The sequence below is a fragment of the Rhodanobacter sp. Root561 genome (genome assembly GCF_001427365.1).
Classification (GTDB): Bacteria; Pseudomonadota; Gammaproteobacteria; order Xanthomonadales; family Rhodanobacteraceae; genus Rhodanobacter.
In genome coordinates this window covers 57,672-111,807 of sequence record NZ_LMGH01000015.1, presented here as the reverse complement: position 1 = coordinate 111,807, position 54,136 = coordinate 57,672, and the positions used below count along the sequence as shown (strand labels likewise).

General features: G+C 66.2%; 58 protein-coding genes and 1 pseudogene (1 of these 59 running past the window's edge). 34 read left to right on the top strand and 25 right to left on the bottom strand.

Annotation, left to right across the window (positions count from 1 at the left end):
* The first annotated feature begins 45 nt into the window (after positions 1-45).
* The gene (gene egtB, locus ASD55_RS15580; RefSeq protein ID WP_056767556.1) at positions 46-1,293 is read left to right on the top strand and encodes an ergothioneine biosynthesis protein EgtB; all 1,248 of its coding nucleotides are present in this window, start codon (positions 46-48) and stop codon (positions 1,291-1,293) included.
* Complete coding sequence (gene egtD / locus ASD55_RS15575; RefSeq protein WP_056767554.1) at positions 1,290-2,279, top strand: L-histidine N(alpha)-methyltransferase; 990 nt, start codon at positions 1,290-1,292, stop codon at positions 2,277-2,279. The genes egtB and egtD overlap by 4 nt, the downstream gene beginning before the upstream one ends.
* 45 nt (positions 2,280-2,324) lie before the next feature.
* Here egtD and ASD55_RS15570 read toward each other — a convergent pair whose 3' ends face one another.
* The 3 genes from ASD55_RS15570 to ASD55_RS15560 form a co-directional block, all read right to left on the bottom strand.
* Positions 2,325-3,830: a peptidase S10 gene (locus ASD55_RS15570; protein ID WP_056767552.1), complete on the bottom strand. Its 1,506-nt coding sequence runs from the start codon at positions 3,828-3,830 to the stop codon at positions 2,325-2,327.
* Positions 3,831-3,919: 89 nt separating this feature from the next.
* Positions 3,920-4,540, bottom strand: coding sequence for an NADPH-dependent FMN reductase (locus ASD55_RS15565; protein WP_056767549.1), 621 nt, complete (start codon positions 4,538-4,540; stop codon positions 3,920-3,922).
* Positions 4,541-4,558: 18 nt separating this feature from the next.
* On the bottom strand, positions 4,559-5,155 hold the full coding sequence (locus ASD55_RS15560) for a LysE family transporter (protein WP_056717725.1): 597 nt from the start codon (positions 5,153-5,155) through the stop codon (positions 4,559-4,561).
* Positions 5,156-5,243: 88 nt separating this feature from the next.
* On the opposite strand from ASD55_RS15560, the gene ASD55_RS15555 reads away from it, so the two are divergent.
* Positions 5,244-6,143: a LysR substrate-binding domain-containing protein gene (locus ASD55_RS15555; protein WP_056717724.1), complete on the top strand. Its 900-nt coding sequence runs from the start codon at positions 5,244-5,246 to the stop codon at positions 6,141-6,143.
* Here ASD55_RS15555 and trxC read toward each other — a convergent pair whose 3' ends face one another.
* The gene (trxC, locus tag ASD55_RS15550; protein ID WP_056717723.1) at positions 6,144-6,587 is read right to left on the bottom strand and encodes a thioredoxin TrxC; all 444 of its coding nucleotides are present in this window, start codon (positions 6,585-6,587) and stop codon (positions 6,144-6,146) included.
* A gap of 128 nt (positions 6,588-6,715) precedes the next feature.
* Between trxC and ASD55_RS15545 the strand changes: the two genes are divergently transcribed.
* Positions 6,716-7,120, top strand: a complete 405-nt coding sequence (locus ASD55_RS15545; RefSeq protein WP_056717799.1) for a hypothetical protein — start codon at positions 6,716-6,718, stop codon at positions 7,118-7,120.
* Positions 7,121-7,269: 149 nt separating this feature from the next.
* Here ASD55_RS15545 and ASD55_RS15540 read toward each other — a convergent pair whose 3' ends face one another.
* The 3 genes from ASD55_RS15540 to ASD55_RS15530 form a co-directional block, all read right to left on the bottom strand.
* A complete protein-coding gene (locus ASD55_RS15540; protein WP_056717722.1) occupies positions 7,270-8,082 on the bottom strand; it encodes an SH3 domain-containing protein in 813 nt (270 codons plus the stop codon).
* A gap of 102 nt (positions 8,083-8,184) precedes the next feature.
* Complete coding sequence (gene msrB, locus ASD55_RS15535) at positions 8,185-8,787, bottom strand: peptide-methionine (R)-S-oxide reductase MsrB (RefSeq protein ID WP_056717721.1); 603 nt, start codon at positions 8,785-8,787, stop codon at positions 8,185-8,187.
* Positions 8,788-8,815: 28 nt separating this feature from the next.
* Positions 8,816-10,537 (bottom strand): cytochrome c biogenesis protein DipZ, encoded by a 1,722-nt coding sequence (locus ASD55_RS15530; RefSeq protein WP_056717720.1) that lies wholly within the window; start codon positions 10,535-10,537, stop codon positions 8,816-8,818.
* Between the two features lie 205 nt (positions 10,538-10,742).
* Here ASD55_RS15530 and ASD55_RS15525 point away from each other — a divergent pair, with 205 nt between their 5' ends.
* Together ASD55_RS15525 and ASD55_RS15520 are read left to right on the top strand one after the other, a co-directional pair.
* On the top strand, positions 10,743-11,330 hold the full coding sequence (locus ASD55_RS15525) for a sigma-70 family RNA polymerase sigma factor (protein ID WP_235577844.1): 588 nt from the start codon (positions 10,743-10,745) through the stop codon (positions 11,328-11,330).
* A gap of 4 nt (positions 11,331-11,334) precedes the next feature.
* Positions 11,335-11,988, top strand: coding sequence for an NrsF family protein (locus ASD55_RS15520; protein ID WP_056717719.1), 654 nt, complete (start codon positions 11,335-11,337; stop codon positions 11,986-11,988).
* 9 nt (positions 11,989-11,997) lie between these two features.
* On the opposite strand, the gene ASD55_RS15515 is transcribed toward ASD55_RS15520, so the two are convergent.
* Positions 11,998-12,480: a YajQ family cyclic di-GMP-binding protein gene (locus ASD55_RS15515; protein WP_056767544.1), complete on the bottom strand. Its 483-nt coding sequence runs from the start codon at positions 12,478-12,480 to the stop codon at positions 11,998-12,000.
* A gap of 90 nt (positions 12,481-12,570) precedes the next feature.
* Between ASD55_RS15515 and ASD55_RS15510 the strand changes: the two genes are divergently transcribed.
* The 4 genes from ASD55_RS15510 to ASD55_RS15495 all read left to right on the top strand — a co-directional run bounded on the left by ASD55_RS15510 (position 12,571) and on the right by ASD55_RS15495 (position 15,884).
* A complete protein-coding gene (locus tag ASD55_RS15510) occupies positions 12,571-13,749 on the top strand; it encodes an NAD(P)/FAD-dependent oxidoreductase (RefSeq protein ID WP_082542820.1) in 1,179 nt (392 codons plus the stop codon).
* Between the two features lie 130 nt (positions 13,750-13,879).
* Positions 13,880-14,518 carry a peptidoglycan recognition family protein gene (locus ASD55_RS15505; protein ID WP_200946231.1) on the top strand — a complete coding sequence of 213 codons (639 nt, stop codon included), beginning with the start codon at positions 13,880-13,882 and terminating at the stop codon, positions 14,516-14,518.
* Positions 14,515-14,910, top strand: coding sequence for a hypothetical protein (locus ASD55_RS15500; RefSeq protein WP_056717717.1), 396 nt, complete (start codon positions 14,515-14,517; stop codon positions 14,908-14,910). Before ASD55_RS15505 ends, ASD55_RS15500 begins: the two co-directional genes overlap by 4 nt.
* A 92-nt stretch (positions 14,911-15,002) precedes the next feature.
* Positions 15,003-15,884: an NAD(P)-dependent oxidoreductase gene (locus tag ASD55_RS15495; protein WP_056767541.1), complete on the top strand. Its 882-nt coding sequence runs from the start codon at positions 15,003-15,005 to the stop codon at positions 15,882-15,884.
* Positions 15,885-15,918: 34 nt separating this feature from the next.
* Here the strand turns inward: ASD55_RS15495 and ASD55_RS15490 are convergent, their stop codons facing one another.
* Entirely contained in the window at positions 15,919-16,803 is an 885-nt protein-coding gene (locus ASD55_RS15490) for a PhzF family phenazine biosynthesis protein (RefSeq protein WP_056767848.1), read from the bottom strand.
* A 234-nt stretch (positions 16,804-17,037) separates the two neighbouring features.
* On the opposite strand from ASD55_RS15490, the gene ASD55_RS15485 reads away from it, so the two are divergent.
* The 6 genes and pseudogenes from ASD55_RS15485 (at position 17,038) to ASD55_RS15460 (ending at position 20,754) form a co-directional block, all read left to right on the top strand.
* Positions 17,038-17,646 (top strand): rhomboid family intramembrane serine protease, encoded by a 609-nt coding sequence (locus ASD55_RS15485; protein ID WP_056767845.1) that lies wholly within the window; start codon positions 17,038-17,040, stop codon positions 17,644-17,646.
* A 92-nt stretch (positions 17,647-17,738) separates the two neighbouring features.
* Positions 17,739-18,266, top strand: a pseudogene (locus ASD55_RS18885) (histone H1-like repetitive region-containing protein); the annotation flags it as partial.
* Between the two features lie 63 nt (positions 18,267-18,329).
* Positions 18,330-18,566, top strand: coding sequence for a hypothetical protein (locus ASD55_RS18880; RefSeq protein WP_056717714.1), 237 nt, complete (start codon positions 18,330-18,332; stop codon positions 18,564-18,566).
* A gap of 152 nt (positions 18,567-18,718) precedes the next feature.
* The gene (locus ASD55_RS15470; protein WP_235577843.1) at positions 18,719-19,237 is read left to right on the top strand and encodes a hypothetical protein; all 519 of its coding nucleotides are present in this window, start codon (positions 18,719-18,721) and stop codon (positions 19,235-19,237) included.
* A 79-nt stretch (positions 19,238-19,316) separates the two neighbouring features.
* Complete coding sequence (locus ASD55_RS15465) at positions 19,317-20,345, top strand: aminopeptidase (RefSeq protein WP_056767538.1); 1,029 nt, start codon at positions 19,317-19,319, stop codon at positions 20,343-20,345.
* Between the two features lie 25 nt (positions 20,346-20,370).
* The gene (locus ASD55_RS15460) at positions 20,371-20,754 is read left to right on the top strand and encodes a nuclear transport factor 2 family protein (protein ID WP_056767535.1); all 384 of its coding nucleotides are present in this window, start codon (positions 20,371-20,373) and stop codon (positions 20,752-20,754) included.
* 12 nt (positions 20,755-20,766) lie between these two features.
* Here the strand turns inward: ASD55_RS15460 and ASD55_RS15455 are convergent, their stop codons facing one another.
* Positions 20,767-21,576: a cytochrome c gene (locus ASD55_RS15455; protein WP_056767841.1), complete on the bottom strand. Its 810-nt coding sequence runs from the start codon at positions 21,574-21,576 to the stop codon at positions 20,767-20,769.
* A 334-nt stretch (positions 21,577-21,910) separates the two neighbouring features.
* Between ASD55_RS15455 and pncB the strand changes: the two genes are divergently transcribed.
* On the top strand, positions 21,911-23,095 hold the full coding sequence (gene pncB / locus ASD55_RS15450; protein ID WP_056717711.1) for a nicotinate phosphoribosyltransferase: 1,185 nt from the start codon (positions 21,911-21,913) through the stop codon (positions 23,093-23,095).
* Between the two features lie 120 nt (positions 23,096-23,215).
* On the opposite strand, the gene ASD55_RS15445 is transcribed toward pncB, so the two are convergent.
* From ASD55_RS15445 to ASD55_RS15435, 3 genes are all read right to left on the bottom strand, one after another.
* On the bottom strand, positions 23,216-24,013 hold the full coding sequence (locus ASD55_RS15445) for a MetQ/NlpA family ABC transporter substrate-binding protein (RefSeq protein ID WP_056767532.1): 798 nt from the start codon (positions 24,011-24,013) through the stop codon (positions 23,216-23,218).
* Positions 24,014-24,244: 231 nt separating this feature from the next.
* Positions 24,245-24,922, bottom strand: a complete 678-nt coding sequence (locus ASD55_RS15440) for a methionine ABC transporter permease (RefSeq protein ID WP_056767530.1) — start codon at positions 24,920-24,922, stop codon at positions 24,245-24,247.
* Positions 24,919-25,929 (bottom strand): methionine ABC transporter ATP-binding protein, encoded by a 1,011-nt coding sequence (locus tag ASD55_RS15435; RefSeq protein ID WP_056767838.1) that lies wholly within the window; start codon positions 25,927-25,929, stop codon positions 24,919-24,921. Before ASD55_RS15435 ends, ASD55_RS15440 begins: the two co-directional genes overlap by 4 nt.
* 101 nt (positions 25,930-26,030) lie before the next feature.
* Between ASD55_RS15435 and ASD55_RS15430 the strand changes: the two genes are divergently transcribed.
* Positions 26,031-26,516, top strand: a complete 486-nt coding sequence (locus tag ASD55_RS15430) for a glutathione peroxidase (protein WP_056717708.1) — start codon at positions 26,031-26,033, stop codon at positions 26,514-26,516.
* Positions 26,517-26,675: 159 nt separating this feature from the next.
* Positions 26,676-27,158 carry a peptidylprolyl isomerase gene (locus tag ASD55_RS15425; protein ID WP_040672940.1) on the top strand — a complete coding sequence of 161 codons (483 nt, stop codon included), beginning with the start codon at positions 26,676-26,678 and terminating at the stop codon, positions 27,156-27,158.
* A 67-nt stretch (positions 27,159-27,225) separates the two neighbouring features.
* Here the strand turns inward: ASD55_RS15425 and ASD55_RS15420 are convergent, their stop codons facing one another.
* Together ASD55_RS15420 and ASD55_RS15415 are read right to left on the bottom strand one after the other, a co-directional pair.
* Entirely contained in the window at positions 27,226-28,320 is a 1,095-nt protein-coding gene (locus ASD55_RS15420) for a phospholipase A (protein WP_056767527.1), read from the bottom strand.
* 116 nt (positions 28,321-28,436) lie between these two features.
* Positions 28,437-28,895 carry a hypothetical protein gene (locus tag ASD55_RS15415; protein ID WP_056767836.1) on the bottom strand — a complete coding sequence of 153 codons (459 nt, stop codon included), beginning with the start codon at positions 28,893-28,895 and terminating at the stop codon, positions 28,437-28,439.
* Between the two features lie 172 nt (positions 28,896-29,067).
* Between ASD55_RS15415 and ASD55_RS15410 the strand changes: the two genes are divergently transcribed.
* Entirely contained in the window at positions 29,068-30,324 is a 1,257-nt protein-coding gene (locus tag ASD55_RS15410) for a crosslink repair DNA glycosylase YcaQ family protein (RefSeq protein ID WP_056767525.1), read from the top strand.
* 7 nt (positions 30,325-30,331) lie between these two features.
* Here ASD55_RS15410 and ASD55_RS15405 read toward each other — a convergent pair whose 3' ends face one another.
* Positions 30,332-30,784 (bottom strand): hypothetical protein, encoded by a 453-nt coding sequence (locus ASD55_RS15405; protein ID WP_056767522.1) that lies wholly within the window; start codon positions 30,782-30,784, stop codon positions 30,332-30,334.
* 603 nt (positions 30,785-31,387) lie between these two features.
* Between ASD55_RS15405 and ASD55_RS15395 the strand changes: the two genes are divergently transcribed.
* From ASD55_RS15395 to ASD55_RS15375, 5 genes are all read left to right on the top strand, one after another.
* Positions 31,388-31,597, top strand: coding sequence for a cold-shock protein (locus tag ASD55_RS15395; RefSeq protein WP_007806273.1), 210 nt, complete (start codon positions 31,388-31,390; stop codon positions 31,595-31,597).
* 83 nt (positions 31,598-31,680) lie between these two features.
* On the top strand, positions 31,681-32,595 hold the full coding sequence (locus tag ASD55_RS15390; protein ID WP_056767518.1) for an alpha/beta fold hydrolase: 915 nt from the start codon (positions 31,681-31,683) through the stop codon (positions 32,593-32,595).
* Between the two features lie 52 nt (positions 32,596-32,647).
* Positions 32,648-33,709 carry an NADH:flavin oxidoreductase/NADH oxidase gene (locus ASD55_RS15385; RefSeq protein ID WP_056717703.1) on the top strand — a complete coding sequence of 354 codons (1,062 nt, stop codon included), beginning with the start codon at positions 32,648-32,650 and terminating at the stop codon, positions 33,707-33,709.
* 10 nt (positions 33,710-33,719) lie between these two features.
* The gene (locus ASD55_RS15380) at positions 33,720-34,595 is read left to right on the top strand and encodes a pirin family protein (protein WP_056767833.1); all 876 of its coding nucleotides are present in this window, start codon (positions 33,720-33,722) and stop codon (positions 34,593-34,595) included.
* A gap of 57 nt (positions 34,596-34,652) precedes the next feature.
* On the top strand, positions 34,653-34,955 hold the full coding sequence (locus ASD55_RS15375; RefSeq protein WP_056717702.1) for a DUF962 domain-containing protein: 303 nt from the start codon (positions 34,653-34,655) through the stop codon (positions 34,953-34,955).
* Between the two features lie 78 nt (positions 34,956-35,033).
* Here ASD55_RS15375 and ASD55_RS15370 read toward each other — a convergent pair whose 3' ends face one another.
* Positions 35,034-35,423, bottom strand: a complete 390-nt coding sequence (locus ASD55_RS15370) for a cytochrome c (RefSeq protein ID WP_056767516.1) — start codon at positions 35,421-35,423, stop codon at positions 35,034-35,036.
* Between the two features lie 149 nt (positions 35,424-35,572).
* Between ASD55_RS15370 and ASD55_RS15365 the strand changes: the two genes are divergently transcribed.
* Entirely contained in the window at positions 35,573-36,367 is a 795-nt protein-coding gene (locus tag ASD55_RS15365; RefSeq protein WP_056767513.1) for a tRNA threonylcarbamoyladenosine dehydratase, read from the top strand.
* A gap of 75 nt (positions 36,368-36,442) precedes the next feature.
* On the opposite strand, the gene ASD55_RS15360 is transcribed toward ASD55_RS15365, so the two are convergent.
* Together ASD55_RS15360 and gluQRS are read right to left on the bottom strand one after the other, a co-directional pair.
* Positions 36,443-37,183: a beta-ketoacyl-ACP reductase gene (locus ASD55_RS15360; protein WP_056717699.1), complete on the bottom strand. Its 741-nt coding sequence runs from the start codon at positions 37,181-37,183 to the stop codon at positions 36,443-36,445.
* A gap of 111 nt (positions 37,184-37,294) precedes the next feature.
* A complete protein-coding gene (gene gluQRS / locus ASD55_RS15355; protein WP_056767511.1) occupies positions 37,295-38,161 on the bottom strand; it encodes a tRNA glutamyl-Q(34) synthetase GluQRS in 867 nt (288 codons plus the stop codon).
* Between the two features lie 105 nt (positions 38,162-38,266).
* Here gluQRS and htpX point away from each other — a divergent pair, with 105 nt between their 5' ends.
* The 6 genes from htpX (at position 38,267) to ASD55_RS18560 (ending at position 45,859) form a co-directional block, all read left to right on the top strand.
* Positions 38,267-39,160 (top strand): protease HtpX, encoded by an 894-nt coding sequence (gene htpX, locus ASD55_RS15350; protein ID WP_056767507.1) that lies wholly within the window; start codon positions 38,267-38,269, stop codon positions 39,158-39,160.
* A gap of 159 nt (positions 39,161-39,319) precedes the next feature.
* The gene (gene htpG / locus ASD55_RS15345) at positions 39,320-41,188 is read left to right on the top strand and encodes a molecular chaperone HtpG (protein WP_056767505.1); all 1,869 of its coding nucleotides are present in this window, start codon (positions 39,320-39,322) and stop codon (positions 41,186-41,188) included.
* A 134-nt stretch (positions 41,189-41,322) separates the two neighbouring features.
* Entirely contained in the window at positions 41,323-42,723 is a 1,401-nt protein-coding gene (locus ASD55_RS15340; protein ID WP_056767501.1) for an ATP-binding protein, read from the top strand.
* The gene (locus tag ASD55_RS15335) at positions 42,720-43,385 is read left to right on the top strand and encodes a response regulator (RefSeq protein ID WP_056767498.1); all 666 of its coding nucleotides are present in this window, start codon (positions 42,720-42,722) and stop codon (positions 43,383-43,385) included. Before ASD55_RS15340 ends, ASD55_RS15335 begins: the two co-directional genes overlap by 4 nt.
* Before the next feature lie 79 nt (positions 43,386-43,464).
* Positions 43,465-44,562, top strand: a complete 1,098-nt coding sequence (locus ASD55_RS15330; protein ID WP_082542818.1) for a S41 family peptidase — start codon at positions 43,465-43,467, stop codon at positions 44,560-44,562.
* Between the two features lie 559 nt (positions 44,563-45,121).
* Complete coding sequence (locus tag ASD55_RS18560) at positions 45,122-45,859, top strand: WD40 repeat domain-containing protein (protein WP_157599030.1); 738 nt, start codon at positions 45,122-45,124, stop codon at positions 45,857-45,859.
* A gap of 248 nt (positions 45,860-46,107) precedes the next feature.
* Here the strand turns inward: ASD55_RS18560 and ASD55_RS15325 are convergent, their stop codons facing one another.
* The 5 genes from ASD55_RS15325 to ASD55_RS15305 all read right to left on the bottom strand — a co-directional run bounded on the left by ASD55_RS15325 (position 46,108) and on the right by ASD55_RS15305 (position 50,592).
* Positions 46,108-46,743, bottom strand: a complete 636-nt coding sequence (locus ASD55_RS15325) for a hypothetical protein (RefSeq protein WP_056716774.1) — start codon at positions 46,741-46,743, stop codon at positions 46,108-46,110.
* A gap of 125 nt (positions 46,744-46,868) precedes the next feature.
* Complete coding sequence (locus tag ASD55_RS15320; protein ID WP_200946227.1) at positions 46,869-47,843, bottom strand: HNH endonuclease; 975 nt, start codon at positions 47,841-47,843, stop codon at positions 46,869-46,871.
* The gene (locus ASD55_RS15315; RefSeq protein WP_056716772.1) at positions 47,774-48,739 is read right to left on the bottom strand and encodes a restriction endonuclease; all 966 of its coding nucleotides are present in this window, start codon (positions 48,737-48,739) and stop codon (positions 47,774-47,776) included. Before ASD55_RS15315 ends, ASD55_RS15320 begins: the two co-directional genes overlap by 70 nt.
* Positions 48,740-49,336: 597 nt before the next feature.
* Positions 49,337-50,191, bottom strand: coding sequence for a DUF3883 domain-containing protein (locus ASD55_RS15310; protein WP_200946226.1), 855 nt, complete (start codon positions 50,189-50,191; stop codon positions 49,337-49,339).
* Positions 50,192-50,337: 146 nt separating this feature from the next.
* Positions 50,338-50,592 (bottom strand): hypothetical protein, encoded by a 255-nt coding sequence (locus ASD55_RS15305; RefSeq protein WP_056767496.1) that lies wholly within the window; start codon positions 50,590-50,592, stop codon positions 50,338-50,340.
* A 275-nt stretch (positions 50,593-50,867) separates the two neighbouring features.
* Here ASD55_RS15305 and ASD55_RS15300 point away from each other — a divergent pair, with 275 nt between their 5' ends.
* Positions 50,868-52,340 (top strand): amidohydrolase family protein, encoded by a 1,473-nt coding sequence (locus tag ASD55_RS15300; protein ID WP_056767493.1) that lies wholly within the window; start codon positions 50,868-50,870, stop codon positions 52,338-52,340.
* Between the two features lie 144 nt (positions 52,341-52,484).
* On the opposite strand, the gene ASD55_RS15295 is transcribed toward ASD55_RS15300, so the two are convergent.
* Positions 52,485-53,381, bottom strand: coding sequence for a LysR family transcriptional regulator (locus tag ASD55_RS15295; RefSeq protein WP_056767491.1), 897 nt, complete (start codon positions 53,379-53,381; stop codon positions 52,485-52,487).
* A 103-nt stretch (positions 53,382-53,484) separates the two neighbouring features.
* On the opposite strand from ASD55_RS15295, the gene ASD55_RS15290 reads away from it, so the two are divergent.
* Positions 53,485-54,136 carry the 5' portion of an aldo/keto reductase family oxidoreductase gene (locus ASD55_RS15290; protein WP_056767488.1) on the top strand. It continues 218 nt past the right edge of the window, so only the first 652 of its 870 coding nucleotides appear in the window; the start codon lies at positions 53,485-53,487; the stop codon falls past the right edge of the window.

The following is a 54,136-nucleotide window of genomic DNA, read 5'->3' as shown; positions in this document are numbered from 1 at the left end:
CCCTTTCCCCGCTGGCACCGGGACGTCGTTCCGGAGGGCTGGCTGATGGCCTCGCGAACGCTGGCGGCGGAAGACATCGGCAGCCGCTTCGGCAAGGTGCGCGGGCGCAGCCTGGAACTCTGCGCCAACCTCAGCGCCGAAGACCTGCAGCTGCAATCGATGCCCGATGCCAGCCCCGGCAAATGGCACCTGGCCCACACGACCTGGTTTTTCGAACAGTTCGTGCTGGGGCGCGATCCGGCTTATCGGCCCCGTGATCCGGCGTGGCATTACCTGTTCAATTCCTACTACCAGTCGGTCGGGCCGATGCATGCGCGACCGCAGCGCGGGCTGCTGTCGCGCCCCTCGCTGGACGAGGTGCGCGACTACCGCAAGCGCATCGACGACATGGTGGCCGACCTGCTGGCCCGCGAGGACGACGCCGAACTGTCCTCGCTGGTCGAGCTGGGCCTGCATCACGAGCAGCAGCACCAGGAACTCCTGCTGACCGACATCAAGCACGCGTTCTGGTGCAATCCGCTGCAGCCCGCATATCGCGCGCCGATCCTCGCCGAGGCTGGCGCGAAGGCCGTGCCGCTGCGCTACATCGATGGCGGCGAGGGCATCGTCGAGATCGGCCATCGCGGCGAGGGTTTCGCCTTCGACAACGAAACCCCGCGCCACCGGACCCTGCTGCAGCCGCATGCGCTGGCCAACCGGCTGGTGACCAATGCCGAGTACCTGGCGTTCGTGCGCGAAGGCGGTTATCGCGAGCCCGGCCTGTGGCTGTCCGAAGGCTGGGCCACGGTGCAGCGCGAGGGCTGGCAGCATCCGATCTACTGGCAGGACGACTTGGCCAGCGAGTTCACCCTGGCCGGCGTGCGCGCGATCGATCCGCAGGAGCCGGTCTGCCACCTGAGCTATTTCGAGGCCGAGGCGTTCGCGCGCTGGGCCGGCGCACGACTGCCCACGGAAGCGGAATGGGAGTCGGCCGCGCAGGGCCTGCCGGTGCACGGCAACCTGCAGGACCAGGGGCGCTGCCAGCCGCAGCCAGCCGTGGCTGGCGAGGGTCTGCTGCAGATGTTTGGCGACGTGTGGGAGTGGACCGCCTCGCCCTATATCAGTTACCCGGGCTTTCGCCCGCTGCCCGGTTCACTGGGCGAATACAACGGCAAGTTCATGTGCGGGCAGTGGGTGCTGCGGGGCGGTTCGTGCGCCACGCCACGCGACCATCTGCGCGCCACCTACCGCAATTTTTTTCCACCACACGCCCGCTGGCAGTTTGCCGGGCTGCGACTGGGACAGGATCGATGAGCAGCGTACAACCCTGCAGCACCGGCGACGACGATCGCCGCCCGCCACTGAACGACCTTCTGGCGATCGCCCGGCACGGCCTGGGCCTGAAACTCAAGCGCCTGCCTTCGTGGCTGTTCTACGACGAGCGTGGCTCGGCCCTGTTCGAGCAGATCTGCGAGCAGCCCGAATATTACCTGACCCGCTGCGAAGTCGCCCTGATGGACGAACACGCCGCCAGCATCGCCGACAGCCTGGGCAGCGAGGTGCGGCTGGTCGAATACGGCAGCGGCAGCGGCTTGAAGACCCGCATGCTGTTGCGCGAGATGCACGACCCGGTGTCGTACGTGCCCGTCGAGATCTCGCCGGCGCCGTTGAACGAGAGCGTGCGCAGGCTCGCCCTGGAGTTCCCGCAGCTGCCGCTGCAGCCGTTGTGCGCGGATTTCAGCAAGCCCTTGCGCCTGCCGATCCCGCCGCGCGCACCGCGCCGGACGGTGCTGTATTTCCCCGGTTCCACCATCGGCAATTTCGAGGCGCGCGACGCGGTGGACCTGTTGCGCAAGATGCGCAACGAGATGGGCGACGCGGGCGGCATCCTGATCGGCGTGGACCTGAAGAAGGACGTTGCGCAGATGGAAGCGGCCTACAACGATCGCGCTGGCGTCACCGCCGAGTTCACGCTGAACATGCTGGCGCGGCTGAACCGCGAGATCGGCAGCGATTTCGATCTTTCAGGCTTTCGTCACCACGCGCGCTACAACCCGATGGCCGGCCGCATCGAGACGCATATCGTCAGCAGCCGCGAGCAGCAGGTGAAGATCGGCAGCAGCAAGGTGGGTTTCCGCGCCGAAGAAGTGATCCAGGTCGAATACAGCTGCAAGTATTCGCTGGAAGACTTCGCCGCCCTGGCCGAAAAGGCCGGGCTGGCGGTGATGCGCACCTGGCTGGACCCGCAGCGGATGTTCAGCGTGCAATACCTGGTGCGCGCCAGCGCCGTGGCGCGCTGAGCGGCGACGGGCCGGCGCGAAGCCGGCCCCCCAAGGCCCCAGGGATCACTTCGCGCCGTAGAGCTGCTTCACGTCGGCGGTCAGCGCGGCCTGGCTGTCGGGCCGGGCGTAGAACATGTGGCCGCCCGGGTATTCCTTGACCTGCACGCGCGACGGGTCGCCCATCGCCGGCATCTGGTCGACGGCCAGTACCGAGACCATGAACGGGCAGGACAGGTCGTCCCAGCCGTGGGCGATCAGCACGCGCAGGCCGGGGTCGTTGGCCACGGCCTGGCGCAGTTCCTTCACCGAGCCTTCCTGTGCGTCGTCGTCCTCGTGCCACAGGCGGTTCACTTCGTAGCTGAGCGCGTTGTAGCGGCCGTCGACCTTCCAGCCCACGGTCTGCGTGACGAAGTGGACCATCGCCGTGGTGGTCGGCGCGATGATCCCGTTGAGGATCGGGTCGCCGGTCTGCTGGCGCGGCGCGTACGGGAACGGGTCCCACGCGGTGACGTTGGAATCGTAGCGGCTGCCCAGCTTGCCCTCGGCGCGATACACCTCGCGCAGGTAGGCCTGGGTTTCGAGGCGGCCACCGGAGCGCTTGACGAACAGCGGGTCCAGCCCGGTCAGGTCGGTGACCTTGCGGATCATCGCTTCGGTGGCGGCCGGGTCGGAACGTCCCTTCATCAGGGTGGTGGCGTACTCGCCGCGCGTATAGGCGATGACCGGCGCCATCGTCTCGGCGCTGAGCTTGCCTTCGCGCTCCAGGTGTGCCGCCGCGATCGACGGTAGGGTAGTCATCCACGGCAGCGGCGAGACGGTGTCGTCGCTCCATGCGCCGGGGTCGAGATACGGCGAGATCAGCGTCACGCCGCTCATCGCCACGCCCAGCTGGGTCTGCATGTATTCGGTGATGCGCGGGCCGCGGAAACCGCCGTAGCTTTCGCCCACGTAGTACTTGCGCGCATCCATGCGGCCGTTCTTCACCAGCCAGTCGTACATGATCCGCGACAGGTACTTGATGTCGACGTCGGTGCTGTAGAACTGCTTCGTCGCCTCCTTGTCATCGACCAGCGCGCGGCTGTAGCCGGTGCCGATCGGGTCGATGAAGACCAGGTCGGTGAAGCCCAGCCAGGTGCCGGGGTTGTCGTGCATGGTGGGGCGCTCGGACGGCGAATCGCCCTCGACGCCGAAGTCCACCTTCTTCGGGCCGATCGCGCCCAGGTTGAGGTAGACCGACGAGGCACCCGGGCCGCCGTTCAGCGCAAACGTCACCGGCCGGTCGTTGCCGGCCATGGTGTAGGCGGTGAACACCACCTCGCCGGTGGTCTTGCCCTTCTCGTCGCGCACCGGCAGCGAGCCGACGGTGACCGTGTACTTGAGCGTGCGGCCGTCGACCGTGGCGGTTTGCGTCACGTGCGCGTCGGCGGGGAACGGCGGCAGCTGGAAGCCATCCTTGCCCGCTGCCTGGGCGCTCGCCACCGGCTTGTCGCTGTCGGCCGCGGCGGCCGGGGTGGTGAATCCAGGCAACAGCAGGGCGACCATCAGGGCGAACGGCAGGGACTTGCGCACAGGCCTCTCCTCGGGCGTAAAGACCGAAGCCTAAACGCGCGGCGGGTGCGCCGAGTGTGCTGAAAGGCATGGGTGGGCGCAGCCATGGCTCAGCCCGGCATGGCTCGCGGCTGCTCCAGCGTAGCCGGCGGCGCCACGCGTTCCATCCATGAGTCGAAGCCCAGCAGGAAGGACTGCAGCGATTGCAGCGTGGCGGTGTCGGTGAGCCAGCCCTGGGCATCGAAGCGCTCGGCGGCGCGGGCCACGAACAGGCTCGGCGCCGGCATCACCAGCGCGCCGCAGGTGTGCAGCACCTGGCGCAGCGAGGCCTGTGCCAGCCGGGTGCCCCACGGGCCGCTGCTGGCGCCGAGCACGGCGACCGGCTTGCCGGCGAGCACCTCGCCGATGGGACTCTCGCGCGACAGCCAGTCCAGCACGTTCTTCAGCACGCCAGGGATCGCCTGGTTGTACTCGGGCGTGGCGATGACCAGGCCGTCCGCGGCGGCCACCGCGGCACGCAACGCCTGCACGCCGGCCGGACCGGCCGGATCGTGCGACTCCAGGTCCTCGTCGAACAGGGGCACGGCAGCCAGCGCGTCATGGACGTCCAGCTGCAGGCTCGCTGGCCCCTGCAGTGCGGCGGCGTGCAACAGGCGACGGTTCCAGGACTGGCGGCGCAGGCTGCCGGCGAGGCAAAGCACGCGGCGGGCGGGAGCGGGGTGAAAGGTCATCGCAAGTCTCCGGTCAGGTCAGGGTTTGATCAGCAACAGCACGGCGCAGGCGACCAGCAAGGCGCCGCTGACGATGTCCACGCCGCGTCGCGCGATGGGCCGGGCCAGCCAGCGCGCCAGCGAGGCGCCGAGCGCGGCCCACAGCCACAGGCAGAGCGTGGGGATCAGCACGAACATCGCCACCAGCAGCAGATAATCGTGCGCGTCGGTGGCCGGCATCGCGGCCAGCACGGTCAGCACCAGCAGCCAGCTTTTCGGGTTGAGGAACTGGAAGCCGACCAGTCCCAGCGCGCCGGCAGGCAATGGCGACGAAGTCGTCGTGTCGCCTGGTGGCGACATCCCGGCGATGCACAGCGAAGCACCGAGCCAGGCCAGATACAGCGCCCCGGCCAGGGCGATCCAGCGTCGCAGCGACGGGAGTGCCGCAAAGGCCGCCGCAGCGCCCAGTGCCGTCACCGCCAGCAACAACAGGCCGCCGAGCACGATGCCGGCGATCATCGGCAGCGTGCGGCGCATGCCGGCGGTTCCGGCTGCGCGCAGGATCACCAGGTTGTTCGGGCCGGGCGTGATCGCGGCCACGCACAGCAGGCCGGCGGCGGCGAGCAGTTGCTCCATGGGTCGTGCTCCGCAATGGTCGAATGCCATGCATGCTCGGCCATGCCAGTGGTCGATGCTGTCCAATCTATGGTCTAGAATTGCGACCATGAACGAGTTGCCGCTGAATGCCCTGCGCGCATTCGCCATGGTCTACGCCCACGGCGGCGTGCGCGCCGCCGCGCGCGAGCTGGGCCTGGCGCACTCCTCGGTGAGCCGGCACCTGACCGAACTGGATCGCTGGCTGGGCGTGCCCTTGCTGCGCGCCTCGGCCGGTCGCGGCGCGCTGGTGTTCACGCCGCAGGGCGAGGCGCTGGGGCGTGCCACGCTGGCCGGCCTGCGCGGCATCGAGCAGGCGGTGGCCGCGTTGCGCGAGACCCGGCCGGCGCACGCGGTGACGCTGTCCACCTCGCCCTCGTTCGCGATCCGCTGGTTGCTGCCGCGCCTGCCCGCGCTGGAAAAGGCGCACCCGAAGATCGAGCTGTCGGTGCAGGTCGAGCAGCGGCTGGACGCGCTGGACGATGGCCGCATCGACCTGGCGATCCGCATGGGCACCGGGCCGTGGCCGGGCTTGCATGCCGAAGCGCTGATGGACGATGCGCTGTATCCGGTGATGAGCCCCACGCTGTGGCAGACGTCCGGACGCCCATCGGAGCCGGCGCAACTGGCTGGCCTGCGCCTGCTGCACGACCGCGACCCGCAGGCGTCATGGGAAGCGTGGCGCAGCGTGCACGGACCGGCGAAGCTCGCGCTGCAGGGCGGTGCGCGCTACACCTCGTCCGACCTGGTGTTGCGGGCGGCGATGCAGGGGCAGGGCGTGGCGTTGGCGCGCCATCGGCTGGCCGCGGACGACGTCACGAATGGCAGCCTGTTGCGTCCGTTCGGCGAACTCGGCGTGCCGTTGGGAACTTCGTACTGGATCGTGCGACCGCCGGCGAAACCACGCGCGGCGGTGGCCGCGGTGATCGACTGGCTGCGCTGGCAGGCCGCGGGCACCGTGGCGCGCTGATCAGCCGCGCGCCAGCGCACCCTCGACGAATTGCTGCAACTGCGCCGCATTCAGTGCGCCGGATTGCCGCGCGATCTCGCGGCCCTGCCTGAACATGATCAGGGTGGGAATGCTGCGGATGTTGAAGCGCGCCGCGATCTGCGGTTGCGCTTCCGTATCCAGCTTGGCCAGCCGCAGGCGCGGCTCGAACTTGCCGGCGGCCTGCACGAATACCGGCGCGAAGCCGACGCACGGCCCGCACCACGGCGCCCAGAAATCCACCAGCACCGGCAGGTCGCCGCGGCCGGCGATCGCGTCGAAGTTCGCCGCGGTCAGTTCCGCCGGATGTCCCTCGAACAGCGCCTGCTTGCAGCGGCCGCAGTTCGGGTGCTCGGCCACGCGGTCGGCCGGCACGCGGTTGAGGGCGCTGCAGTGCGGGCAGGGAATGGCAAGCGGTGTACTCATGGCAAACTCCGATCTCCGGCAGGCGCCGTGCGCCCATGCCGATCAGATGGCGGCTGGCCAGCGTGAATCCAAGTCGAGTCCACAAGCCTGGAACGTCGCTGCTGCGCATCGGACTGCTTGCGCTGGGCATGCTGTGGACTTTGCCCAACAGCGCGGCGGGACTGTTGCTCGGCTGCATCGCGCTCCCGTTCGGCGCGCGGATGCGCTGGCAGCGGCGGGAGCGGGCGGTGGTGGTGCGAAGCTGGCCGTGGGGCGCGGGCGGCGCGCTGACGCTGGGCAATGTGATCGTGCACACCGGGCCGCAACTGGATGTGGCGTGCGCCACCTATGCCCATCGCGCCGGCCGCTGCGTGGAGCCGGCGATCTCGCTGGCCGACCACGAACGCGCGCACGTCTATCAGTACATGCTTCTGGGGCCGCTGTTCCTGCCGGCTTACCTGGTGTGCGGTGGGATCAGCGTGCGCAATCCGTTCGAGCGCGCGGCGGATCGTTACGCACTCCATGGTCGCGGTTGGTGGCCATGGAGTGCGTGACAGCCGGTGACGCATGCAGTCCGAACTCGTCTGCAGACGGACGTGGCAGGGATGCGATCGCGCGGCACGGGAAAGCTCGAGGGGAAACGGGCGGAAGATTGCAGGCCTCCGCCCATGTCCATGGGTGACTCGCGTTCACGCACGACGATTCAGTGGCCTTGGTGTTCGTCCTTGCGGTGGTCGGACTGTTTCTGCTTCGGCTTGCCGTGATCCGATCGCGCCGGTGGAGCATGGCCGGCTGCTTGCGTGGGGTGCTGCGTCGGCGCTCGATTCTGCGGTGCGGGACGGCTGGACTGCACCGGTCGACCGGACGGCGTCGGTCGTGGCGTCGCATGCTGCGGCGGCCGCGAGACGGGCGGCCGGGTCGGCCGAGGTGCGTTGTCGTGCGCAGGCCGATGGTCGCCGCTTGGGTGCGGAGACTGGCCAGGACGAGGCAGCACCGGCCGCGGCGCCGCCGGCCGGTGGAGCGGCGGACGTCCGTAGCCGGGCGCACCATGCACCGGCGGTCTGTAAGGGTGGCGCATCGGTGGCGGCGGCGGTCGATGCACGATGGGACGGTGATACCAGCGATCGCGCTCGCGATAGAACGGGCGGCTGCGGTAGTGGTTGTCCCAGTAGGTGCCGATCACGAAGGTGATGATCGGAATGCCGATCCGGGCTCCGTACGCGGGCAGCAGCACGGGCCCGTCCCGATATTCGTATTCGACGTAGTTGCCGGCCACCCAGCCGCGGTTGCCGTAGACGATCACGTCGCACCATTCCCAGCCTTCGGTGCAGCCTTGCACGTTCACCTCGGTGCCCGCGGGAATCACGTCGATCAGCGGATAGCCCGAATCGGGGCCGGCGCGAAGATTGACGTTGCCGGTGACGTAGCCATCCTCGGCGTGTGCCAGCGCCGGTACGGCCAGCGACAACGACGCCAGCGACAATGATGCAAGCGCAAATCGGGCCAGGCGTTTCATGGCGATCTCCCGCAGGCGGATGTCGCCTGCAGTATGCGCAGGCCACGTGACGGCATCGTCGGTGAAACGCCGGCAGGTTATCTGCGGTACATCGCGCTTGACTCAACTTGCCGTGCGCGCAACGAAACGCAACGCCACCGAGTTCATGCAGTAGCGCAGGCCGGTGGGTGCGGGACCATCGTCGAAGACATGGCCGAGGTGGCTGTCGCAGCCCTTGCAGCTGATCGCGGTGCGGGTCATGCCGAACAGGTGGTCGCTCTGCTCGATCACGTTGCGCGCGGCGATCGGCTGCCAGAAGCTGGGCCAGCCGGTGCCCGAATCGAATTCGGTGGCGGCGTCGTACAACGCGGTGTCGCACGCCCTGCAGCGGAACAGGCCGGCCACGGCGGGGCGCTCGTGCTCGCCGCTGAACGCGCGTTCGGTGCCGTCGCGCCGCATGATGTCGTAGGACGCCGGCGGCAGGCGCTGCTGCCACTGGGCGTCGGTCAGCACCAGTCGCGGTATTTCGCGGGGGCCCAGATCGCGGCCGTGGTCGTCGAAGATTTCCACCAGCACCTTGCCGGGCTGGCCGACCGGCGTGCTGGCCGCGGCGCGCACGCGCGAGGCGAGCAGGCCGCCACCGGCCAGCAGCACGGCACCACCGCCGAGCGCGGCGCGCAGGAAGCGGCGGCGATCCATCGCGAGGGTTTGTTCAAGTCGTGACATGGCAACCTCCGGAACGGTGGGTGGGGAATCAGCCGAAGGTGAAGGCGAAAGCCTGCACGCCCGGGTCGAGGAAGGTGATTTCGAACAGCCGCTCGCCACTGCCGTTGGCTTGGCGCACCAGCTGATAGAGACGCTGGCTGTCGATCGTGCCGTTGCCGTCGGCATCGGTATCCATGCCGTGGTCGGCGCCGGGCGGCTTGCCGTCGATGGTGACGCGGAAGCGGATCGGCTTGCCGTCCGCCGCCGGGCCGAGCACCAGGTGCAGGTCGCGACCGCGGAAGCGGTAGACGATGGCGCCGCCGGCCTGCTCCAGCCGGGCATTCTCGTCGCGTACCGTCCAGCGGCCGTCGAGCGACCACTGGTTGGCCGCCAGCGCGCTCGGTGCGTGATAGTCATGCGCGTCGTCGTGCGCCACCCGGCCGCCGACGAAGTTGCGGGCGCGGGCGTAGCCGACATAGGTTTCCGGCGAACGGGTGGGATCGTCCGAAGCGGCCGCCTCGACACCGCGATGATCGTCGCTGACGTAGCCGCCTGGCAGGTTCTTCTGGCCCGCTTCGGTGAGCAACTGGCGGATCACGTCCTCGCTTTGCCGGTACTCGCCTTCGCCGAAGTGGTGATGGCGAATCTGCCCCTGCGTGTCGATGAAGTAATGCGCGGGCCAGTACTCGTTGTTGAAGCCTTTCCAGATCGCGTAGTCGTTGTCCAGCGCGACCGGGTAGTCGACGCCCAGGTCCTTCACCGCCTTGGCCACGTTGGCCGGGTCCTTCTCGAAGGCGAACTCCGGCGCGTGCACTCCGATCACCACCAGGCCGTGGTCCTTGTACTTGTCGGCCCAGCCACGCACGTAGGGCAGCGAGCGGATGCAGTTGATGCAGGAGTAGGTCCAGAAATCGACCAGCACCACCTTGCCGCGCAGCGATTCGGTGCTCAGCGGCGCGCTGTTGAGCCACTGCGTGGCGCCGGCCAGCGACGGCATCGTGCCTTCCACCGGCAGCGGTTCACCGGCCTTCAGCGCCGGCTGGGGAGCAGGCGCGGGGCGCACGGCGTTGATCAGTTTCTGTTCGATGCCGCCGGTGCTGGCCAGCGACACCCGGGTGAGCAGGCCGGTGTCCAGACCCAGCGCGATGGCGGCCACGCCGCACAGCACCAGCGCGCCCAGCGCCCGGCGCACCCATTCGCCGGCGCCCAGCGAGCGCTTCATCAGGGCGAACACCTTGCCGCCGATCAGCAGCGCCAGGCCCAGCGAGGTCGCCGCGCCAGCAGCGTAGGTGAGCAACAGCAGGGTAGTCTGCACGCTGGCGCCATTCAGCGCCGCGCCGGTCAGCAGCAGGCCGAGGATCGGCCCCGCGCACGGCGCCCACAGCAGGCCGGTGGCCACGCCCAGGCCGGCGGAGCCCCAGATCGAATCGCCGTCGGTGGCGGAACGTTGCGACAGGCGATTGCCCAGCGCCACGAACGGGCGGGTGATCCATTCGGCCAGGTGGGTGGACAGCAGGGTCAGGCCCAGGAAGGCCAGCACCACCAGCGCGATGATCCGGCCGTACTGGTTCGCGTGCACCGCCCAGCCGCCGCCGAGCGCCGCCAGCGTGGCCACGCCGGCGAAGGTGATCGCCATGCCCAACAGCATCGGGAAGCCGTTGCGCATGAACGGCTTGTCCGATCGGGCGAACACGAACGGCAGCACCGGCAGGATGCAGGGGCTGAGGATGGTCAGGACGCCGCCGAGATAGGCGAGGATCAACACGAGCATGGGATGTCATCCGTGGGTGGTTGTCTGGTCTTTCGCCGGGGGACTGTCGCCGGTTACCCGAGGTTTACGAGGTAACCCGGGCGGCGGATGCGGCGAAAGAGGGTGAGGGTCACACGATGGAGCACGCATGTCGCAAGCCTTGACTGCCAACGGCCTGTTGGGCCTAGATAGCGGACTTTGTTTGCGGACGGGTCCCCGCCGGATCGTGCCAGTCGACTTTACCGAAGCCCGCGACAGCGAGTCGCCCGACCAGCGTCGGGCGGCCTGGATGGCGGCTGCCCAGGCCGGCGACCGACGCGCCTACGAGAAGCTGCTGGCCGACTCGGTGGCGCTGATCCGTGCCGCCGCGCGACGCCAGGGCGTAGCGCCGGACCATCTGGATGACGTGGTGCAGGAAACCCTGATCACCGTGCATCGGGTGCGCCATACCTACGACCCGGCGCGTTCGTACGACGCCTGGCTGACCGCGATCGCCAGTCGCCGCGCGATCGATGCCCTGCGCAGCCGCGGTCGGCGCGACAGTCGCGAGGTGCACGACGAACACGCCTTCGACAGCCATGCCGACGAAGGCGATGCCAGCTCCGCCACCGAGAGCGACGAGCGCGCGCAGCGCCTGCGCGATGCGATCGCCGAGTTGCCGCCGGGCCAGCGCGAGGCCATCGAGCAACTGGGTCTGCGCGAGCGCTCGCTCAGCGAGGCGGCCGAGCTGACCGGGCGCAACACCGGCGCACTGAAAGTGAACCTGCATCGCGCCCTGAAGGCGTTGCGCGAACGTTTCCACGGAGAACCCTGAGGCCATGTCCGAGTTGCGACCGCATGAGGCACTGATCGACCGGCTCGGCACCGAGCTGGTGCCGGTGCGGCGCCTGTTGCCGCCGTGGCTGCGCACGGCGGGATGGTTGCTGGCGGTGGTGGCGATCGCGGTGCTGCTGGTGATGCATTACGGCATCCAGCCGATGCGCCTGCGCTGGGCGGCAACTCCCGACCTGGCCTGGGCCGGCCTTGGCGCGGTGGCGACGGCGATCAGTGGCGCGTGGGCGGCGTTCGCGCTGGGCGTGCCGGGGCGCAGCCGTGCCTGGGCATGGCTGCCGCTGCCCGCGGCGGCGTTGTGGATCGGCGCCAGCGGCCTGGGTTGCCTGCGCACGTGGATCGCGCCGGGCACCGAGGTGGCTGGCCTGCATCAGTCGGCCGACTGCCTGCTGTTCATCATCAGCTTCTCGGTGCCACTGTCGGCGCTGCTGGTGGTCCTGTTGCGCCGCGCCTGCCCGCTGCGACCGGTGCGCACCGCGGTGCTGATCGGCCTGGCCAGCGCGGCCGCCTCGGCCAGCCTGCTGGAGATCTGCCACGCCTACGATTCGGCCGCCACCGACCTGCTGACCCACGCGGCGGCGGTGGCCTTCGTGGTGGCTGTCAATGCGGCGATGGGCGGACGCCTGTTGTCGAAGGCGTAGGGATTCCGATCAATCGCGGAAATTGTCGAACTGCAGCGGCAGTTCCACGTCCGCCTTGCGCAGCACGGCCATCGCTTCCTGCAGGTCGTCGCGCTTCTTGCCGCTGACGCGCAGCTTGTCGCCGTTGATCTGCGCCTCGACCTTGAGCTTGGCCGCCTTCAACGTGGCCACCAGCTTCTTCGCCACCGGCTGCTCGATGCCCTGCTTGACGGTGATCTTCTGCCGCGCGCCGCCCAGGTTCACTTCGGGCTCGCCCATGTCCAGCGCGCGGATGTCGATCTTCCGGGCCGCCAGGCGACCGCGCAGGATGTCCAGCATCTGCTGCAGCTGGAAGTCGCTGGGCGCGCTCTGAGTGATCACCGAATCGTCCAGCACGTACTTCGCGTCCACGCCCTTGAAGTCGAAGCGGGTGCCCAGCTCGCGGTTGGCCTGGTCGATCGCATTGGTCAGTTCGTGCTTGTCGACTTCGGAAATCACGTCAAAGGAAGGCATGGCGGTGGCTCGCTGGGAAACAGGCCTGGAAGTGTAAGCGATGCGACTGGGCGATAATGCGCGACCAGCAGCGGGCGGGAACCCTTATTCGTGAAAGTGGACGTGTTGATCATCGGCGCCGGCGCCGCCGGCCTGATGTGCGCGATCGCCGCGGGGCAGCGCGGCCGGCGCGTGCTGGTGGTCGACCATGCCAACAAGGTCGGCAAGAAGATCCTGATGTCCGGCGGCGGGCGCTGCAATTTCACCAACATGGGTACCACGCCGGCGAACTACCTGTCGGCCAATCCGCACTTCGCCAAGTCGGCGCTGGCGCGTTACACGCCGTGGGATTTCATCGCCCTGGTCGAGAAGCATCGCATCGCGTACCACGAGAAGGAACTGGGCCAGCTGTTCTGCGACGATTCGTCGAAACAGATCGTGCGCATGCTGCTGGACGAATGCGCTGCCGCTGGCGTCACGGTGGAGGCGAGCTGCGGCGTGCAGCGCGTGCGCAAGACGCCGGAGGGTTTCAGCGTGCACACCGCGCGCGGCGAGGTGCATGCCGAATCGCTGGTGGTGGCCTCCGGCGGCCTGTCGATTCCCAGCATGGGCGCCAGCGGTTTCGGCTACGAACTGGCGCGACAGTTCGGCCATCAGGTCTTGCCGGTGCGCGCCGGCCTGGTGCCGCTGACCTTGAGCGGCAAGCATCAGGAGCATTACCAGGACCTGGCCGGCGTGGCCTTGCCGGTGGTGGAAAGCCGCGTGGGCAGGCAGAGTTTCCGTGCCGGCCTGCTGTTCACCCATCGCGGCATCAGCGGGCCGGCGATCCTGCAGATTTCTTCCTACTGGCAACCCGGCGACGACCTGCGCATCGACCTGCTGCCGGACAGCGACGTCGGCGCGCACCTGGTCGAACAGCGCGCGGCGCGACCGCTGGCCGAACTGAAGACCGTGCTGGGCGATCTGCTGCCCAAACGGCTGGCGCAACGGCTGTGCGAGCAGTGGTTTGAGAATCGGCCGATGCGCCAGTACCGCGACGCCGAGCTGGTGCAGGTTGGCACGCAGCTCAACGCCTGGCCGATCACCGCCAGCGGTACCGAGGGATATCGCACCGCCGAGGTCACCCTGGGCGGCGTCGACACCGACGGCATCTCCTCCAGCACCATGCAGTCGAAGCTGGTGCCGGGGCTGTACTTCATCGGCGAGGTGGTCGACGTCACCGGCTGGCTGGGCGGCTACAACTTCCAGTGGGCTTGGGCCTCGGGCCAGGCGGCCGGCGCCGTGGCCTAGGGTCCTGATCCGCTCGGCACAAGTCACTTGACGCCCCCGGTCCGCGGCCGCAGCATCGCCGGACAGGATCTCCCGGCGCGGCTCGCTGGATGCCCGGGAACGCAGGCTCTTCATCCAAGGGAAGCAGGCCATGGCCACGGTGGAAAACGGCAAGCTGATCGACCCGGAAGTCGAAGTGAAGCTCTACACGTCGATCGAGCATGGTGCCCTGACGTCGGTCGCCTCGATCGTGCTGCACCGTACCGATTCCTCGTCGGCCACCGGCACCCTGAGCGCCTACGAAGGCGGCAAGACCACCGGCGCGCATTTCCTGATCGACAAGCTTGGCAAGATCTACCAGACCGCCCGCGTCGACCAGGTCTGCTGGCACGTGGGCATCCTGGTGGCGCGCTGCCAGGCGGAAAGCAACTGCGATCCGCAGGAGCTGAAGACGATCACCGCGCTGCTCCACGAGAAAGGCCTGTCGTTCAGCACGCGGGCGAAGAACCTTTCGCGCCATGAAGTGGCCAAGACCTATCCGCAGCGGTATCCGGCCAACAGCGACTCCCTGGGCATCGAGGTGGTGGGGAAGTTCGTGGCCGCGAACAAGGCGTTCGAGCTGCCGACGCCGGAGCAGCTGAAGTCGGTGAAATACCTGGTGGACATCCTGGTCGCCCAGTTCAAGCTCAACCTGCTCAGCGACGTCTACGCCCACGGCGCGATCGCCCGCAAGGAAGTCTCCGAAGGTGCGCAGCTGCTGCAGTCGCTGCTGACCGGAGCCAAGCCATGAGCGTGTTGCAGACGGTTGTGGTCGCGTCGCTGCTGGGCATCGCCCTGATCGCCTGTGCGCCGGTGCGCCACGACGATGCGGTCGAGGTGGTTTCGCTGGCGCGGCAGATCGACCCGTCGCGGCCCGATCACGACATGTGCAGTTCGCTGACCCTGACCCGCGCCGACGTGGCGACCTATTTTCGGCTGGCCGACGAAGTCGATGGCGAGACCTTCCACGACGAGGCGATGATCCTGCCGTGCAGCTACAGCGGTTCGATCAAAATGTCGGGGCAGTTGCGGCAGTGGCAGATCTTCGCCGGCGGCGCGGCCTACCTGTCCGACAGCCACGGCCTCAACAAGCGCTACCTGTGCCGGCAGCGCTGCCTGGACGCGCTGCCCGGCCTGCAGTAGCCCGCCGCGCGAGACGATCCGCGGTGGCGTTTCGCGATACCTGAACGCGACGCGTGCTTGACTGCGCGCTGGTTCCTGTCGAGGAAGGTTTCATGAAAGTCGGATTCATCGGTCTCGGTGCCATGGGCAGCGCGATGGCCAGCAACCTGATTGCCGCGGGACACAGCGTCACGGTGTGGAATCGCTCCGAGGCGGCTTGCGCGCCGCTGGCATCACTGGGTGCCAAGGTGGCCAGCACGCCCGATCGTGCCGCCCAGGGCGACGTGCTCTGCAGCATGCTGGCCAACGACCAGGCCGTGCGCGAGGTGTTCCTGGAACATGCCCTGCTCGATGCGATGGATCGGGGCATGGTGCACGTGAACCACGCCACCATCTCGGTGGTGCTGGCGCAGGAACTGGCGCAGGCCCACGAAGAGCGCGGGCTGGCCTACGTGGCCGCGCCGGTGTTCGGCCGGCCGGACATGGCCGCGGCGGCGAAGCTCAACATTCTCGCGGCGGGTGCTCCCGCGGCGATCGAGAAGGTGCAGCCGCTGCTGCAGGCGATGGGCAGCAAGGTGTGGTCGATGGGGGATGCGCCGGAGCGTGCGAACGTGGCGAAGATCGCGGGCAACTTCATGCTCGCCAGCGCCATCGAAAGCATGGCCGAAGCCACTGCGCTGACCCGTGCCTACGGCGTGGGCGCGGCGGATTTCCTCGAGGTGATGACGAATACGCTGTTCGCCGCGCCCGCGTATCAGGGCTACGGCAAGCTGATCGCCGAACAGCGCTTCAAGCCGGCCGGATTCGCCCTGCCACTGGGCTACAAGGACGTCGGGCTGGCTCTCGCTGCGGGTGATGCGGCGCGGGTGCCGCTGCCGTTTGCCGGCGTGTTGCGCGACAGCCTGCTGGAGGCACTGGCTGCCGGCGACGAGGAACTCGACTGGTCCGCACTGGCCCTGGTGGCGGCTCGCCGCGCCCATCTGGACGAGCGCTGAGAACGCTGCGCTTCGCGTTGAGAACGCTGCGCTTCTAGGAGAGCGAAGTTTCCCAGTGCAGGTTGCCGTCGACCACGGTGCGGCTGCAGCCGCCGACCCAGATTGCATCGGTGTCGATGTGCACGACCAGGCGCGCATCGTGGCCGATCTCGCGGCCCTGGCTGACTTCGTAGCCGCGAGCGAGCAGTCCGTGCGGTTCGGCGTGGGCGAGGTAGGCGGCGATCAGGCCGTTGGCCGCACCGGACGCGGGATCTTCGACGATGCCCACACCGGCCGGGAAGGCGCGCACCACCAGTTGCCGCCCGCTGTCGGCGCGAGCGAACGCGCACAAGCCCATGCTGTCGCTCGCCTGGGCCAGCGCCAGGATTGCCGCGTGTTCCGGCTGCCATCCACGCAGGCTGGCCTCATCGGCGACTTCGGCCAGCCACCAGCGCCGGCCGCCGTCGACCAGGGCGGGCGGCAGCACGCCGGTCCGGATGCCGGCCAGCGCCGCGGGTAGCAGGGGATGGGCATCCAGTCCGGTGGACAGCACGCGCTCGCCGGGCGATTGCAGCAGCAGCTCGCGTGTTTCGCCGTGGCCCACGATGCGGATCGGCAACACGCCGGCGCCGCATTCCTGCCACAGCATCCCGTCGCGTGGCGCGGCCAGGCCGCAAGCCAGTGCGGCATGGGCGCTGCCGATGCTGGGATGGCCGGCGAACGGGATCTCCTTGTGCGGCGTGAAAATGCGCACGCGATAGCTGGCCTTCGGATCGGTCGGCGGCAGCAGGAAGGTCGTCTCGACCAGGGCTGTCCAGCGGGCGAAGCGCTGCATCGCCACGCTGGTCCACGTATCCGCCCCGATGACCACGCCCAGATGATTGCCACCTCCAGGGGTGGCTGCGAAGACGTCCAGGTGCAGATAGCGGAGCGGGGTCATGGCATCCATCAGCTCGGTTCATCGGGCGCCAGGCGCCGCGTAAAGCGCCGAATGATAGCGGGCGCGCGCGCCCGGCGGCAGTAACGATTCGTCATGTCGGTGCAAGCGCGGCACATAAGCGTCACGGCGGGGCGGAAGCTTTCCCGTCGCTCGGTGACAAGCCGCGCGTCGAGTCGACAAGCCATGACGCTGGCCCCAAGATGCATGTTTTTGCTGCCCGACGCGGAACCGTCCATGCTGATCACCCTGCTCATCATCGCCATCACCTGCATCGTCTCGTTCATGGCGTTCAACAACAGCCGCCTGATGAACGACCTGATCCTGTGGCCGCCGGCGATCACCCGCCAGCGCGAATACCACCGGCTGGTGACCTATGGCGTGGTGCATGCGGATGCCATGCATCTGCTGTTCAACATGGTCACGCTGTTCTTTTTCGGCCGGGCGATGGAGAGTTTCTTCGCCGCGCGCCTGGGCACGCTGGGTTTTGCGCTGTTCTACATCGGTGGCCTGGTGGTCTCGATCCTGCCGACCTATCTGAAGAACCGGGCCAATCCGAACTATCGCAGCCTGGGCGCTTCCGGGGCAGTGTCGGCCGTGCTGTTCTCCTTCGTCCTGCTGGCGCCGTGGTCGCGCATCATCGTGCTGGTGATCCCGATGCCCGCGATCGTCTATGCGGTGCTTTACACCGGTTATTCGATCTACATGGACCGGCGCGGACAGGGCAACGTCAATCACAGCGCGCACCTGTGGGGTGCGGCTTATGGCGTGTTGTTCACCCTGCTGGTCGAGCCACGCGTGCTGGGACATTTCCTCAACGCGCTGATGCAACCGACCTTCCGATGATGAACGGTTTCTGCATTGCGAAATGCCCGACGCGGCCGAGGCGTGCATACTGGGACGCACTACGTCATCGATCACCGCAGGAGAACTAACGCATGGCCACGTCCAGAAAGTTGGTTGCCAAGAAGTCCGCGGCAAAGAAGTCGGTTTCCCGCAAACCTGCCGCGTCCACCAAGGCAGCTCCGCGCAAGGCGGCAGCCAGCAAGGTCGCAGCGAAGAAAGCTCCCGGCAAGAAGACCGGCGTGACAAAAAAGGCCGTCGCGAAGAAGACGGTTGCCGGGAAGTCGGCGGTGACGAAGAAGGTTCCGACCGCGAAGAAGGCGGCGGTGAAGAAACCCGTAGCCAAGAAGGCGGCAGTGAAGAAGCCCGCAGCCAGGAAGGTGGTGGCGAAGAAGCCCGTGGCAAAAAAGGCACCGGCCAAAAAATCTGCGGTAAAAAAAGCTCCGGTCAGAAAAGTCGCGGTGAAGAAGGCGGCTTCAAAAAGGCCCGTCGCGAAGAAGGCGGCCGCCCGCAAGCCGGCGAGCGCGAAATCCGTGGCCAGGAAGCCGGTCGCGAAGCGAGCCGCTGCCCCCGCATCGGTGGCCAGGAAGCCTGCCGCGAAGAAACCGATCGCGAAGAAACCTGCGTCTGTGTCTGCCGTTCGGACGGCCACGCCTCGGAAGCCGGCCGCCCCCCGCAAGCCGCCGATGGAAGCGCCGATCGAGCACATCAGCCAGGAAGACGCCGTGGCGAAGATCCAGGCCTTGCTGGAGGCGAAGAACGAGCGGGTGCGCCAGGGACCGACCTGGCCGGATGCCAACCCGGCCCAGCCGGGAGGCGGTCATGCCGAGCTGCATCCTTCGGCGACCGGCGAGATCGAGGGTTCCGATGGCCGCGTGCTGGCTCCGCAACGTGGCGAGCAGGCCAAGCGCAGCAACAGCTGAGTCGCACCTGCCGGGCCGGATGGTTCATGACCGGCGCGCGGTGGCGGACATGGCCGGCGGTTGAACGCCGGTTTCTCGCGCAGGTGGCTTTTAGCGCCCGTTCAAGCGGTTGGCCGCAGTCTGGCGATGCACATCCACAGCGGGGACAGGTCATGAAACGCGTTCTATCCGGTCTGCTCATGGTGGTCGCCGCGGCGACACTGTCGGGCTGCTACTACGATCCGGGCTACAGCTATGTGCGTGGTTCGGGTGACGCCGGCGATGCCTACTACGGCGACGGCGGCGCCACCTATGTGGCGCCGTCCTACTACGGTGGCTACTACGGCAACGGTTATTACGGCTACGGCGGCGGCTACTACGGTTGCTGCTATGCACCCGGTGTGAGCGTTGGCGTGGGCAGCGTCTGGTATGGCGGTTCGCGCTACCGGCACGATGACTACCGTGGACGCCGCGACTACGATCGTCATGCCGGGCATTGGCAGGGGCGTTCCGATGGCGGTCATCGGGGCGACGGTGGCAGGGAATACTACGGCGGTGATCGCCGGGGTTCCCGGGATTCCGGCTGGCGTGGTTCCGACTCGCACGGCTCCGGACAGCGTTCGCATGGCAGTGGCGGAGGCGGGCGTGGCGGCAGCCACGGTCATCGTGACCGTGGCAATGATCGCCACTGACGCCCGGCACTAGCGGCAGGGAATGCGCGCTGCCGGTTCTGCATGCGGGCTGTTGCCGAGGCTCATCGCAGTCATTGCGGTGAGCCTCTTGTCGTGTGGCTGCAACAGCCTTCGCTACTACGCGCAGGCCGCGCACGGACAGGGCAGCCTGGTTTTCCATCGGCGTGCGCTGGACAAGGTGATCGCTGATCCCGCCACGCCAGCGCCCCTGGCCACGCGGCTGCGCCTGGCGCAGCAGGCGCGGGCGTTCGCCAGCAGGCAACTCGCGCTGCCGGACAATCGCAGCTATGCCACCTATGTTTCGCTGGACCGCCCGTACGTGGTGTGGAACGTGTTCGCCACGCCGCGCTATTCGGTGCAGGCGGTGCCGCAGTGCTTTCCGATCGCCGGCTGCGTCGCCTACCGGGGCTGGTTCAGCGAGGCGGCCGCGCAGCAGGATGCGGCGCGGCTGCGTGCCCGCGGCGACGACGTATGGGTCGGGGGCGTGCCGGCCTATTCGACCCTGGGCTGGTTCGACGATCCGATCCTGTCAAGCATGCTGCGCTGGGACGACGACGAACTGGACGGCACGATCTTCCATGAGCTGGCCCACCAGCTGGTCTACGTGAAGGGCGACACGACGTTCAATGAATCGTTTGCCAGCTTCGTGCAGCAGGAAGGCCTGCGCCAGTGGCGCCGCTCGCGCGGACTGCCGCCCGCGGATGGCCGGCGCCAGGCGATGGAAGACGGCTTCACCCGGCTGGTGCTCGACCTGCGCAACCGGCTGAGAATCCTCTACGCGGACGGTGGCGATCAGGCGACGATGGAGGCGGGCAAGCAGCGCGAGCTGGCGGCGTTCCATGTCCGCTATGCGCAGTGGCGTGACAGCCAGTGGCCGGGTGAGCACCGGTATGACGCCTGGGTTGCCGCGCCGATCAACAACGCCCGCCTGCTTCCGTTCGGCCTGTACGAGCAATGGACGCCCGCGTTCGCCGCGCTGTTCGCGCGATCGGAGCGCAGCTGGCCCGCTTTCTACGCTGATGTTCGGCAGTTGGCCCGCAAGCCGAAGGCCGAACGCGACGCCGCGCTGCGCCAGCTGTGCAACGGTGCCTGTTCCGGGGCAGACTGAAGCCCCCCATCGCCGGAGTGTCGCCATGGTCAATGCCGAAAAGCGGGAGCTGATCCAGCGCTACGTCGAGGCCTACAACCGTTTCGACGTGGACGGCATGCTGGCCACGGTGACGCCGGACATCCTGTTCGAGAACATGGCGGACGGCCAGCTCAACGTCGCCACGCATGGCACCACCGAGTTCCGCCAGCTGGCCGAGCAGGGTGCTGCGCTGTTCGCCGAGCGCCGGCAGACGATCACCGCCTGGGAGTTTCGGCCGGCTTCCGTGCTGGTGACGATTGCCTGGCGCGGGGTGTTCGCCGCGGACGTGCCCGACGGCCCGCGCGCAGGTGCCGAGCTGACGCTGCAGGGCGAGTCGGAATTCGAGTTCGCTGGTGGGCGGATCAGCCGGATCGTCGACCGCAGCTGAGCCGTGCGGCGGTCACGGCGTGGACTTGCGTCCGGCCATGTGCCGCAGATAGGCCAGCACGGCGTCCAGGTCCGTGTCGGAGAGCGCGCTGCGGTCGAAGCCGGGCATCTTCGCCTGCGGCCACCGCCGCAGCGACTGCGGATCGCGAATGAAGGCGCGCAGCAGGTCGGCGCGCAGGTATTCGGTGGGATTGTGCGGCAGGTTCAGGTCCGGGCCGAGTTTTGCGTCGCCCTGGACGTTAAGGGTGTGGCAGGCCAGGCAGGTGTGCTGGAACACCACGAAGCCCTGTCGCACCTGGCTGTCGGGGGGCAGCGACGGGTCGGGCTGCAGGGCCGGGAAGCGCGCGGCAACCCCGGCCAGCTTGCGGATGGCGGCCAGCTGGTACGGCCATTGCTCCGGGCCCACATGAGCGGCCTGCGGCCGGGTCCAGACCACGTAGAACGGTCCCGCGCTGCCCTTGTCGCGGGGCAGTCGGGGCCACGGTTGCGCCGGGTCCTCGATCGCCAGCCAGGCCGTGCTGCCTTTCCCGTTCAGCAGCAGGGCGGCGGGGATTTCGGCGGCAAAGCCGTCGCTGGCCACGAACTGCAGGTGGTCGCCGGTGTCGAGCCCTTGCAGCAGATCGTTCAGCGGCACCGCGCGATAGCGCATCGGCCGGCCGAAGGCCACGTCGTCAGGCACGTTGATCGTGCGCACGTCGCCGCGCCTCAGCAGCGCTCCGGTTTGCCAGGTGGTCGGGCCGTGGCCGAGATCGATCTTCAGTTCGGCGGCAGTGGCCGGCAGCAACAGGCTCAGGGCGAACAGGCCGGCGATCAGCAGTTTCATGGTGGACTCCGACGGGAAGCGGCGATCGTAGAACACAAGGGATGCCCGATGGCGACAGAGCGCGTTTCGGACAGCCTGTCGCCCAGCTGAACGAATCCCGTCATGCACATTGAACTCACATCGGCTCACCCACACTAAGCCTGTGTATCGCCGTGAGGGCGACAAAAAGTGAGGCAGTTGATCGCATCACTGAGGGGTCGGCATTTCCTCCCCTGGATGCCACCTGACAAACCCCATCAGTCCTCCCCTGGCTGATGGGGTTTTTTTTTGTCCATCGCGTGGGCGCGGCTGCGGCATGGATAATGGACCATTCCCGTTCGCCGCTGGGCCACTGATGATCATCGAATCGCTGCTCGATACCGACCTGTACAAGTTTTCCATGATGCAGGTGGTCTTGCACCAGTATCCCGCGGCTCAGGTCGAGTACCGCTTCAAGTGCCGCACGCCGAACGTCGACTTGGTGCCGTACATCGACGAGATCCGCGGCGAACTGAAGGCGTTGTGCCAGCTTCGCTTCACGCCGGACGAGCTCGACTACCTGCGCACCTGGCGTTTCATCAAGAGCGACTTCGTCGATTTCCTGGGGCTGTTCCAGCTCAACGAGAAGTACGTGGACATCGCGCCGGCCGCCGCAGGCAACGGCGAGATCGAGATCCGCATCCGCGGGCCGTGGCTGCACACCATCCTGTTCGAGGTGCCGCTGTTGGCGATCGTCAACGAGGTGTACTTTCGCAACACCAGCGCCGGCCTCGACCTCGGCGAAGGGCGTCGGCGCCTGCAGGCGAAGATCGCCCTGCTGCGCGACACGCCGGATTACAGCGGTTGCAAGATCGCCGACTACGGCACGCGCCGTCGCCACTCGCGGGTGTGGCAGGAAGAAGTGGTGACGGCGCTGCGCGACGGACTCGGCGCCCAGCTGGCTGGCACCAGCAACGTGTGGCTGGCGCGCAAGCTCGACCTGACGCCGCTGGGCACGCTGGCGCACGAATACCTGCAGGCGCACCAGGCGCTGGGCCCGCGCCTGCGCGATTCGCAGGTGGCGGCGTTGGAGGCGTGGGCGAAGGAATACCGGGGCGACCTCGGCATTGCGCTGTCGGACGTGTACGGGCTGGACGCCTTCCTGCGCGACTTCGACATGTACTTCTGCAAGCTGTTCGACGGCACCCGCCACGATTCCGGCGATCCGTTCGCCTGGGGCGACAAGGTGCTGGCGCACTACTGCGCGAACCGGGTCGATCCCCGCGGCAAGGTGCTGGTGTTCAGCGACGGGCTGGACATACCCAAGGTGATGCAGCTGTACGAGCACTTCCGCGGCCGCTGCCTGCTGGCGTTCGGCGTGGGCACCAACCTCACCAACGACGTGGGCCCGGTGCCGCTCAACATCGTGATCAAGATGATCCGCTGCAACGGCCAGCCGGTGGCCAAGCTCAGCGACTCGCCCGGCAAGAACATGTGCGACGACGAGAAGTACGTGGCGTACCTGCGGCAGGTCTTCGACATCCCCGCATCGCAGGGGTGAGGCGAATTGCTCCTCCCCTGCTTGCAGGGGTGGGCCGGGAGGGAGCGCTCGGGCGGGCGAGGAAGGTCAGGAGCACCCCACCCCAACCCTCCCCTGCAAGCAGGGGAGGGAGTGCCAAGGTCAGAACGCGGGCAGCACGGCGCCGTGGTACTTCTGTTCGATGAACGCCTTGATCTCGGGACTGGTCAGTGCCTTGGCCAGTTTCTGCACGCGCGGGTCGTTCCGGTTGTCGGGGCGGCCGACCAGGTAATTCACGTAGGGCGAGTCCTTGTCCTCGATCAGCAGCGCGTCCCTGGTGGGGTTCAGCCCGGCGGCCAGCGCGTAGTTGGTGTTGATCAGGGAGAGATCCACCTCGTCCAGCGTTCGGGGCAGCATCGCCGCTTCCAGCTCGCGGAACTTCAGCTGCTTCGGATTCGCCGTGATGTCCTTCAGCGTGGCCATCTCGTCATTGGGATCCTTCAACGTGATCAGGCCGTGCCTGGCCAGCAACAGCAGCGCGCGGCTGTTGTTGCTGGGGTCGTTGGGCAGGGTGACGCTGGCGCCGTCGGGCAGCTGGTCGATGCTCGTGTACTTGCGCGAATAGGCGCCGAACGGCTCGATGTGCACGCCGGCGACGATCACCAGGTCGGTGCCGCGTTCGCGGTTGAACGCATCCAGGTACGGCCTGGTCTGGAAGTAGTTCAGGTCGATGTTTTTCTCGGCCACCTGGGTGTTCGGCTGCACGTAGTCGGCGAATACCCTGATCTGCAGGTCCACGCCCTGTTTCGCCAGCAGCGGTTTCACCTGCTTGAGGATCTCGGCATGGGGAACCGCGGTAGCGGCCACGGTGAGGACGTGATCGTCCTGTTCCGGCGCGGAGCAGGCCGTCAGCGAGAGCAGGATCAGGGTCGTGGCGAGGAAGACGTGGAACAGTTTCATGGCGGAGGTTCACTTGTGCAATGCACAATAATAGACGTCTATACCGCCAAACACAAATCGTGCGAGGGCGCCGACGATGACGCGTCAGACCTTGGGTCGGGAGCAGTAGCCGGCCAGCAGGAGCAGGGCCAGGGTGGCGGCGAGGGCGGCGAGCAGCAATTCCAAGGCGGCGATTCCCATGAGCGGCCCACGAAGGTAGGCCGCCCATGGCGCCAGGCACAAATGATCAAGTCAGCGTTGCTTATAACGCTGCACGATGCGGTCGCCGATCATCTGCAGCACCTGCACCAGCACGATCAGCAGCACCACGGTGACCAGCATGTAGTCGGACTTGTAGCTGAGGTAGCCGTAGCGGTAGGCCAGGTCGCCGAGGCCGCCGGAGCCGATCGCGCCACCCATGGCGGTGTAGCCGACCAGGGCGATCGCGGTGACCGTGATGCCGGCGAACAGGCCGCCGCGGGCCTCGGGCAATAGCACGTGGCGCACGATCTGCCACAGGCTGGCGCCCATCGCCTGGCTGGCCTCGATCACGCCTTGCTGCACTTCGCGCAGCGCGGTTTCCACCAGCCGCGCGAAGAACGGCGCGGCGCCGATCACCAGTGGCGGGATCGCGCCGCGGATGCCCAGTTTGGTGCCGACCAGGGCGTAGGTGACCGGCATCAGCACGATCATCAGGATGATGAACGGCACCGAGCGCAGGACGTTCACCAGCAGCGAGGTCACCGCGTAGAGCTTGGGCATCGGCCGCAGCTGGCCCTTGCCGGTGAGGTACAGCAGCACGCCCAGCGGCAGGCCGATCAGCACGGTGAGCGCCAGCGAGCCGCCCAGCATCAGCAAGGTGTCGATGCAGGCGCGGCCGATCTCGCCCCAGTCGTCGATGTTGGGGAAAAGTTTCTGCAGCGGATTCACCGTGGCAGCTCCTCGATCTCGATGCCGGCATCCCGCAGCGCGGCCAGTGCGATGTCCACCTGTTCGCCCCGCATCGCCAGGGTGAGCTGACCGTAGGGCAGATCCTTGATGCGGTCGATGCGCCCGGCCAGGATGTTGAATTCCACGCTGGTTTCCCGCGCCACCCGGCTCAGCGACGGGGTCAGCGTGGCGTCGCCGCGGAAGCTCAGGCGCACGATGCGGCCGGGCACCTGCGCGAATGGCGTGTGTTCGCTGGCCGCTTCCTCGGGCAAGGCCTCGTTGACGAAGCGCCGGGTGGTCGGGTGCTGCGGGTGCAGGAACACGTCGGCCACCGGGCCGCGCTCGACGATCACGCCGGCGTCGAGCACCGCCACGCGATCGCACACGCGGCGCACCACGTCCATCTCGTGGGTGATCAGCACGATGGTGAGTTTCAGCTCGCGGTTGATCTCGGCCAGCAGTTCCAGCACCGAGGCGGTGGTCTGCGGATCGAGCGCGCTGGTGGCCTCGTCGCAGAGCAGGATGGACGGCCGGTTGGCCAGCGCGCGGGCGATGCCCACGCGTTGCTTCTGGCCGCCGGAAAGCTGAGACGGGTATTTGTCCGCGTGGTCGCTCAAGCCCACCCGCGCCAGCAGCTCGTCCACCCGGGTCCGCAATGCGGCCGCGTCGCGTTCTCCGGCCAGTCGCAGCGGGAACGCCACGTTGTCGGCCACCGTTTGCGAGGCGAGCAGGTTGAAGTGCTGGAAGATCATGCCGATCCGCCGTCGCTGCGCGCGCAGTGCCGGCTCGGCCAGCGCGGTCATCTCGGTATCGTTCACGAAGATGCGCCCGCCGCTGGGTCGTTCGAGCAGGTTGATCAGCCGTATAAGCGTCGATTTGCCGGCGCCGGAAAGGCCGATGATGCCGAACACCTCGCCATCGGCAATGTCGAGATCGAACGGCTGCAAGGCAGGGATGTTCCTGCCGTCGACGCGGTAGGACTTGTGGACATCGACGAAACGGATCACGACGTGGGCCTGGCCAGCGGGTGGATGCGGCATTCTATGCCACGGGCCCGGCCACCGATGGCGTATGCTGACGGATTGACCCATCAACACGGAGTCCGGCCATGTCCAGCGTCTACGATTTCACCGTTCGCGATATCGAGGGCCAGCCGCGCTCACTGGCCGAGTGGCGCGGCAAGACGCTGCTGATCGTCAACGTGGCCTCCAAGTGCGGCTTCACTCCGCAGTACAAGGGACTGGAGACGCTGTGGCAGGACCAGCGCGACCAGGGACTGGTGGTGCTGGGCTTTCCGTGCGACCAGTTCGGTCACCAGGAACCCGGTGACGAGGCCGAGATCCGGAACTTCTGCAGCACCCAGTACGACGTGACCTTTCCGATGTTCGCCAAGGTCGAGGTGAACGGCGAGCACGCCGATCCGCTGTACAAGTGGCTGAAGAGCGAAGGCAAGGGCATCCTTGGCAGCGAATCGATCAAGTGGAACTTCACCAAGTTCCTGGTCGATGCGGAAGGCCAGGTGGTCAGGCGTTATGCCTCCACCGACACGCCGGAGAAGATCGGCAAGGACACCCTGGCGCGACTCGGCGGCTGATGGGCGGAAGTGGCCGCCCGGAGCCACGGAACGCGGGATTCGCGGGTCCCGCGTGACCCGTGTTCCGGTCTGCCGCAGGCGCCTTGGCAGCCTCTGCTAAACTGTGTGGTTCATGTCGGCGATGTGGCCGGCGAACCCGAACCCGATCGCGAGATGACCATGCAGATTGCCCAGAACTCCGTAGCCGCCTTCCATTACACGCTGACCGACGACGAAGGCCAGGTCATCGACAGCTCCGCCGGTCGCGAGCCGCTGACCTACCTGCATGGCCAGGGCCATATCGTGCCGGGCCTGGAAAAGCAGATGGAAGGCCGTTCGGTAGGCGACAAGTTCGACGCCCACGTGGCGCCCGAGGAAGGTTACGGCGTGCATCATGCCGAGCTGATGCAGCAGGTTCCGCGCGAGGCGTTCCAGGGCGTCGAGGACATCCAGCCCGGCATGCAGTTCCAGGGCAACGGTCCGGAAGGCCAGATCAACGTCACCGTGAGCAAGGTCGAGAACGGCGTGGTGTTCATCGATGCGAACCATCCGCTGGCGGGCAAGACCCTGCACTTCGCGATCGAGGTGACCGACGTGCGCGACGCCACCGCCGAAGAGCTGCAGCATGGCCACGTGCACGGCGCCGGTGGCCATCACCACTGAGTTTGCGCCGGTCGCGACGCGGCACCGATGAACGAAGGCCCGGCAGCTTGCCGGGCCTTCGTCGTCTTCAGTACCAGTCGAGCAGCGAAATGCCCACGCCGAGGTAGGTGGCGTTGTGGTTGTAGTCGATCAGGCTTTCGCCATAGCCCTTGAACACTTCCATGTAGCCGCGCAGGTTGCCGGCCATCGGGAAGCTCCAGCTGAAACGCGCCGCGCCATGGCTGCGGCTGCCGCCACGCATCGAGTGGCGCAGCATCATGCCGAATTCCTGGCCGCGCCATTCATGCACGATCTGCACTTCGCCGCGCCCCATGTAATCGCTGATGTCGGGGTTGTCGTCGTCGCTGCGCGATTCCGGGATGCGCCACCACGGACGCAGCATCACCGTCCAGCCGTCGCGTTCGAAACCGACATCGGCAATCACCCGGTTCCAGCTGCGCGACAGCGGGTCGCCGCGGCCGTTCGACTGGTGGTCCACGCCAATGCCCAGCAGGCGGCCCGTCCAGCCGAATACCTGGTAATGGGTGTCGAACACCAGCATCGCCTCGGGTTCGTAATCGGTCTCGCGGAACGGGCGCGACAGGGTCGAGTTGTAGACCTGCCAGCGCGATGACTGGGTGTAACCCACCCACAGGTCGCCGGCGTCACCGAACACGCCTTGCCATACCTTCGCCTTCAGGCTGAGCTGGAATTTCGCCTCGACGTTCTGCAATTGCTCGCTGGTGCCACTGACCGTGTTGTCGGGGCTCGGGCTGTGCGGCTGGTTGTTCTGGTGGCTGGTCATGAACGCCGGCATCACGTAGACCGGGTTGTAGCCGCGGATGTTGAAGGTGCCCAGCTTGCTCTCCGGTGACAGCTCCCAGCGGCTGTCCAGCAATGACAACGGCTGCGCCACCTCGCTGTTGCCCGGCTCATCGGCGGACGCCCGCTTGTCGTCGCGGCCGAATATCTCCGGCGTCCGGGTGCTCGCATCCACGCGCTTGCGGGCCACCGGCAGGTTGACGCGTCCGGTGGCGTGGTCGTAGCAGGCGAGGCGTTGCGCATCGCTCTCGATCGCCGTGCAGCCGCGGATGTCGGTGGGGTCCGGATTCTGCGCATGCACGGAAGCGGCGGCGCAGAGGCTGCCCAGGGTTACGGCCGCGGCCGCCATCAATGGCTTCATGTGGAGCGGATTCCTGGATGGGGCGCAGCAGTCTAGCGGAGCTGGTGTCGACTGTGGATGAGGGTGGAGCGGGCACGAACCGGCGCCGGCCCGGATGGCCGGCGCTTTACTGCAACTTACTTCTGCGCCGTCCAGCGCTGGTACTCGTCCTTGCTGATGCGGCCGTTGCGGTTGTGGTCGGCGTAGATGAAGTCGTTGGCCAGCAGGGGATAGGCTGACGCCTGATCCTCGGTGATGTAGCGCGCGCCGCCGGACAACTGCTCGAACGAGGGCGCCGGACCGGCCGGTGGGGGCGTCGGCATGCTCGAATGCACGGTCAGCTCGCCGCTCGGCGTATTCATGGTGGCGGTGGTCTGGTCGGCGGGCATGGGCGCGGTGTTCTGGGGCATCGTCCCCTGGGTTGTCGTGTCCTGGGGAGTCGTGCTCTGAGGTGTCGTGTCCTGGGGCGTCGCGCTCTGGGGCATCGTGTCTTGAGTCGGCGTGCTCTGGGGCGTCGTGTCCTGGGCGATCACCTGGCCCGCCAGCATCAGGGCCGAGGCGGCAAGGACGGTCAACAGTGGTTTGCGATATTTCATCATTGGAACTCCATGCCAGAATGATCGGGTGAAGTTGGCGGGTGCCGGAAAGCGCCCGCAACGATCGAACGAAGTCCACGCTAGCAGGGGATTTGTAAATGCCGTCTCAAGGTTTCGGTCACGAAGGCGTGAAGAATCGGGGCCGTTGGGCGGCGCTTCAGCAAGCCGCCACATGTTGAAGCTGGCCCAGGCCAGAGCCATGCAGCTGGCCGCTCAGGGACTGTTGCAGCCGCCGAAGCGGCGGCCGCGGCGGGCAGACCTGGTGGCTGCCATCGAGCGCATGCGGATGCTGCAGATCGATACCATCCACGTGGTGGCGCGCAGCCCGTACTTCGTCCTGCATTCGCGCCTGGGCGATTACCCGATGGCGTGGCTGGACGAGGCGCTGGCACAGGGACAACTGGCCGAGTGCTGGGCGCATGAGGCGTGTTTCGTCAGCGCCGCCGACATCGCCTGGCATCGGGGCGGGCAGGATCATCGCAGCCATCATTGGGCGCATCGCAATGCGCAGCGCGTTCATCGCGAGCACCGCAAGGACATGGATGCATTGCTCGGGGGCATCCGCGCCTCCGGCCCGGTTCGCGCCGCGGATTTCGAGCGCCGCGGCGGCGCCGCCCCGTCGGGGTGGTGGGAGTGGAAGCCGGAGAAGCGCTGGCTGGAGGCATGGTTTGCCCTGGGCGAGCTGATGGTGGCCCGGCGCGACAGGTTCCAGCGCGTCTACGATCTCGCCGAAAGGGTGCTGGCCGGGCTCGACCCGCCGTTCGACGCCGCGCTCGCCTTCTCGGCGGCGCAACAGCGCCGGCATTTCATCCTCGAAACCGTGCGGGCGCTGGGCGTGACGCCGGCGGCGTGGATTGCCGATTACTTTCGGCTCAAGCCCCGGGTCAGCGATCGTGAACTGGCTCCGCTGGTGGAAAGCGGCGAATTGCTGGCGGTGCCGGTCGAAGGCTGGAGCACGCCCGGTTATGTGCACCGCGAACATGCCCAATGGCTGGACAAGGCGCTCGCCGGGAAGCTGCGCGCCACCCTTACCACGCTGCTGTCGCCGTTCGATCCGCTGGTATGGGATCGCAGCCGCGCGCTGGCGATGTTCGGCTTCGAATACACGATCGAGTGCTACACGCCGGCCGCGAAACGGCGCTATGGCTACTTCGTGCTGCCGATCCTGCATCGGGGACGCCTGGTCGGCCGGCTGGACGCCAAGGCGCATCGCGCCACCGGCGTGTTCGAGGTCAAGGCCTTGTTCCTCGAGCCGGACGCAAAGGCCGAACCGACGCTGGTGAGTGCCGTGGCCAGGGCCATCGCGGCCACCGCGGCATGGCACGGCACGGAAAGGATCAAGCTGGGAACCACCCAACCCGCGTCGCTGGCCCGGCTGCTGCGTGCGCAGTGGCGAGCCGCCCAGGTGAAGCTTGCCGATCCGGGCTGAGCGGTTCTTACGGTGTGCTGGCCGCAGGTGCGGGATTTTCCGCGCAGGACTTCCCGTCCAGTGCCTGGCGCAGTTGAGTGGATAGCGAATTGCAGCGCGCCGCGAGTTGCGGCCGGATGAACGGGTTCCTCGAATCGCGCAGCAGGCTGCTGCGCATCGCTTCGTAACGCGACTGCAACTGGTCCGGCGCATAGATGTCCGCGGCGCGATGGCAGGCAAGATAACTCGACAGGTAATCGTCGCAGGCGGGAATCCCGGTCTCGCCCGTCGACTCTGCCTGATCGCTGCCCGCGCTGGAGGTTCCGGACGTGTTCTGGTGCCGGGCGCGGCTGGCCGGCGCGGGCGTGACGGCGCTCGTGCCGGTGGTGCCGGTGGCCCGGGTGGTCGGGTGTTCGGCGCAGCCGGCGAGCAACAGGCCGGCAAGCGCGCCAACCAGGATCGGGCGGGGCAGATTGGGCATGTCGGTCTCCTCGGGTGTCTGGGTCGTGGGCGGATCCATGCATGCAGGGCTCCGGCCGGCTCCGGCTACTAGACCGCGTGGCCAGTCAAGAAAACCTGAATTTCCAGCTGCCATCGCATCGGCACCCATGCATGCGGACGTGATCAGCACCCGATGGTGCCATGCATGGCGCCATCGGATGGGCAATCCGGCGGCTTGCGGTCCGGTTGGTTCGTGACGGGGAGTTGGCATTTTCCTGCTCCATGCCGGACAGGGGTTTCCACGACGTGCAACAGGGCGGGCAGATTGATTTTGTCGATCCGACCCGGCGAAACGAATCGTCGGGCCGGGGAACCTGCCGGTACTAATGCTGGCCATGACAGGAAAACCGCGCAGGGATGTCCGGTTTTCCCTTCAGGAAATATCCTTCCGCGGCGCCGCTTGACAAATCACTTGCCGACAAAAAATCCGTTATGCTTGGCGTGCTGCGTCTGCTTGGCTACAAGAGTGCCCGGTAGGGATTTCCTGAATCCGACTGTTGCACCGGACCCTGCATGCTCAGTAAAACCGTCGGCCCGTTGGGGCCGGTTTGTCTCAGCGTTCGGATTAGGATCGGAGTGAGTCATGGCGGATCGTGAAGTAGGTACTGTGAAGTGGTTCAATGACGCCAAGGGTTTCGGCTTTATCAGCCGCGATAATGGCCCTGACGTGTTCGTGCATTTTCGCGCCATCACCGGCTCGGGTTTCAAGAGCCTGCAGGAAGGTCAGAAAGTGAGCTTCAATGTCGTGGACGGGCAGAAGGGCTTGCAGGCCGAAGACGTTACCCCCGTTTGATCGCGGTAGCGGAACCTGTATGAAGGGCCGGCGCAAGCCGGCCCTTTTTTGTGGTCGACGCGGCGATTGGTTAGCCTGTGGGAATGTCCAATCCTTCTTTTGACGACGCTTCCGCCGCCACCCCGCTGGTGATCCCGGTCACTGCCGCCGACGGCGCGCACTTCGAATTGCTGGCGGTGTTGCCGTCCGGTCCCTGGCAGCAGTTGCTGTACTGGCTGCCGGCGATGGGCATTCCGGCCCGTCACTATCTGCCGCTGGCCCAGGCGCTGGCCGAACGCGGTGTTGCCGTGGTGCTGCACGAATGGCGCGGTATCGGTTCCAGCGATCGCCGCGCCGGTCGCCGCTGCGACTGGGCCTATCGCCAGCTACTGCAGGATGACCTGCCTGCCGGCATGGCGCTGCTGGAAGCGCGCTGGCCGCAGGCGCGCAAATGGCTGGGTGGCCACAGCCTGGGCGGCCAGCTGGCGCTGCTCTACGCGAGCCTGCATCCGTCGGTGTTCGCCGGGCTGTTGCTGGTGGCCAGCGGCTCGCCGTGCTGGCGGCGCTTCCGGCATGGCTGGCTGATCGCCGCGGCCTATGCGCTGGCGCCGTGGCTGGCACGACTGAGGGGTCACCTGCCGGGCCGGCGCATCGGCTTCGGCGGCAACGAAGCGCGTGGCGTGATCGACGACTGGGCGCGCAGCGGCCGCAACGGTCGCTATGCCGCCACGGGCATGTCGCAGGACTTCGAGGCACAACTCGCCGCCCTGCAACTGCCGGTGCTGGCGCTGCGCCTGAAGGAGGACTGGCTCGGTCCGCAGGCCTCGCTGGAATGGCTGCTGGGCAAGCTCGGTGCGGGCATCCGGCAGATCGAGGTGATCAGCCGCGATGATCTGGGTGGCAAGCCGGCCGACCACTTCGGCTGGATGAAAACGCCGGCGCCGATCGCGGCGCGCATGGTCGAATGGTTCGCCGTGGAAGATGCGCTGTTCGCCGAGCACGCCCAGTCGACGGCTTGATTCCCGGCGCCGTCGCCCGGATGTCGACCCTTTCGATCCGATGGATGCTCCGATGAACCTGTTCGATCCGTTCCAGCAACGCAGCCTGACCTTGCGCAACCGGCTGGTGGTTTCGCCGATGTGCGAATACTCGGCCACCGATGGCGTGCCGAACGACTGGCACCTGGTGCACCTGGGCAGTCGCGCGGTGGGCGGCGCCGCCGTGGTGATCGCCGAGGCATCGGCGGTTTCGGCGCAGGGACGCATCTCGCCGCAGGACGCCGGCCTGTGGAACCAGGCCCAGTTGCAGGCGTGGCAACCGATCACCCGCTTCATCGGCGCACACGGGGCAATCGCCGGCATCCAGCTGGCCCACGCCGGGCGCAAGGCCAGCACCTTGCGTCCCTGGGACGGGCATGGTCCGGTGCCGGCCGGGCAGGGCGACTGGCCCGTCGTGGCGCCCTCGGCGCTGCCGTTCGACACCGGCTGGAACGTGCCGCTGGCCTTGGACGAGGCCGGCATCCAGGCGGTGATCGCCGATTTCCGCGCCGCGGCGGCACGCGCGCTGGAGGCCGGCTTCCAGCTGGTCGAGGTGCATGCTGCGCACGGTTACCTGCTGCACCAGTTCCTGTCGCCGCTGAGCAACCGGCGCGACGACCGTTACGGCGGCAGCTTCGAAAACCGCACCCGGCTGACCCGTGAAGTCGTGGCCGCCGTGCGCGAGGTGTGGCCGGACGAGTTGCCGTTGTGGCTGCGCGTGTCGGCGACCGACTGGGCCGACGAAGGCGGCTGGGACGCGGCGCAGAGCGTGGAACTGGCGCGCATGGTGAAGCCCCTGGGCGTCGACCTGATCGACGTTTCCAGCGGCGGCCTGCTGCCCCACGTGAAGATCCCGCTGGGGCCGGGCTACCAGGTGCCGTTCGCCGCGCAGATCCGCCGCGAGGCGGACATCGCCACCGGCGCCGTGGGCCTGATCACCGAAGCCGAACAGGCCGACCGGATCATCGCCGATGGCGAGGCGGACCTGGTGCTGATCGCCCGCGAAAGCCTGCGCGACCCCTACTTCCCGCGGCGGGCGGCACAGCAACTGGGCGCAAAAATCGTCGCGCCGGCGCAATATCAGCGGGCCTGGTAAGGAGCACATGATGGAAAGTCGTCCCCAGTTGATCGCCGACGCCCGTGAGCACGACCTCGGCGACGGCTTCGTCGTGCGTCGCATGCTGCCGGTGCTGCAGGCACGCCACGTCGGTCCGTTCGTTTTCTTCGATCACATGGGGCCGGTGAGTTTCCCGGCGGGCAAGGGCATGGACGTGCGCCCGCACCCGCACATCGGCCTGGCCACGGTGACCTGGCTGTTCGACGGGGCGATCCGCCATCGCGACAGCCTGGGCAGCCTGGCCGACATCCGCCCCGGCGAGGTCAACTGGATGACCTCCGGTCGCGGCATCACCCACTCCGAGCGCACGCCGCCAGATGAGCGTGCCGCAGGCCAGAAGCTGCACGGCATCCAGGTCTGGGTTGCCCTGCCGCAGGCCGATGCCGAGGTGTCGCCGGAATTCCACCACCATGATCGCGAGGCCTTGCCGCGGATCAGCGAGCCGGGCGTGGAAGGCGTGCTGATCGCGGGCAATGCCTACGGTCAGCGTTCACCGGTGAAGGTGTTCGCGCCGATGTTCATGCTGGAAGCAAGCTTGCAGGCTGGCGCCGAGCTGGCCTTGCCGACCGGGCACGCCGAGCGCGGCGTGCATGTGGTCGAAGGCTCCGTGAGCTGGGGCGAACTGAAGATCGCCAAACACCAGATGGCGGTGCAGGCCGGCGACCAGCCGCCTCCGTTGCGTGCCAGCGAACCAAGCCGGTTGATCCTGTTCGGCGGTGCGCCGCTGGATGGCGAGCGCCACCTGTGGTGGAACTTCGTGGCCAGCAGCCGCGAGCGCATCGAGCAGGCCAAGGCGGACTGGAGCGAAGGGCGCTTTCCCACCGTGCCCGGCGACGAGGAAGAGTTCATTCCGTTGCCGGCGTAGGCCCGTATCCCGCAAGGATGCGGCAGAATCGGGCCGTCCACACCGCGGAGCCTCGCCATGTCCGGCTACAGCAGTTTTGCCGAGTTCTATCCGTTCTACCTAGGCGAGCACGGCAACCGCCGCTGCCGCCGGATGCATTTCATCGGCAGCAGCCTGGTGATCGCGGTGGTCGTGCTTGCCGTGTCCAGCGGGCAGTGGCGCTGGTTGTGGCTGGCACCGCTGTGCGGCTACGGCTTCGCCTGGATCGGCCACTACGTGTTCGAGAAGAACCGCCCGGCGACCTTCAGGCATCCGCTGTACAGCCTGGCCGGCGACTGGGTGATGTACGCCCAGATGCTGCGCGGCAAGATCCCGTTTTGATTTTCTCCCTCCCCTGCGTGCCCCTGAAGGGACTTCCTTCGGTCGCAGGGAGGGGCGGGGTGGGGTCGCTCTTCAACCTCAGCGATACTGCTGATGGCAGCTCTTGCAGGTTTCGCCCACCGGCTTGATGGCGGCCACCAGCGCCTCGCAACTGGCTGGCGCGGCCTGCACCGCCTGCTGCAGCTGGGTCTGCAGCTTGCCGGCGTCGTCGGTGAAGGTCTTCTCGCTGATGCCGAACACCGGCGTGATGTCGCTGGCGGTGGAGGCGAGGCGTTCCAGGTGGTGCAGCACCCTGGCCGGCTCGCACTGCTTCGCCTTGATCGCGTTTTTCAGTTCGCCCACGTGATAACCCATGGTATCCATGACCGCCTTCGGCATGGGATTGCGTGCGCTCAGCGCGTTCATCACGTTGACGGTGCCGATCACGCCGATCACCAGGCCAAGCAGGATCATCAGGGCTGCGCGCATGGATGAGGTTCCGATCATGAAGAGAACGCCAAGGATACCCTGCGCCGACGCACCCGTAGCCACCGTCCACGATAAAATGCCCGCTCCCCACAGCAAGGCCCGCCCGTGATCCGTCCAACGATGACCCGATGCCGCAACGGCGGCCCGCGATGAGCGAGCCGAACTTCCCGGCCGAACGCTTTGCCGGCGTCGAGCGCCTGTACGGCAACGGCAGCGTGGCCACGCTGGCGCAGGCCCATGTGTGCGTGATCGGCATCGGTGGCGTCGGTTCGTGGGCGGTCGAGGCGCTGGCGCGCAGCGGCGTGGGCCGGCTCACCCTGATCGACGCCGACGAGGTCTGCGTATCCAACACCAACCGCCAGCTGCACGCGCTGGATGGCGAGTACGGCAAGACCAAGGTGGGCGTGATGGCTGCCCGCGCCCATGCGATCAACCCGACCATCCGGCTGGAGGCGGTCGAGCGTTTCCTCACCACCTCGACCCTGGACGACCTGCTCGATCGCGGCTACGACGTGGTGCTGGATGCCTGCGATGCGTTCCGGGTGAAGCTGGAAACCATCGCCTGGTGCCGCCGGCGCAAGCTGCCGATCGTCAGCGTGGGTTCGGCCGGCGGGCGCACCGACCCCACCCAGATCCGCGTGCGCGACCTGTCGCGCACCGAGCACGACGCGATGTTCAGCCTGATCCGCAAGAAGCTCCGCGCCGACTTCAACTTCCCCCGCAACGCCAGCCGCTACTTCGGCGTTTCAGCCGTCTATTCGCTGCAGAACGTGCAATACCCGCAACCGGACGGCACCGTGTGCGGCACCCGCCCGCCGGGCGGCGATTCGCTGAACCTGGCCTGCGGCGGCGGCCTGGGTGCGGCTACCCACATCACCGGCGCATTCGCTTTCGCGGCGGTGGGCAAGGTGATCGAGAAGCTGCTGGGGAAAAGCGAGAAGTGAGTGAAGATGGGCGAGAAGTGAGTGAAGAGCCTGCTTTCTCTCTTTTCTCACTCCCCTCCACTCACTCCTGCTCCGTCACCAGCCCATGTACTGCCCGCCGTTGATCGCCAGGTTGGCGCCGGTCATCCAGCAGGTTTCCTCGCCGGTGAGAAAGGCCACGGCGTGGGCGATCTCTTCGGGCTTGCCCAGGCGGCCCAGCGGGATCTGCGCCTCGATCTTGGCGCGCACTTCTTCCGGCACGGCCATCACCATGTCGGTGGCGACGTAGCCGGGCGATACCGTGTTGACGGTGATGCCGAACTTCGCGTTCTCCTGCGCCAGCGAGATGGTGAAGCCGTGCATGCCGGCCTTGGCGGCGGCGTAGTTGGCCTGGCCGTACTGGCCCTTCTGGCCGTTGATCGAGCTGATCTGCACGATGCGGCCCCACTTGCGCGCACGCATGCCGTCGATCACCGCGCGGGTGACATTGAAGCAGGCGTTGAGGTTGGTGTTGATCACGTCTGTCCACTGCTGGTAATTCATCTTGTGGAAGGTGGTGTCGCGGGTGATGCCGGCGTTGTTGACCAGGATCTCGACCGGCCCGCACTTCTCCTCGATCGCACGCACCATTGCCGTGCAGGCGTCCGGGTCGGTGACATCGCCGGCGACCAGGCAGACATCGATGCCCTCGGCCGCCATCGCCTGGCGCCAGGCCTCGGCCTTGTCCGGGTCACGGTAATTGCTGGCCACCCGATGCCCCTGCCTGGCCAGGTAGCGGACGATTGCGCTGCCGATGCCGCCGGTGCCGCCTGTGACCAATGCCGTACGCTGAGTCATTTCCCTGAATCTCCTGTTCGGTTAGGCGCGAATGCGATCGCGCCGAAGCATGGCAGGCGCATGTTTCAGCCGTCCCCTGGTTGCCTCGACGCGTTGCGTAGTTATAGCCGTTCAGCCGACAGAGTGACCGCTGCAATGCGGCAAATGCGCCGGATCGAAATGCGCCAGTGCGTGCTGCAGCAAGTCGTCCACCCCGCACGCGGCGTGCGGCAGCGGCAACTGCAGGAAGACGAGGGCGCGTCGCAGCGCCGGCACGGGGTCGGTCGGGTCGACCGGGAACGCCTGTGCGGACTTCGACAGCTTGGTGCCGTCCCTGTCCAGCACCAGCGGCAGGTGGCGATACGCCGGTGTCGGCAGGCCCAGGCAGCGCTGCAGCCAGATCTGGCGCGGCGTGGAATCGAGCAGGTCCAGTCCGCGCACCACCTCGGTGATGCCCTGGAAGGCGTCGTCCACCACGCAGGCCAGCTGATAGCTGTACAGGCCGTCGGCCCGGCGCAGCACGAAGTCGCCCACCTCGTTGCGCAGGTTCTGCCGCTGCAGGCCCTGCAAGGCATCCTCGAACGCGACCTCGAGGTCCGGCGCGCGCAAGCGCCAGGCCGGCGGATGATCGGCCTGCGGCGAAGCAACGCAGCAGGCATCGCGATGAAGGCCGTCGCCGCGCGCCAGTTCACTGCGGCTGCACCAGCAGGGAAACAGCGCGTTGGCGGCACGCAGTTGCTCGATCGCCGCCGCGTACGCTCCTGTTCGCGTCGACTGGAACAGCGCCGGCCCGTCGGCGACCAGGCCGAACGCGGGCAGCGCCGCCAGGATGGCCGCCGCCGAACCGGCAACCTCGCGCGGCGGATCGATGTCCTCCACCCGGACCAGCCATTCGCCGCCGGCATGCCGCGCGCACAGCCAGCTGCCCAGCGCGGCGACCAGCGAGCCGAAGTGCAGTTGTCCGGTGGGCGAGGGGGCAAAGCGGCCGCGATAAGTCATCGGCGCATCTTAAATGCCGCTCCGGACCCTTGAAAGCGCGCCTTGCCGCCCCGAATCTTCGAGCATCCACCATTTCCCTTCATGACTGCCACAAGAGAGACAGCCATGCGCCGCATCGCGCTATTCATCGCCACCAACCTTGCCGTCCTGCTCCTGCTGAGCATCGTCTGCCGCCTGTTCGGCATCGACCAGATGGCCGCCGCCCGCGGCTACGGCGGCATGGGCGGCCTGCTGGCCTTCGCCGCCGTGTTCGGCATGGGCGGCGCCTTCATCTCGCTGGCGATGTCCAAGATGATCGCCAAGTGGTCCACCGGCGCCCGGGTGATCGAGCAGCCGCAGAACGAGACCGAGCGCTGGCTGGTCGACACCGTGCGTCGCCACGCGCAGAACGCCGGCATCGGCATGCCCGAGGTGGCGATCTACGACGCGCCGGAAATGAACGCGTTCGCCACCGGCATGACGAAGAACAGTTCGCTGGTGGCGGTGAGCTCCGGCCTGCTGCAGCAGATGGATCGCGAACAGGTCGGCGCCGTGCTCGGCCACGAGATCGGCCACGTCGCGAACGGTGACATGGTCACCCTGACCCTGATCCAGGGCGTGCTCAACACGCTGGTGATCCTGGCCGCCCGTATCGTCGGTCGCGCCGTCGACAGCTGGATGAGCGGTGGTCGCGACGAGAATCGTGGCGGCGGTGGCATCGGCTACTTCGTGGTGGTGATGGTGCTGCAGGTGGTGTTCGGCCTGTTCGCCTCGATGATCGTGGCCGCGTTCTCGCGCTGGCGCGAGTTCCGCGCCGACCAGGCCGGCGCCCAGTTCGCCGGCCGCGGCGCGATGATCTCCGCCCTGCAGCGGCTCAAGGTCAACCACGGTGAAAGCACGTTGCCCAACACCATCGCCGCGTTCGGCATCTCCGGCCCGCTGGCGGAAGGCTTCAAAAAACTGTTCATGAGCCACCCGCCGCTGGACGAGCGCATCGCCGCGCTGCAGAAGGCCGGCTGATTGCAGCTTTACTCCCTCCCCTGCTTGCAGGGGAGGGCTGGGGTGGGTGCTCTTGAGCTTGCCTTTGGAAGCCAAGGTCAAAAGCGAACCCCCTCCCAACCTCCCCCTGCTAGCAGGGGGAGGAATCATTTCGTCAACGCAACTCTGGAACATCCACGCATGAACGCACCCGCCGAAACCCGCAAGTTCGAAGCTGAAGTCGCCCAGGTCCTGCACCTGGTCACGCACTCGCTGTACTCGCACAAGGAAATCTTCCTGCGCGAGCTGATCTCCAACGCCTCCGACGCCTGCGACAAGCTGCGCTTCGAGTCGATCGCCAACCCGGCGTTGTCGGCCGGCGACAGCGAACTGCACATCGACGTGAGCTGGGATCCGGACGCGCGCACCGTCACCGTGCGCGACAACGGCATCGGCATGAACCGCGACGAGGTGGTGGCCAACATCGGCACCATCGCCAGCTCCGGCACGCGCCGCTTCCTGGAAGCGATGAGCGGCGAGCAGAAGGCCGACGCGCGGCTGATCGGCCAGTTCGGCGTGGGCTTCTATTCCGCCTTCGTGGTGGCCGACAAGGTCACCGTGATCACCCGCCGCGCCGACGCGCCGGCAGGCGAAGGCGTGAAGTGGGAGAGCGACGGCAAGGGCGAGTATTCGCTGGAACAGGTCGAGCAGGCCGATCGCGGCACGTCCGTCATCCTGCACCTGAAAGCCGACGAGGACGAGTTCCTCAAGCGTTGGCAGCTGCGCTCGCTGATCACCCGCTACTCCGACCACGTCGCCTTCCCGATCCGCATGCCGGTCGAGAAGGACGACAAGCCCACCGACGAATTCGAAACCATCAACGCCGCCTCGGCGCTGTGGACCAAGCCGAAGTCGGAGATTTCCGACGAGGACTACCAGAGCTTCTACAAGTCGCTCGGCCACGACTTCAACGACGCGCTGGCGTGGACGCACAACCGCGTCGAGGGCAGCCAGAGCTTCACCACCTTGCTGTACCTGCCGTCGCAGCCGCCGTTCGACCTGATGATGGGCGGCCGCGACGAGCGCAAGGGGCTCAAGCTCTACATCAAGCGCGTCTTCATCATGGACGCCGCCGAGGAACTGCTGCCGAACTACCTGCGCTTCGTGCGCGGCGTGGTCGACGCCGACGACCTGCCGCTCAACGTCAGCCGTGAAATCCTGCAGCACAACCGCCAGCTCGACCGCATCAAGGCCGCCTGCGTCAAGCGCGTGCTCGACCTGATCGAAAAGCTGGCCCGTGACGAACCGGAAAAATTCCAGACCTTCTACAAGGCCTTCGGCAATACGCTCAAGGAAGGCATCAGCGAAGACGCCAACAACCGCGAGCGCATCGCCAAGCTGCTGCGCTTCGCCAGCACCAAGGGCGAAGGCACCGCGCAGAACGTTTCGCTGGACGACTACATCGGCCGCATGGCCGTGGGTCAGGACGCGATCTGGTACATCACTGCCGACAGCTACGCCGCCGCCTTCGGCAGCCCGCAGCTGGAAGCGTTCAAGGCCAAGGGCATCGAAGTGCTGCTGATGTCCGACCGTATCGACGAGTGGATGATCGGCAGCCTGAGCGAGTACGAAGGCAAGAAGCTCAAGAGCGTGGCCAAGGGCGACGTGCCGCTGGACGAGGCCGACAAGAAGAAGCAGGAAGAGGCCACGAAGGAAGCCGAGCCGCTGCTGAAGAAGCTCAAGGAGCTGCTCGGCGACCGCGTCGGCGAAGTGAAGGTGTCGGCGCGCCTCACCGATTCGCCGTCCTGCCTGGCGCTTTCCGATTACGAAATGGCCCCGCACCTGGCCCGCCTGCTGCGCGAAGCCGGCCAGGACATGCCGGAGTCCAAGCCCACCCTGGAGATCAACCCGCAGCACGCACTGGTCAAGCGCGTCGAGACGGAAGCCGACGAAGCCAAGGCCCGTGATCTGGCCACCCTGCTGCTGGAGCAGGCGGAGATTTCCGCCGGCGCCCAGCTGCCCGACCCGGCGGCCTTCGTGCAGCGGATGAACCGGGTGTTGCTGGGCTAAGCTGCGCCGCAGCTTGCCGAGAAAAGCCCGCCCACCGGCGGGCTTTTCCTTGCCGGAAACCCGGGCGCAACCGGGCACCTTGCCTCCATCCGCGTTCTCCCCTAGCGTGCGCCGACGGTCTCGGGGATCAAGCGGTGAAAGTGTCGATCGGCAAACGGCTGTTCTTCGCGGTACTGCTGGCCTTCCTCGTGGTGGCAGGAATCGGCGTGGAGCTGGTGCGCTGGAAATTGTCGAACCGCGCGCCACGTCCCTCGACCGATATGCAGGAGGTCAGTGGGCTGGTGGAGCAGCTGTCCGCCCGCTATCGGAAGCACGGCGACTGGTCGTTTCTGCCGGCCAGCCCCGATCAGCGCCGACGCTGGTTCCTCGACCGCGCGATGGCCGCCGAAGCGGATGGCACATCGGTTGCCCGTGACCGGGCATCCCCCAACCTCGACTACCGCATCGGTTTGCTGGACGTTCGCCGACGCCATCTCGCCGGGGTCATCGCGAGTCCGGCACTGGTGGCGATCGCCTCGATCGATACCGTGCAGCGATCGATCGTCGTCGACGGCGCCGAGGTGGGCTATCTCGTCGTGGCCAGATCGCAGAACCCGGACGACGATCTGGCCATCGCGTTTCTGCTGGAGCAACAGAAAAACCTGCTGCTCATCGCCGCCATCGGCGTGTTGCTGGCCGCGCTTGCTGCCGCCTTGCTGGCAGCGCATTTCCGCAAGCCGATCCGGCAACTGGTCGATGGCACGCGCCGGCTGGGGCAGGGGCATTTCGACGTGCAGCTGCCGACCCGGCGCAGCGACGAGCTGGGCGAGCTGGCAGCCACGTTCAACCGGGTCGCCGCCAGGTTGAAGGACACCGAACGCTGGCGCCAGCAGTGGGTCGCCGACACCTCGCACGAGCTGCGCACGCCGCTTTCGGTGCTGCGCGCGCAGCTGGAGGCGCTGCAGGACGGCATCCGTACCACCACACCGGAAACCGTCGCGCTGATGCTGCAGCAGGTGCTGTCGCTGACCGCGCTGGTCGATGACCTGCATGAACTGGCGCGCGCCGACCAGGGCCAGCTCCAGTACGACAAGGCGACGGTGGATGCCTGGGCCGTGGTGACGGACGTGTTCGCGAGCTTCGGCGAAAAATTTCGGGCGGCCGGGCTCATCGCGTCCATCGGCGCCCCGCCGTCGTCGTCCACGGTGCTCGCGGATGCAACGCGATTGCGCCAAGTGCTCGTCAACCTGTTCGAAAACAGCGTGCGCTATACCGACGCGGGTGGGCGCATCGAAGTCGGTGGCGAGCGGTTCGAGCACGAGTTCCGCATCACCATCGACGACTCGGCACCCGCCGTTCCAGCCAACCTTGTCGAGCATCTTGGCGAGCGCTTCTTCCGCGTCGAGCCATCGCGCAACCGGCAGTTCGGCGGCACCGGCTTGGGCCTTGCGTTGAGCCGACACATCGTCGAAGCGCACGGCGGACGCCTGAGCTTCGACGCCTCCGCGCTCGGCGGCCTGCGCGTCATCGTCGTGTTGCCGCTGGAAGGTTCATGAGCGCCAACATCCTCATCGTCGAAGACGAAAGCGAACTCGCCGCGATCGTGGCCGACTACGTCACTGCGGCCGGCTACCAGGCGCAGGTGATCGGCGATGGCAGCGCCGCGCTTGCCAGTATCCGGCACCACGTTCCCGACCTGATCGTGCTGGATCTCATGCTGCCAAGCCTCGACGGTCTGTCGCTGTGCAGGACGGTGCGCGGGTTTTCCGCGGTGCCGATCATCATGGTCACCGCGCAGGTGCAGGAGATCGACCGGCTGCTCGGTCTGGAAACCGGCGCTGACGATTACCTGTGCAAGCCCTTCAGCCCGCGCGAACTGGTCGCGCGGATCAAGGCCGTGTTGCGGCGCTCGGGTCCGGCAGCGGCACGCACGCCACTGCTCGACCTCGATGCCGATTCGCGCACGGCGCGTATCCACGCACAGCTGCTGGAGCTGACGCCGACCGAGTTCAGCCTGCTGGCTGCGATGGCCAAACGCCCGGGCACCATCTTCTCGCGTGCGCAACTGCTCGACCTGGTCAGCCGCGACAACCTTGAAGTCACCGACCGCGCGATCGACAGCCACATCAAGAACCTGCGCCGCAAGCTCGCCGTGCACCTGCCGGAGGTCGACGTGATCCACTCCGTCTATGGGCTCGGCTATCGGCTGGATCTCTGAGGGGTTTCCATAATCCCTCCACATTCCTTCGCCACCCTGCGCTCGTCGATTACCGACGAACCTGACGAGGAATGCACAGATGAGCAAGCACAGGAAAACCGCAACACGCATCGCCGCGCTGGCCGGCGCCGTCGCGCTGACCGGCGCCGGTCTGGTGCTGTTCGGCATGCCCGGCCACGCGCAATCCGGGCCGCCACAGAAAGACATGACGGTCGACAAGGCCATGCGCAGCGAGGTGGTGGAAAGCATCATCGCCAACCTGAATCAGTCCTACGTCTTTCCGGACAAGGCCGCCGCGATCGGCAAGAGCCTGCGCGCCCAGCTGCAGCACGGCGACTTCGATGCGATCACCAGCGCCGACAAGCTCGCCGACAAGTTGACCGAGACACTGCAACACGACAGCAACGACAAGCACCTTGAGGTGCGCTACTTCGAACACGCGATCGCCCAGGGTGACGACCAGTCCGACTCCGCCGAGAACAAGGCCGCCGAGCTGGCCGAAGGAAGGCACTTCAACTTCGGCATCAACGGCGTCGATCGCCTGCAGGGCGACATCGGCTACATCGACCTGCATCAGTTCGGCCGGCCGGCGATGGTCGCCACGCGCATCGCCGCCGCCATGACCCTGATGAGCGACACCGGTGCCCTGATCATCGACCTGCGCCACTGCGGCGGCGGCGATCCGGAAAGCGTGATGCTGTTTGCCAGCTACCTGTACGACAAGCCCACCCATCTCAACGACGTCTACTGGCGCGACGAGAACCGCACCGAACAGCGCTGGACCACGGCCACCGTTCCCGGCCCGCGCTACGGCCAGTCGCGCAAGGTCTACCTGCTGACCAGCAGCGACACGTTTTCCGGCTGCGAGGATTTCGCCTACGCGCTGAAGAACAACCAGCGCGCCACCCTGATCGGCGAAACCACCGGCGGCGGCGCCCACGGCGGTGGCCCGCACCGGCTGACCGCGCACTTCATGATGTTCGTCCCCTCCGGACGCCCGATCAGCCCGGTCACGCACACCGACTGGGAAAATGTTGGCGTGGTGCCGGATGTGCATACGTCGGCGAAGAAGGCGCTGGACCTGGCGCAGTTGACCGCGTTGAAGGCGTTGATCGCTGGGGAGAAGGATGAGGATTGGCGGCAGAGGTTGCAGGAGCGGTTGGGGGAGTTGGAGTGAGTTGATCGGGCACTGGCAGGGGCGATTTGGTGCCAGTGGCGTCCTTTCCTACTTGGCTGCGATCCCGGCGAAAGCCGGGATCGCTCCGCCTTGCCTCATCATCATTCCGGCGAAGGCCGAGATTGCGCCATCTCTCTTCCATCGTCATCCGGCGAAGGCTGGGATCGCACTTGCCCCTGTCGTCCATGGCCAAGAGGTTTCGTCCGCCTCAGCCCGCACTCGGGTTGCCCGTTACGCAGGACCGTGAGTCAGTTGCCCGGGCCCTTGTTCGCCGCTGGTGAGTCGTTTCATTCGCCGGGCGAATCGACACAAGACATCGGACGCGTGATCATTCATGGGGCTGAGGTATCACGCGAATCGTTGGGAGAGGCAAATGAAAGGATTCCGGCCACTGAAGTTGCTGCGATGCTACGCATGCGAGTTTTCTCGCTCGGGCAGCTTTCTCGCAACGCTTTCTCGGGACGTGGTTGTCTGGGATATGGCCACGTGCAAGAAGCGATTTCGAACACATCCTCTGAGTCATCCTTCTCATTGTGCTGTTCATCCGTCTGAAGCGGAAATGGCGGTAAAGAACACATCCGCCGAGATCGTCGTATTGGACACCGAGAAGGGTGAAATCATTCGCGTCCTTGACCTTGGCGGCGTCGAAGGTAGCAATATCTGCTATTCAGCCTGTGGCGAATTTCTGGTGGATGGTTCGTGGAGCGGCGTTCTCACGGTGCGCTCATCCACAACCGGCGCCATTGAGTTCCAGCGTCACTTTCCTGGCGAGATGATTACCAAGGTCGTTCGTGACGACCATTCAGGGCGATGGTTTACGGTTCACTCTCCGGTATCAACGAGAGCGGATCAGCCGGCAGCGCCTGATCACGTTTACGTGTGGGGCTGGCCGATGACAACGCCGCTGCGAACCATCCGGCTGAGACATGCGAATATTGATGATCTATCGATCGCACCTGATGGAAGCACCTGTGCCGTATCTGACCGCGACGTGATCTCCCTTTTCGATGTTGATGGTCTGTCGGTTGTTGCAAGCCTGTCTGGCGTTGCTGGTGTACTTCCGCGGACGCTGGCGTGGTCACCGGATTCACACATGCTTGCGGCCGTTGTGGGCGAAGGCGTGGCCTTCTATTCGATTCCTGGTCTGGAGCGAATCCATGAAGTGCCGCTCAAATTTGCATGCGATGTCCAGTTTTCGCCCGACGGATCCAAGGTCGCTTGCGGTTCGTGGAGCGGTGGCTTGCTTGTCGAGGCTCCGAATTTGATCGCAGCCCGAGTTGGCGAGAGGAGCGACTGAAGCACTGGCGCCTCGGGGCGATGCGCTTTGTGCCGTGCCGATGTGAGGGGTGCGCGCCGTCTGCTGGATCGACTGGAAGTCTTGAGCTGGCTGAGCTGGTGCGCGGCTGCGCGCCGAATCGAGGTCAAGCTCGATGAGCTATAGCCTGGGGTTTGTGGAGTTCGCGTTGGAAGAGTGGTGCTGCGTCAAAGGGGGCGGAGGGAGTTGTCGTGACCTAGCTCCCCCTTTTCCAGTTCTCCGTCTGCCCTCTAGAAGCAGTTGGGCGATAGCGAGCAGTCCCAGTTGCCACCCGTGCGGAGGAATCGGCACGTCAGATCTCTTAGGCCACCCCACAACGGCAGGGACGCGATTTCTTCGGCAGTGGCTGCGCGTAAGCCCTGAAATTCATGGAAGGCGTGGTCATCATCGGTTGGCCCACCACCGAAAACGTAGAGCTGTTCGCAGAGGGCGGGTACCCCGACTTGTTCGGCGACGAAATACGTTTCCGCGTCACAGCAACCCCGGATCATGTCTTCTTCAACGTCATGGGTCGCACCATGAAGAAGCAACATGCCGCCTGCCTTGTAATTCGAGGCATCACGGTACTGGTACAAGAATACGTGGCGTTCCCCGTCGTCTTCGTCTTCGTGCAGATGGTAGATCGCGTCCGGGGTATCTGCAGTCCACGCTCGTTTGGTCATGATGTAGCCAAGCTTGTTGACGATATGGAACCCCGGCATGGCGTACCAATTTTCATCTTCGTAGGCGCCGGTATCGACGATCGTCCAGACGTGTTCGAGCGGCTGATCCTTAACGTCGTCGTATTCGAACATGCCGCTATCGGCGTTCTGTATGACGCCCCAGTGATCCCAGAAAGTGTCTTCGGGAATGTGTTTGTCGCTCATGAACTGGCCTCAATGACAGTTGCGGAGCGATCAACGCTGGCGTCACGTTGTCTCAGTGGGCGCGACTGTTCCGAAATCGGAGCAGGGTGCACTCAATTTTTCGAGTCATGAGACGACGGGATTTTCTATGCGTCTTGCAACGTACGCTGACGATGAGCCGCAACCAGTGATTGGTCAGGCTTGAGGCGTTCTGGTAGCTCGATCTGTGTCCCTTCCGCCGGGAAGAATACTTCTTGCACGAAGCTGTCCCTGCTGGCTTTGAGCTGCGCCGATAGGATGACGCGCCAGTCTTCGCTCAGAGTGAATAGATGGTTGTCAAAAGCCTTGTCATGAATGGCGGAAAGGCATAGACCGTTGCGTGGATTCAGGCGATTGGCTTTGTCCTGACTCCACGGGACAATATGGCTTGCGACGAGCAAGCGTGGCTCACTGACTCCGGAGATGCAGCATCGATTGCGATAGCTGGCGAGCACAGTACGGCGGAAGAAATCCTGCTTGATCCTTTGATGGACAAGTGCAAGGCGAATTTCTCCAGTGAAGTCGGTCAGGTCATTCTCGGGTTCGTCGCGCTCACCATTCGACAAGAATGGCGAGCCATGAGCGAACTGCTGCCGTAGCTCTTCGCATTCGAGCGCAAGGCCTTCCCAGTCCTGATGAAATTCATTCCATATCTTGCGATCAAGAGCCGACGCGCCCGAGAGACCTTTGCGGCCACTTTCGGTGATCGAGCTGTCCAGACTGGCAAAGTTGACGAGCTTCATCGCCAACGCGCTGGGCGTGCGCCGGATGAGATGGGCTAGGCGAACGATTTCCGGGTTCGTCTTGTGCAACTTGCCGAATGGCGTTTGGAAGTAGAGGTTGAAGGCGAGTTTGAGCTGTTGCGTTGTCCAGTTACCACCACTTGGGAGTGCCTCCTCTAAGCCTTCTTGTGCATCCATAGTAAGCATTCCCCTTTTATCCGATTGACTCGCACCAGGATGCGCGTTTTGTTCTGTGGCGGCTAGGCCATGCTTCGCGGCGTGAAGCGAAGTCAGCGCAACGGCATTTCCTTCGTCGTCTTCTCCAGAATTTTCATTGACTCGGCGTTTTGCTTCTTCCACTCGCGCAGCTCCGCGTCGTTCTGTGAATCGCTCACATAGATCGTTGCCTTGGCGTGCGCTGCGGATGCCGCGGCGGGGCGGGGCAGGGAGGGTGGTTCCGGTCTGTATGCGGTCTGGGTGACGATGGGGCTCGCGACGGCTGGCGGTGGTTCGGTCGGCGTAGATGACGAGAGCACTGTGATCAGCAGCAGGCTAGCGACCATGCTTCCGCTGAGGGCGAGTGGTGTATCCAGCGGACTCATCGCGCGCGCATTGGTCTTTTGCAGCGAGCGCACCGTGGCGATCAGTTCACCACCGTGGGTCAGTTCGATGGGTTTGCCTTGGGCGAAACGTCGGGCGTCGCTGGTGTAGTCGCCGAGGGCAACAATCTTCACTGCGGCGGCTTTGTGATGCACTAGCAGGCCATACATCTCGCGCACGACTTTGACGCCGACTTGCCAGTTCTGCCACTGCTTGCACTGCACCAGCGTGGTCTTGCCGCCCTTGCGCAGGATCAGGTCGATGCCGCCGTCGGCACCACCGAGGCCGGTTTCTTCGACGACATAGCCCTGACGTCGGAAGGCTTCACCCGCGAGTTGCTCGAATTGGCGCCAGTTCATCTGGCGCAGGCTGTCGATGCCGGTCTGGCTGTCGAACAGGTGGCGGCGGCGACGCCGGCCGATGAAGGAGCCGATGGCAGCGAGCCAGCAAACGATCAGCAGCACCCACGCGAGCGGGGCATAGATGCCGTCGGCGGCGAGCTTGCCCAGTCCCGACGTATACGGGTTGTTGACCGCGCCAAAATACCAACCGATGCCGTGGCGTATCGCGATGTAGCCAATCACGCCGATCAGTATGCTGAGCCACCACGGCATGGCCGCCATCTGTTCGAAGCCGCTTTTTGTTCGTCTGGCCACTTCACTCCCCCTGAGTGTCCCTGGCACACCTAACCATACTGCGATCCTCCTGCTTCGTCAGGTCGCTCTGGTTCCCGGGCCGGCCGGTTTTCGCCCGGACGGCCCGGAAATTCCCCCGTGGGCCGAACCATGCGCTTGGCTTCGAGACTCGTTGCTCGACGCGCCGAGCTCTTCACTCCGCGGCCCGAGCAGATAGCTCCATCGTCCGGGCTTTTTTCCCGGGGCGCCGAGTTCACCTGCTCGGCTTGTCGGCCTTTTTCTCGACTGTCCGAGCTGTTTTCTCCTCGGTCCGGGCAAATAACTCGGCGACCCGAGCTTTTTTCCCGGCACGCCGAGTTCATCTTCTCGGCATGCCGACCTTTTTTCTCGGGCCACCGAGCTCTTTTCTCCATCGTTCGAGAAAATTACTCGGCCGCCCGAGCTTTTTTCTCGGCCGTCCCGACTTTTTGCTCGACGCTTCGAGCGGTCAGGGACTGTCCCGGGACTGGCAGGGATCTTGTATTTCCGCCTATAGACCGCTCGACAGGGTGGCCTTGCCGGACCAACTGCTACTCAGGCGACAGCCGCTCGGCACAGCGTTGGAGGCTCTGCCCGCGACTAGCTGGTCAGCTGCGCTAGATAGGACACCGGGTCCAGTTGGCAATGCACGGCGATGGCGCCAGGCAGGTCGAAGAGGCGGGGGCGCTCGCGGAAGTCAAAAAGGCGGTACAGCCGATAGGATTCTGCATCGGTCTCCGAACGTGCCAGTTCGTTTCGGCTGACGAAGAAGGGTGTCAGTTCGCCGAAAGACGTGGTCTTTACCTCGATCAACCGCTCACGACCGTTTTCCTCAAAGGACAGTACGTCGTAGCCGAGGCCATCACCCTGCGTGGCTGAGACGTGTTCGACGCGTTCGCTCAGCGACTTCATGCCGGCTGCGTATAGACGCCGGGCTTCAAGTTCCATCACGAACTGCTCGCCGGCGAGACCCAACGAACGATTGCGCGCCTCTTGCGCCAGATAGTCACGTTTGGCCGGAGAAAAGCGAGCCGCGTAGCCTGCGGGCGATTCCCTTACTTGGGTTGCTGCTTTTGGTATGGGAACCCAGATGGCTGTCGGGTTTTCAATGTATGCGACAGTCGCGGGACGTTCGACGGCAGCTTGTACTGCGTCCTGCAGGGCGATATTGCTCTGAAGCTGGGATTCCACCACTTCCATCAGCAATAGTTGGTAGTTCGCCAAGCTTTTGTAGCCCGTGACCGTTGGCCAGCCAAGTTCATTCATGACCGCGCTGATGTTGCGGAACTTGTATTCAACGGATGAATTACTTCTGCCATCCAGCCGCTGCACTAACTCGTGGATGCGATTGGACTTGTTGAATTGCTGCCCGTTGAGTTCAAGTGCGAGCATGTGCAGATAGTCGGCCACACAACTCTCCACCTCCAATCGCGACCAGTCTTCACCCGTTGCCATGCCTCGGCTCCCGCCATGCCCATTGATGTGCGGCCAGGTTAGGGCAAAACGGAACCTGTGGTGCGCTTTTCGCAATGAGGTTTGTATTGCCACGTGCAGGTGAAGCGGGACCTCGTCTCAACGCCGAGTTGAGAGGCGCTTCGGGACTAGCGTGAGCAGCCAACCAAAGGCATAGAGCAACACGTCGACCCCGCCAGATATAGATAAGCCTCCGGCCACGACAGTCCGGCCAGCGCCGGGCCGAATCCCAGCCCAGCCGCCAGGCTGCCTTGCAGGGCGATCGGGATTTGCGCGAAGACGAATTGACCCTTGGGGTCGCCGTGGGCGGCCATGGCACATCCCAGGCAGACGAGGATGGCCAGCAGGTAGGTGAGGCAGAGGGCGGTGCCGATCTTGCTCATGGGCTCTCGGGCTTGAGGGGAGCGATGCGCATCAGCCTTCCGGATGAAGTCGACGGATGCCCGCGACGGTGGCGGCTGGTTGCGGGGAGCAGCGTAATACAGCAACGGCTGGGGGGGGAGGTTAGCGCAACGGCTCTGCGGCGACGGTGCCAGTGCACTGCTGTCCAGACGCGACTGCAAATTGGTCAGGCGCACTTCCGCATGCGTCGGCTAGCGCGGATACTCGGCTGGATGGCAAGCGGGGGCTTGCAGCGTTTCACTCTGGGGAGCTGATCATGCACGGTTTGTCGATGGATCGTTCGCGCACGGTGTTGGCCGTCGCGCTTTTACTGGCGGGCCTTGCCCTGGCCACGCCATCCCGCGCGGCGATGCCAACGCTGGCGCCGCAGGTGCAGGCCTACGTCGCGCATGCACAGCCGCTGCTGGCGATCACGCATGTGCGGGTGATCGACGGACATGGCACCGGTGCGAGGGAGAACCAGACGGTGCTGCTGCGTGACGGGCGCATCGCGGCGGTTGGGCGCCACGTGGATGTGCCCAAGGATGCGACGGTGATCGACGGCAGCGGGCAGACGCTGATGCCCGGCCTGGTCGGCATGCACGACCACATGTTCTATCCGGCGCCCAGGGTGAATCCGGCGTCGAAGGAGTTGCTCGCGCCTGAGCAGGCGTCGAGTTTCCCCAAGCTGTACCTGGCTGGCGGAGTCACCACGATCCGCACCACCGGCAGCGTGGAGCCGTATACGGACCTGGCGTTGAAGAAGGCGATCGATGCCGGCCTGATTCCCGGACCGAAGATGCACACGACCGGGCCGTATCTGGAGGGCAAAGGCAGCCTGATGCCGCAGATGCACGAGCTGGTCGATGCCGACGATGCGCGCAATACGGTGAATTACTGGATGGACGAGGGCGCGACCTCGTTCAAGGCGTACATGCACATCACCCGCGCCGAGCTATCGGCGGCGATCGCGGCGGCGCATGCGCGCGGTATCAAGGTGACCGGCCACCTGTGTTCGATCGGGTTCACCGAGGCGGCGGATCTGGGTATCGACAACCTCGAACACGGCTTGTTCGTGGACACCGAGTTCAGCGCCGGCAAGCAGCCGGATGTGTGCCCGGACACGAAGGCGGCCAGCGCGCACCTGGCCACGCTGAAGGTCGACGGTTCGGAGATCCGGCAGTTGATCAGGCATCTGGTGGCAAAGCAGGTCGCGGTGACGTCCACGCTGCCGGTGTTCGAGACCTTCGTGCCTGGCCGCGCGCCGCTGGATGCGCGGGTGCTTGATGCGATGCTGCCGCAGGCCCGCGAGGAATACCTGAAGACGCGCGAGCACGTCGCGGCGATGAAGGATTCCCCGTGGCCGAAGCTGTTCCAGCTGGAGATGGCTTTCGAGCACGCCTTCGTCAAGGCCGGTGGCACTTTGCTGGCCGGTCTCGATCCCACCGGCTACGGCGGCGTGATCGCCGGCTATGGCGACCAGCGCGAGGTGGAGCTATTGGTGGAGGCGGGCTTCGCGCCGGTGCAGGCCATCCAGATCGCCACCTTGAACGGCGCGCGCTTCATGGGCGTGGACAAGGAGATCGGTTCGATCGACGTCGGTAAGACGGCCGACCTGGTGCTGGTCAAGGGCAACCCCGCGGACAACATCAAGGACATCGAGAACGTGGTGCTGGTGTTCAAGGATGGCCTGGGCTACGACCCGGCGAAGCTGGTCGAGGCGGCCAACGGTACGGTGGGGCTGCGCTGATCGCGTCGGTGCGTCCACCGACATTCGGGTGAATGTCATCCGGAGCGGATGGCATTCCGGCAGCAACGAGCGGTTCGGCCCGAAGGCGACGCCAAGGGGCGCGACGCGGGTCAGGCGCGTGACGAGTTCGACTTGGGACAGCCATCAGCCTTCGCGGATGAAATCCACGAAGGCCCGCAGCGGCGAGGGCAGGTGACGCCGACCGGCGTAATAGAGCAACGGCCCGCTGAAGCGCTGGGACCACGGTTCCAGCACCGGCACCAGTGCGCCGCTGTCCAGGTGCGGCTGCAGCCAATCCTCGAACAGGTGGACGATGCCGAGTCCGTCGAGCGCCGCCTGCACGGCTAGATCGAAGGCCGCACCCGTGCGTACCTGCAGCGGACCGGACGGGTCGACGCGCACGATTTCGCCGTCGCGCTCGAACTCCCACAGCGGTACGGCGCCACCGGAAAACTGGCCGCGCAGGCAGGCGTGTTGCAGCAGGTCGCGCGGGTGTTCGGGCGTGCCGTGTGCCTGCAGGTAAGCGGGCGCGGCGGCGGTGACCAGGCGTTGCGTGCGCGGGCCGATCGGCAGCGCGATCATGTCCTGCGCCAGCCGCTCGTCGTAGCGGATGCCGGCATCGCAGCCGCTGGCCATCAGGTCGACGAAGCTGTCTTCCACGATCACTTCCAGCCGGATCTCGGGATAGCGCTTGAGGAAGGGCGTGACGATGCCGGGCAATACCGTGCGCGCCACGTTCGCCGGCACGTTGATTCGCAGCGTGCCGGCGGGGCGGTCGCGGAAGTGGTTGACCACGTCCAGCGACGCTTCCACTTCGGCCAGGGCGGGCGCGAGCCGCTCGGCCAGTCGCGCGCCGGCTTCGGTGGGCGAGACGTTGCGTGTGGTGCGATGGAGCAGGCGCAAGCCCAGCCGGCTCTCCAGCCGACGCACCGCCTCGCTCAATTTGGAGGCGGAGTCGCCGCCGCTGCGCGCCGCTTGCCGAAACCCGCCGGCTCGCAGCACGGCGAGGAACGCCTGGAGATCCTGCAACTCTGTCGCCATTGTCCCGTTCTCCGCACGACCCGTATGGATTGTGGCGGATTATCAGGAAGGCGTGGCCTTCCTATAGTTCATTACGTCCCTTCATCCTCCCCGGAGAAACATCATGAGCAAGCTCGCACAGTCAGGCACGTTTTCGCTCGGCGACCGTACGGTCAACCGCATGGGTTACGGCGCCATGCAGCTGGCGGGGAAGGGCGTGTTCGGTCCGCCGAAGGATCACGCGGCGGCGCTGGCGGTGCTGCGCGCCGCGGTGGAGGCCGGCGTCAATCACATCGACACCAGCGACTTTTATGGACCGCACGTCACCAACCGGATCATCCGCGAGGCGCTGCACCCGTACGCCGACGAGCTGGTGATCGTGACCAAGGTCGGCGCGCTGCGCGGCGACGATGCGTCCTGGCGTCCGGCGCAGAGTCCAGCCGAACTGGTGCAGGCAGTGCACGACAACCTGCGCAACCTCGGCCTGGATGTGCTGGATGCGGTCAACCTGCGCGTGATGGGTGACGTGCACGCGCCCAGCGAAGGCAGCATCGAAGCGCAGTTCAGTGCGCTGGCGGAATTGCGCCAGCAGGGGCTGATCCGCCACCTCGGCCTCAGCAATGCCACGGCCAGCCAGGTCGCCGAAGCGCAGCGCATCGCGCCGGTGGTCTGCGTGCAGAACCAGTACAACCTGGCGCATCGCGACGACGACGACTTCATCGACGCACTCGCCCGTCAGGGTGTGGCCTACGTGCCGTTCTTTCCGCTGGGCGGCT

What these genes read in the sequence shown, in the direction of transcription:
- egtB (WP_056767556.1), top strand. Translation starts at nt 46, where the DNA reads ATGGCCTCGCGAACGCTGGCGGCGGAAGACATCGGCAGCCGCTTCGGC.
- egtD (WP_056767554.1), top strand. Translation starts at nt 1,290, where the DNA reads ATGAGCAGCGTACAACCCTGCAGCACCGGCGACGACGATCGCCGCCCG.
- ASD55_RS15565 (WP_056767549.1), bottom strand. Translation starts at nt 4,540, where the DNA reads ATGACCTTTCACCCCGCTCCCGCCCGCCGCGTGCTTTGCCTCGCCGGC.
- ASD55_RS15560 (WP_056717725.1), bottom strand. Translation starts at nt 5,155, where the DNA reads ATGGAGCAACTGCTCGCCGCCGCCGGCCTGCTGTGCGTGGCCGCGATC.
- ASD55_RS15555 (WP_056717724.1), top strand. Translation starts at nt 5,244, where the DNA reads ATGAACGAGTTGCCGCTGAATGCCCTGCGCGCATTCGCCATGGTCTAC.
- trxC (WP_056717723.1), bottom strand. Translation starts at nt 6,587, where the DNA reads ATGAGTACACCGCTTGCCATTCCCTGCCCGCACTGCAGCGCCCTCAAC.
- ASD55_RS15545 (WP_056717799.1), top strand. Translation starts at nt 6,716, where the DNA reads ATGCTGTGGACTTTGCCCAACAGCGCGGCGGGACTGTTGCTCGGCTGC.
- ASD55_RS15540 (WP_056717722.1), bottom strand. Translation starts at nt 8,082, where the DNA reads ATGAAACGCCTGGCCCGATTTGCGCTTGCATCATTGTCGCTGGCGTCG.
- msrB (WP_056717721.1), bottom strand. Translation starts at nt 8,787, where the DNA reads ATGTCACGACTTGAACAAACCCTCGCGATGGATCGCCGCCGCTTCCTG.
- ASD55_RS15530 (WP_056717720.1), bottom strand. Translation starts at nt 10,537, where the DNA reads ATGCTCGTGTTGATCCTCGCCTATCTCGGCGGCGTCCTGACCATCCTC.
- ASD55_RS15520 (WP_056717719.1), top strand. Translation starts at nt 11,335, where the DNA reads ATGTCCGAGTTGCGACCGCATGAGGCACTGATCGACCGGCTCGGCACC.
- ASD55_RS15515 (WP_056767544.1), bottom strand. Translation starts at nt 12,480, where the DNA reads ATGCCTTCCTTTGACGTGATTTCCGAAGTCGACAAGCACGAACTGACC.
- ASD55_RS15505 (WP_200946231.1), top strand. Translation starts at nt 13,880, where the DNA reads ATGGCCACGGTGGAAAACGGCAAGCTGATCGACCCGGAAGTCGAAGTG.
- ASD55_RS15500 (WP_056717717.1), top strand. Translation starts at nt 14,515, where the DNA reads ATGAGCGTGTTGCAGACGGTTGTGGTCGCGTCGCTGCTGGGCATCGCC.
- ASD55_RS15495 (WP_056767541.1), top strand. Translation starts at nt 15,003, where the DNA reads ATGAAAGTCGGATTCATCGGTCTCGGTGCCATGGGCAGCGCGATGGCC.
- ASD55_RS15490 (WP_056767848.1), bottom strand. Translation starts at nt 16,803, where the DNA reads ATGACCCCGCTCCGCTATCTGCACCTGGACGTCTTCGCAGCCACCCCT.
- ASD55_RS15485 (WP_056767845.1), top strand. Translation starts at nt 17,038, where the DNA reads ATGCTGATCACCCTGCTCATCATCGCCATCACCTGCATCGTCTCGTTC.
- ASD55_RS18880 (WP_056717714.1), top strand. Translation starts at nt 18,330, where the DNA reads ATGGAAGCGCCGATCGAGCACATCAGCCAGGAAGACGCCGTGGCGAAG.
- ASD55_RS15470 (WP_235577843.1), top strand. Translation starts at nt 18,719, where the DNA reads ATGAAACGCGTTCTATCCGGTCTGCTCATGGTGGTCGCCGCGGCGACA.
- ASD55_RS15460 (WP_056767535.1), top strand. Translation starts at nt 20,371, where the DNA reads ATGGTCAATGCCGAAAAGCGGGAGCTGATCCAGCGCTACGTCGAGGCC.
- ASD55_RS15455 (WP_056767841.1), bottom strand. Translation starts at nt 21,576, where the DNA reads ATGAAACTGCTGATCGCCGGCCTGTTCGCCCTGAGCCTGTTGCTGCCG.
- pncB (WP_056717711.1), top strand. Translation starts at nt 21,911, where the DNA reads ATGATCATCGAATCGCTGCTCGATACCGACCTGTACAAGTTTTCCATG.
- ASD55_RS15445 (WP_056767532.1), bottom strand. Translation starts at nt 24,013, where the DNA reads ATGAAACTGTTCCACGTCTTCCTCGCCACGACCCTGATCCTGCTCTCG.
- ASD55_RS15430 (WP_056717708.1), top strand. Translation starts at nt 26,031, where the DNA reads ATGTCCAGCGTCTACGATTTCACCGTTCGCGATATCGAGGGCCAGCCG.
- ASD55_RS15425 (WP_040672940.1), top strand. Translation starts at nt 26,676, where the DNA reads ATGCAGATTGCCCAGAACTCCGTAGCCGCCTTCCATTACACGCTGACC.
- ASD55_RS15420 (WP_056767527.1), bottom strand. Translation starts at nt 28,320, where the DNA reads ATGAAGCCATTGATGGCGGCCGCGGCCGTAACCCTGGGCAGCCTCTGC.
- ASD55_RS15415 (WP_056767836.1), bottom strand. Translation starts at nt 28,895, where the DNA reads ATGAAATATCGCAAACCACTGTTGACCGTCCTTGCCGCCTCGGCCCTG.
- ASD55_RS15410 (WP_056767525.1), top strand. Translation starts at nt 29,068, where the DNA reads ATGTTGAAGCTGGCCCAGGCCAGAGCCATGCAGCTGGCCGCTCAGGGA.
- ASD55_RS15405 (WP_056767522.1), bottom strand. Translation starts at nt 30,784, where the DNA reads ATGCCCAATCTGCCCCGCCCGATCCTGGTTGGCGCGCTTGCCGGCCTG.
- ASD55_RS15395 (WP_007806273.1), top strand. Translation starts at nt 31,388, where the DNA reads ATGGCGGATCGTGAAGTAGGTACTGTGAAGTGGTTCAATGACGCCAAG.
- ASD55_RS15390 (WP_056767518.1), top strand. Translation starts at nt 31,681, where the DNA reads ATGTCCAATCCTTCTTTTGACGACGCTTCCGCCGCCACCCCGCTGGTG.
- ASD55_RS15385 (WP_056717703.1), top strand. Translation starts at nt 32,648, where the DNA reads ATGAACCTGTTCGATCCGTTCCAGCAACGCAGCCTGACCTTGCGCAAC.
- ASD55_RS15380 (WP_056767833.1), top strand. Translation starts at nt 33,720, where the DNA reads ATGGAAAGTCGTCCCCAGTTGATCGCCGACGCCCGTGAGCACGACCTC.
- ASD55_RS15375 (WP_056717702.1), top strand. Translation starts at nt 34,653, where the DNA reads ATGTCCGGCTACAGCAGTTTTGCCGAGTTCTATCCGTTCTACCTAGGC.
- ASD55_RS15370 (WP_056767516.1), bottom strand. Translation starts at nt 35,423, where the DNA reads ATGCGCGCAGCCCTGATGATCCTGCTTGGCCTGGTGATCGGCGTGATC.
- ASD55_RS15365 (WP_056767513.1), top strand. Translation starts at nt 35,573, where the DNA reads ATGAGCGAGCCGAACTTCCCGGCCGAACGCTTTGCCGGCGTCGAGCGC.
- ASD55_RS15360 (WP_056717699.1), bottom strand. Translation starts at nt 37,183, where the DNA reads ATGACTCAGCGTACGGCATTGGTCACAGGCGGCACCGGCGGCATCGGC.
- gluQRS (WP_056767511.1), bottom strand. Translation starts at nt 38,161, where the DNA reads ATGACTTATCGCGGCCGCTTTGCCCCCTCGCCCACCGGACAACTGCAC.
- htpX (WP_056767507.1), top strand. Translation starts at nt 38,267, where the DNA reads ATGCGCCGCATCGCGCTATTCATCGCCACCAACCTTGCCGTCCTGCTC.
- htpG (WP_056767505.1), top strand. Translation starts at nt 39,320, where the DNA reads ATGAACGCACCCGCCGAAACCCGCAAGTTCGAAGCTGAAGTCGCCCAG.
- ASD55_RS15335 (WP_056767498.1), top strand. Translation starts at nt 42,720, where the DNA reads ATGAGCGCCAACATCCTCATCGTCGAAGACGAAAGCGAACTCGCCGCG.
- ASD55_RS15330 (WP_082542818.1), top strand. Translation starts at nt 43,465, where the DNA reads ATGAGCAAGCACAGGAAAACCGCAACACGCATCGCCGCGCTGGCCGGC.
- ASD55_RS18560 (WP_157599030.1), top strand. Translation starts at nt 45,122, where the DNA reads ATGGCGGTAAAGAACACATCCGCCGAGATCGTCGTATTGGACACCGAG.
- ASD55_RS15325 (WP_056716774.1), bottom strand. Translation starts at nt 46,743, where the DNA reads ATGAGCGACAAACACATTCCCGAAGACACTTTCTGGGATCACTGGGGC.
- ASD55_RS15310 (WP_200946226.1), bottom strand. Translation starts at nt 50,191, where the DNA reads ATGGCAACGGGTGAAGACTGGTCGCGATTGGAGGTGGAGAGTTGTGTG.
- ASD55_RS15305 (WP_056767496.1), bottom strand. Translation starts at nt 50,592, where the DNA reads ATGAGCAAGATCGGCACCGCCCTCTGCCTCACCTACCTGCTGGCCATC.
- ASD55_RS15300 (WP_056767493.1), top strand. Translation starts at nt 50,868, where the DNA reads ATGCACGGTTTGTCGATGGATCGTTCGCGCACGGTGTTGGCCGTCGCG.
- ASD55_RS15295 (WP_056767491.1), bottom strand. Translation starts at nt 53,381, where the DNA reads ATGGCGACAGAGTTGCAGGATCTCCAGGCGTTCCTCGCCGTGCTGCGA.